Source organism: Streptomyces sp. NPDC026246, assembly GCF_055567995.1.
Map to the genome: position 1 here is coordinate 1 of NZ_JBVHPJ010000019.1, position 57,671 is coordinate 57,671.

Below are 57,671 nucleotides of genomic sequence, written 5' to 3' on the forward strand. Positions count from 1 at the left end.
GCCGTGCGGACGCTCGGCCGTCCCCTCCGACCGCGGGAAGAACTCGTACCACGACCCGTACAGCGCCCGCTCCCGCTCCACCAGCAACGGCATCGAATCGCTGCTCGTGACGGGGTCGCGCAGCGGGTACCGGGCCAGGACCTCGTCCACCTCCGGCGTCAGCGCCGCCGCCAGCCGCGACGCCGCGGGACGCGTCTCGTCCCGCAGGGCCTCGGCAGCGGCCGTGATCACGTCGCGCAGTCCCTCCTCCTCGGGCACCCCGGCGGCCGCCCGCTCGTACAGGCGCGCGCCCTCCTCCAGGACGACGTCCGTGTCGATGCCCGCCGGGATCTTGATCCGGGCGTGGTGGCGCCAGGTGCTGACGGGGTCTCCCCACGCCTCCACCGTGAACGTCCACCGTCCGGGTTCCCCGGCCGTGACGGTCGCACCCCACCGGTCCGTCCCGGGCGCCAGCTCCCGCATCGGCGTCCATGGGCCGGGACGGCCCTCGGGGTCCTTCAGAACGACATTGGCGGCCACCGCGTCGTGCCCCTCCCGGAACACGGTCGCCGAGACCTCGAAGCTCTCGCCGGTGACGGCCTTCGCCGGGCGGCGCCCGCCCAGGACGGCGGGACGGACGTCGAGGACGGGTATGCGCCCGACCGCCGTCTCCCCGCTCCCGGACGGCGGTGGCGGGGCCGGGGGACCGGCGTCCGCCGGGCGCGCGGGGCGTGTGTCGCCGCCGGGTGCGCGCGCCCCGGTGGTGCGGCGGTTCGGGGGTGCTGGCGAGTGGTGCTTGGCGGGCATGACCGCTCCTGTCCGCGTCAACGTGGGTGGGCGGATGACTGTGGGGAGGTGGGTCCTGCGTGGTGTTCCCGAGAGGAGTACCCGCTGGAGCCTTCCCACCCTGTTCGGGTGGGCAATCCGGCACTTTGTTAACTACTCACGCGTATGTCGACACACAAGACCGGCCTCCTCCGGGGCACACGGGACCGGCCTTCCGAGTGGCCGCTCCTTCGCCCTACCCCCGTCCTTCGCGCAGTAACTTGTCCGATCAACGTCCGTCGGCGAGCGCCTTCCCCGCGGTCGACGTCGAGGCGGCCACACCCCCGCCGACCTGCGCCGCAGTCGCCGACGACGGGGTCGTCGGCCGGAGTGCGACCGTCCTCACGGCATGAACCGGCGCCGAGGCGGTACCCGGCAGAGTTGCCCCCCGCGGCGGACGGGAACGTGCCGGCGACGCCTCCCCGGCCAGGAGGGCCGGCGCTCGACGCCACCCGCAGAAGGCCGGTTTCGCACCCCCCGCAGCCGATCGCCCCTTGGTTCGCGCCCCCCGGCCGCTCCGGCGCACGACCGACGCGGCACGGCGCGCGCGGCCGACGGAAGCCCCTGCGCCGGAAGCCGCCTCCCGTGACGCGTGCACCACCGGGGCAACGGCGGGGGAACGGTTCCGGCCATGTCCGCGGGCGGTGCCGTTCAGGCCGATCGGGGGTCCGGCCGCAGAGCCTCAGCGGACGCGGCGCCGACGCCGGTAGTGTCGTAGACGACGTCGATGAAGCCCTGTGTCGAAGCCCAGCGTGACGAGGTGGAAAGTGAAGGCGATCCGTCGGTTCACCGTCCGACCCGTGCTCCCCGAACCCCTCAGGCCGCTCAGCGATCTCGCCCGCAACCTGCGCTGGTCGTGGCATGCCGAGACCCGTGACCTGTTCCAGTCCGTCGACCCCGGGCGCTGGTCCGCCTCGGGGGGCGACCCGGTCCGCCTGCTGGGGAGCGTGCCGCCCGCGCGCCTCGCCGAGCTGGCCGGGGACCGCCGCTTCCTGCGCCGCCTCGCCGCGGCCGCGGGCGACCTGCACGACTACACCACCGGCGACCGCTGGTACCAGGCGCAGACCGAGCCCCTGCCCGCCGCCATCGCCTACTTCTCACCCGAGTTCGGCATCACGGCCGCCCTGCCGCAGTACTCGGGCGGCCTGGGCATCCTGGCAGGGGACCACCTCAAGGCGGCCAGTGACCTCGGCGTCCCGCTGATCGGCGTCGGCCTGCTCTACCGGCACGGCTACTTCCGCCAGACCCTGTCCCGGGACGGCTGGCAGCAGGAGCACTACCCGGTCCTGGACCCCAACGAGCTGCCCGTCGCCCAGCTCGAGGAGCCCGACGGCACCCCCGCCCAGGTCGCCCTCGCCCTGCCCGGCGGCCGGCAGCTGCACGCCCGGATCTGGCTCGCGCAGGTCGGCCGGGTCCCGCTGCTGCTGCTGGACTCCGACGTCGAGGAGAACGACCTCGGCGAGCGCGGCGTGACCGACCGGCTCTACGGCGGCGGCAGCGAGCACCGGCTGCTGCAGGAGATGCTCCTCGGCATAGGAGGGGTCCGGGCGGTACGGACGTACTGCCGGCTGACCGGCCACCCCGCGCCGGAGGTGTTCCACACCAACGAGGGGCACGCCGGGTTCCTCGGCCTGGAGCGCATCGCCGAACTGTGCGACGGCGGTTCCGACTTCGACTCGGCGCTGGAGGCGGTCCGGGCCGGGACCGTCTTCACCACCCACACGCCCGTGCCGGCCGGCATCGACCGCTTCGACCGGGAGCTGGTCGCCCGGCACTTCGGCCCCGACGCCGAACTGCCCCGCATCGACGTCGACCGCGTCCTGCGGCTGGGCATGGAGTCCTACCCGGGCGGGGAGCCCAACCTGTTCAACATGGCCGTGATGGGCCTGCGCCTGGCCCAGCGCGCCAACGGCGTGTCGCTGCTGCACGGCAACGTCAGCCGCGAGATGTTCTCCGGCCTGTGGCCCGGGTTCGACGCCGACGAGGTGCCGATCACCTCCGTCACCAACGGGGTGCACGCCCCCACCTGGGTCGCGCCCGAGGTGTTCCGGCTCGGCGCCCGGCAGATCGGTGTCCAGCGCGCCGAGGACGCCCTGACGGTCGGCGGCTCGGAGCGCTGGGACTCGGTGGCCGACATCCCCGACCAGGACATCTGGGATTTGCGGCGGGTGCTGCGCGAGCAGCTCGTCGAGGAGGTCCGCGAGCGGCTGCGGGCCTCGTGGCGCCAGCGCGGCGCCGGTACGGCCGAGTTGGGCTGGATCGACGGTGTGCTCGACCCGGACGTGCTGACCATCGGCTTCGCCCGGCGCGTGCCGTCGTACAAGCGCCTGACGCTGATGCTGCGCGACCGGGACCGGCTGATGGACCTGCTGCTGCACCCCGAGCGGCCGATCCAGATCGTCGTCGCCGGCAAGGCGCACCCGGCCGACGACGGCGGCAAGCGGCTGGTGCAGGAGCTGGTGCGGTTCACGGACGACCCGCGGGTGCGCCACCGGATCGTGTTCCTGCCCGATTACGGCATGGCGATGGCGCAGAAGCTCTACCCGGGCTGCGACATCTGGCTGAACAACCCGCTCAGGCCACTGGAGGCCTGCGGCACCTCGGGCATGAAGGCCGCGCTCAACGGGTGCCTCAACCTGTCCGTCCTGGACGGCTGGTGGGACGAGTGGTTCCAGCCGGACTTCGGCTGGGCCATCCCCACGGCCGACGGCGCCGGGACCGACCCGGACCACCGCGACGACATAGAGGCCGCGGCGCTGTACGACCTGCTGGAGCAGCGGGTGACGCCCCGCTTCTACGAGCGCGGGCGCAGCGGCCTGCCCGACCGCTGGATCGAGATGGTCCGGCACACGCTGGGTTCGCTCGGGCCGAAGGTCCTGGCCGGGCGGATGGTCCGGGAGTACGTCGAGCGGCTCTACGCGCCGGCGGCCGTCGCCCACCGCGCCCTGGGGCCGGACACCGCACGGGAGCTCGCCGAGTGGAAGGCACGGGTACGCGCGGCCTGGCCGGGCGTCACCGTCGACCACGTGGAGACGTCGGCCTCCGAGGCCCTGGCCGAGCTGGGCACGACGCTGGGGCTGCGGGTGCGGGTCGGGCTCGGGGAGCTCGGACCCGACGACGTGGAGGTCCAGGTGGTCTCGGGGCGGGTGGACGAGCAGGACCGGATCGGCGACGCGACGGTGGTGCCGCTGAAGCCGGTGGGGTCTGCCGACCGGGACGGGCGCTGGGTCTATGAAGGGCCCTTGTCGTTGGATCGCACCGGGCCCTTCGGGTACACGGTGCGGATCCTGCCCGCGCATCGGCTGATGGCCTCCAGCGCGGAGTTGGGGCTTGTGGCCGGTCCGTCCGAGGAGCTGGTGGCGGCTGCGGGGTTGTTGATGCGTTGAGTGTCGGTGCGGGCGCGTGGGGGTTGCTCGCGCAGTTCCCCGCGCCCCTTAGGGCGACTCACCACCCTGCGTCGCGAGGTCGCGCAGAACGGTGCCGCACCTGCGGGCGTACGCGTGCTGGAAGCCGCGCGTCGCGGGGCCGCCGGCCTTCGCGTACCACTTGGCGGCGCGGCTGAAGGCGTGCACCGTCAGCCACACCGTGCCGTCCCCGGTGCGGTGCACCACGAAGGACTCCTCGCCGCACTCCGGGTGGCCGGGCAGCGTGCCGTACGCCCAGCCGGCGCGGCGGGGCTCCTCCACGGTCCACACCACGCGGCAGGGGGCCTTGATCATGCCGGCCAGGGTGACGGTGACGTCCACGCCGGGGGCCGCCCGGTCCGCGCTCGCGTCGAGCCCCACGCCCATGGCCCGGTGCATCTCCCAGGTCAGGACGGCCTCCGAGGCCCGGCGGAAGACGTCCTCGCCCTCGCCCAGCCGGGTTCGCACGTGCAGGGGACGGAAGCCCGGCGGGCAGAAGCCCTCGTCGCGGGTGGCGCCGACATCGGCGTAGCTGAAGTCCTCGGAAGACATGGTCACCAAGACTAGGGCGGTACCCGGACCGGCGTTCGGTCCGGGTACCGCCCCAGGGTCGTGCCTCGGTCAGCCGACGTTCACGGCGGACCAGGCGGCCGCGACCGCCTTGTACTCGGTGCTGGACGCGCCGTACAGGGCCGACGCGGCGTTCAGCGTCGCCGTGCGGGCCTGCGCGTACTTCGTCGTCGACGTCATGTACGTCGTCAGCGCCTTGTACCAGATCTGCAGCGCCTTGGTGCGGCCGATGCCGGTGACCGTGGAGCCGTTGGACGTGGGGGAGTTGTAGGACACGCCGTTGATGGTCTTCGCGCCGCTGCCCTCGGACAGCAGGTAGAAGAAGTGGTTGGCGGGGCCGGACGAGTAGTGCACGTCCACGCCGCCCAGACCGGAGGACCAGGCGTCCTTGGAGGCCCCGTCCTTGCTGGGCTTGTCCATGTAGCGCAGCGGCGTGCCGTCGCCGTTGATGTCGATCTCCTCGCCGATGAGGTAGTCACCGATGTCGGAGGAGTTGTTGGCGAAGAACTCCGCGCCCGCGCCGAAGATGTCGCTGGTCGCCTCGTTCAGGCCGCCGGACTCGCCGCTGTAGACCAGGCCCGCGGTGGCCGAGGTCAGACCGTGGCTCATCTCGTGGGCCGCCACGTCGAGCGAGGTCAGCGGGTTGGCGTTGCCCGACCCGTCGCCGTAGGTCATGCAGAAGCAGCTGTCGGACCAGAAGGCGTTGACGTAGTTGTTGCCGTAGTGGACGCGGGAGTAGGCGGCCTTGCCGTCGCCCCGGATGCCGCTGCGGCCGAAGGCGCTCTTGTAGAAGTCCCAGGTGACCTGGGCCCCGTAGTGGGCGTCGGCGCCGGCGGTCTCCGCGTTCGAGGGGCTGCCGTTGCCCCAGATGTCGTCGGCGCCGGAGAAGAGGGTGCCGGTGCCGGAGGTGCCGCGGTTGAGGTTGTACGTCTTGTGCCCGCCGCGGGTGCCGTCGGTGAGGTTGTACGAGGTGCCCGACTTGGTGGTGCTCAGCGTGACCTGGCCGCTGTAGGTGGTGTTGCCGGTGCCGGTCTCGACGGCCTGGTACTCGTACAGCTTCTTGCCGGTGGCCGCGTCGGTGACGACGTGCAGCTCGTTCGGGGTGCCGTCCTCCTGGAGGCCGCCGACCACGGTCTCGTAGGCGAGGACCGGCTTGCCGGTCGCGGCCCAGATCACCTTGCGCGGCGCGGACTCGGCCTCGGTCTTCTCCGAGCCGGCCGCCTCGGCCAGGGTCAGGGCCTGCTTCTCGGCCTTGGCGGCGGCGACCGCGGGCTTGAGCGAGGCGACCTTGATCGCGGCCTTCGTCGCTCTGGTGACGCCCTTGGCGGCCCCGGACTTCGCGGTGTGCACCACGAGGTCGCCGCCGAGGACCGGCAGGCCCGCGTAGGTGCGCTCGTAGCGGGTGTGGACGGTGCCGTCGGCGTCCTTCACGACGTCCTTGACGACGAGGTCCTCCCGGGCGCCGAGGCCTATCGCGTCGGCGGTCCGGGCGGCGCCGGCCTGCTGGTCCTGGATGAGCGCGGTGCGGGCGGGCGCGGAGAGCAGCACGGGCGCGGCGGCCGGCGTGCTCGCCGAGTCGGCGGCGACGCTGCTGCCCGAGGCGAGGCCGGTGGTGAGGAGGGCGCCGGAGGCGACGGCGGTGGCGATGGCCAGCGTGGCGCGCTTACGACGCGAGTAACGAGGGGTGGACACACAGGCTCCTAGGTGTGGGGGAAGCTGCGGTGCTGTGCGGCGGGTGGGGGAAGACTGGCACCGAAGACGCGTACATGTCAGGAGTGACGAGTGATGTTGGCCGGAAATCGACGGCGCATGGTTGCCCCCTACACGGGAAACGGGCGCCGCCCCGGGGGATTCGAACCCACCGGGGCGACGCCCTGACTCGGGCCTGCGACCTGCCGATTTACGGGAAGGTCAGCTTCCAGCTGTTGATGTAGCCGGTGTCGGCGGCCGCGTTGTCCTGGACCCGCAGCTTCCAGACGCCGTTGGCCACCTCGGAGGAGGCGTTCACCGTGTAGGTGGTGTTGATGTTGTCCGCGCTCCCGCCGGTGCCGTAGGCCTTGAGGGTGTAGGCCGAGCCGTCGGGGGCGACCAGCTCCACCTTGAGGTCGCCGATGTAGGTGTGGACGATGTCCACGGCGACCTGGAGGTTGGACGGCGCGTTGCCCGTCCGTCCGGAGACGGTGATCGAGGACGTGACCGCCGAGCCGCGGTCCGGGATCGCCACGTCGGCGGTGTTCTCGAACGAGGTGCCCCCGCCGCCTCCGCCGCCGGAGCGGGTGCCTACGTTGACGCCCGCCCAGGCGTCCTGGACCGCCTTGTACTCGGCGCTGTCCGCGCCGTACAGCTCACCGGTGGCCGCGAGGGTGCCGGTGCGGGCGGCCGCGTAGTTGGTGTTCGAGGTGAACTTCGTGGTGAGCGCGCGGAACCAGATCTTCTCCGCCTTGTCGCGGCCGATGCCGGTGACCGGAAGGCCGTCCGAGGTGGGCGAGTTGTACGTGACACCGTTGATCGTCTTGGTGCCGCTGCCCTCGCTCAGCAGGTAGAAGAAGTGGTTGGCGGGACCCGACGAGTAGTGCACGTCGATCGAGCCGATGCCCGAGTACCAGGCGTCCTTGGAGGCCCCGTCCTTGCTGGGCTTGTCCATGTAGCGCAGCGGGCTGCCGTCGCCGTTGATGTCGATCTCCTCGCCGATGAGGTAGTCACCGACGTCGGAGGAGTTGTTGGCGTAGAACTCGACGGTCGAGCCGAAGATGTCGCTGGTCGCCTCGTTCAGGCCGCCGGACTCGCCGCTGTAGACCAGGCCCGCGGTGTTGGAGGTGACGCCGTGCGTCATCTCGTGGCCGGCCACGTCGATCGACGTCAGCGGGTGCGTGTTGCCCGAGCCGTCGCCGTAGGTCATGCAGAAGCAGCTGTCGGACCAGAAGGCGTTGACGTAGTTGTTGCCGTAGTGGACGCGGGAGTAGGCGCCCACGCCGTCGCCACGGATGCCGCTGCGCCCGTGCACGTTCTTGTAGTAGTCCCACGTCAGCGCGGCCCCGTAGTGGGCGTCGGCGCCCGCGGTCTCCGCGTTGGAGGGGCTGCCGTTGCCCCAGACGTCGTCCGGTCCGGAGAAGAGCGTGCCGGTGCCGGAGGTGCCGCGGTTGAGGTTGTACGTCTTGTGCCCGCCGCGCGCGCCGTCGGTCAGGTTGTACGTCGACCCCGACTGCGTGGTGCCCAGCGTCACGGTGCCGCTGTACATGGTGTTGCCGGTGCCGGTCTCGATGCCCTGGTACTCGTAGAGCTTCTCGCCGGTGGCCGCGTCGGTGACGACGTGCAGCTCGTTCGGGGTGCCGTCCTTCTGGAGTCCGCCGACGACGGTCTCGTAGGCGAGGACCGGCTTGCCGCTCGCGGCCCAGACCACCTTGCGCGGCGCCTTGTCGACGTCCGCGCTCCTGGCGTCGTCCGCCTTGGCGGCCGCCAGCGCCTGCTTCTCGGCCTTGGCGGCCGGCAGCGCGGCGGTGGTGGTGGCCGGCTTCACGGCGGCCCGGGTCGCCTTGACGACGTCCCTGGTCGCACCGGACTTCGCCGTCTCGACCACCAGGTCCCCGCCGAGGACGGGCAGTCCGTCGTAGGTGCGCTCGTAGCGGGTGTGGACCGTGCCGTCGCGGTCCTTGACCACGTCCCGGACGACCAGCTTCTCCTTGGCCCCGAGGCCCAGCTTCTTCGCCGTCTGCGCCGTGGCGGCGTCGGCGTCCCGTATCAGCGCGGCGCGCTGGGCGGGGGTCAGCTTGACCGACTCGGACCCGGGGTTCGCCTTGCTCGCGGCCGACGGTGCCTTCGCCGGGGCCGCGACGGCGGATCCGCTCTGGACGGCGGCGGCGATCAGCGCGGCGACGCCGGCCAGGGCCACGGCCGCGGTGCGGCCGGTGCGGGCGGCGGGTCTGTGGGAGGTGGCTCTGCGCGAGGAACTGCTTCTCAACACGGACTCCTTCTGCGGGACCGGGGGTCGCCCGGCCTGGGGAGGTGGAGGTGTTGCTGTGGGGTAGCTGTGGAGCAGTCGCCACGGAAGCGTGGCAGGGGACCGCGCTTTCTGTCAGGAGCGCGTCAACACTATGGCCGGAAACGGTTCGTTGACCGGAAGTTCATGTTCGCTATACGAACGCTTCGCCCGGCCGGGCCGGACGTGACGGGCCGGACGTGACGCCGGACGGGCCGGGGTGGACGGGCCGGGGCGGGCCGGGGCGGGCCGGATCGAACCGGCCGTCCCGGCCTACACCAGGCTGTCCCGCCAGGCCCGGTGCAGGTCCGCGAACCTGCCCGTACCGGCGACGAGTTCGGCCGGGGTGCCGTCCTCGACGATCGATCCCCGCTCCATCACCAGGACGCGGTCCGCGATCTCGACCGTGGACAGCCGGTGCGCGATCACCACCGCCGTACGGCCCTTCAGCACCGTCGCCATCGCCCGCTGCACCGCGCGCTCGCCCGGGACGTCCAGCGAGCTGGTCGCCTCGTCGAGGATCAGCACCGCCGGGTCGGCGAGCAACGCCCGTGCGAACGCCACCAGTTGACGCTGTCCGGCCGAAATGCGCCCACCCCGCTTGCGGACGTCGGTGTCGTAGCCGTCGGGCAGCGCGGCGATGAAGTCGTGCGCGCCGATGGCCTTCGCCGCCTGCTCCATCTCCGCGCGGGTCGCGTCGGGGCGGCCGATCGCGATGTTGTCGGCGACCGTGCCCGAGAACAGGAACGCCTCCTGCGTCACCATGACCACCCCGCGCCGCAGCTCGGGCACGGCCAGGTCGCGCAGGTCGACGCCGTCGAGCAGCACCCGGCCCTCGGAAGGGTCGTAGAACCGGGCCAGGAGCTTGGCCAGGGTCGACTTGCCCGCGCCCGTGGAGCCCACGACCGCGACCGTCTGGCCGGCCGGGATCGTCAGGTCGAAGCGGGGCAGGATCTCGCCACCCGTGCGGTAGGCGAAGCGCACGCCGTCGAAGACGACCTCGCGGCCCGGGTGCTCGCCCGGCAGCGGCGGCAGCTGCCGCGGGTGCGCGGGCTCGGGCACGGAGGGGGTCTGGGCCAGCAGGCCCGCGATCTTCTCCAGGGAGGCCGCCGCCGACTGGTACGAGTTGAGGAACATCCCCAGCCGGTCGATCGGGTCGTACAGCCGCCGCAGGTACAGCACGGCGGCCGCCAGCACACCGAGGGCGAGCGTGCCGTCCGCGACCCGGTGCGCGCCCCACAGCACGATCCCCGCCACCGCCGTGTTCGCGATCAGGCGCGAGCCGGTGACGTAGCGGGCCATCTCCAGCAGCGCGTCGCCGTTGGTCCGCTCGTGCCGCCGGTTCAGCACGCCGAACTCGGCGTCGTTGGCCGCCTCGCGGCGGAAGGCGCGCACCGGCCGGATGCCGTTCATCGTCTCGACGAACCGGACGATGACGGCGGCGATGGCGGTCGAGCGCGCCCGGTACACCCGCCCCGCCCGCCGCTGGTACAGCCGCACGAGCGCGTACAGCGGCACCAGCGAGGCCACCGCCACGCCCCCGAGGCCGAGATCCAGCCACAGCAGCATCGCGGAGATGTAGACGAACGACAGGACGACCGTCACCAGCTCCTGCAAACCCTCGTCCAGCAGCTCGCGCAACGACTCCACGTCGGTCGTGGAGCGCGAGATGAGCCGGCCCGAGGTGTAGCGCTCGTGGAAGTCCACGCTCAGCGACTGCGCGTGCCGGAAGATCCGGCCCCGCAGGTCCAGCAGCACGTCCTGGCTGACCCGGGCCGCCGCGGCGACGAACGCGAACTGCAGCCCGCCCGCCGCCAGCGCACAGGCCAGGTACCCGGCGCCCACCGCCATCAACGGCCCGTGGTCCTGCGCCCGGAAGGCCGGCACGGCCCGGTCGATGGCGTACGCCACCAGCAGCGGACCGGCCTGCACGACCGCCTGCTGCACCAGCAGGAGCAGCGTCGTCACCACGACCCGGGCCTTCATCGGCGCGAGCAGGGAACGCAGCAGCGCGGCGGTCGCGCCCGGCGGCGTGGGCAGGAGGTCCTGGTCGAAGGGGTCCCCGGCGGCCGCCGGGTCCCCGGGCCGCCGGTCGGCCGGTGCGGTGGTGGCCGCCGTCATCGTCCGTCCCCCTCTTCCCCCGCCGGCTCCCCGGCCATCAGATGCGCGTACTCGGCGCTGGTGCGCAGCAGTTCGTGGTGGGTGCCGACCGCGGTGATCCGGCCGCCGGACAGCAGGGCGACGCGGTCCGCGAGCAGCACGGTCGACGGGCGGTGCGCCACGATCAGGGCCGTGGTGTCCGCGAGCACCTGCCGCAGGGCCGCCTCCACGGCGGCCTCCGTGTGCACGTCCAGGGCCGACAGCGGGTCGTCCAGGACGAGGAACTCCGGCTGCCCGACGACCGCCCGGGCCAGGGCCAGGCGCTGGCGCTGGCCGCCGGACAGGCTCAGCCCCTGCTCGCCGACCCGGGTGTCCGCGCCCTGCGGCAGCGCGTGCACGAAGTCCGCCTGCGCCACGGCCAGGGCGCGCTCCAGGTCGGCCGCCGAGGCGGTGTCGCCGGCGCCCATCAGGACGTTCTCGCCCACCGCGGCCGAGAACAGCGTGGGCTCCTCGAACGCCACCGCGACCTTCGCCCGCAGGGCGTCCCTGGACAGCTCGGTGATGTCGGTGCCGTCGAGGGTGATACGCCCCGAGGTGACCTCGTAGAACCGCGGGACGAGAGCCGTGAGGGTGGTCTTGCCGCTGCCGGTGGTGCCGACCAGGGCCATGGACTCGCCGGGGCGGATGTGCAGGTCGATGTCGCGCAGGACCGGCGGGGAGCCGGGTGGCGCGTCGGGATACCGGAACGTGACGCCGTGGAAGCGCAGGCCCCCCTCGCGGGGGACCGGCCCGGCGGGGGCGGTACGCGCCGGGGACGCGGCGGACGCGGTCCCCTCGGCCTGCTCGTCCATCACCTCGAAGTACCGCTCCGTGGCGGTCGCGGCCTCCTGGCTCATGGCCAGCAGGAACCCGATCGACTCCACCGGCCAGCGCAGCGCCAGCGCCGTCGACAGGAACGCCACCAGCGTCCCCGCGGACAGCGCCCCGTCGGCGACCTGGACGACACCCACCACCAGCGCGGCACCGATCGCCACCTCGGGCAGCGTGACGATCACGCCCCAGATCGCCGCCAGCAGCCGCGCCTTGCGCAGTTCCGTGCCGCGCAGGGTGCGCGACAGGTCCCGGAACGCCGTCGCCTGGCTGCGGTGGCGGCCGAAACCCTTGATGATGCGGATGCCGAGCACACTCTCCTCGACGACGGTCGTCAGGTCGCCGACCTGGTCCTGGGCGCGCCGGGCCACCGCCGCGTAGCGCTTCTCGAAGATCACGCACATGACGACGACGGGCACCGCGGGCCCGAGGACGACCAGCCCGAGTGTGGCGTCCTGGACCAGCATGATGACCACGCCGACCACGATGGTCACCCCGTTGACCAGCAGGAACGTCAACGGGAAGGCGAGGAACATGCGCAGCAGCATCAGGTCCGTCGTCCCCCGGGACAGCAGCTGCCCCGAGGCCCACCGGTCGTGGAAGGCCACCGGCAGCCGCTGCAGATGGCGGTAGAGATCCGCCCGCATCGACGCCTCGACCCGGGACAGCGGGCGCGCCACCAGCCAGCGCCGCAGCCCGAACAGCAGGGCCTCCGCGAACCCGAGCAGCAGCAGGTACAGCGCGCCGAGCCACACGCCGGCCGGGTCCCGGCCGGCGATCGGCCCGTCCACCATCCACTTCAGCACCAGCGGGATGACCAGCCCCACGCAGGAGGCCAGTATCGCGACGAACGCGGCGGTGAACAGCCGCACCCGGACGGGGCGCACGTACGGCCACAGGCGCAGCAGCGAACGCACGGCGGAGCGGTCCGGGGCGGGGGCGGGTGAAGTGGACATCAGCAGCGAGCCTACGTTTCACCACTGACGCTGCCCACCGGATTTCCGCCCGGTCCGCCTCGGTCCGCGGTCCTACGACCTGCCCGTTCGAGCGGCCGGACCGGTGCGGCCGGAGGACGGCGGCCGAAGGGCGTCATCCCGCCACGCGCAGCAGCAGCACCGCCCGGGCCGGCATCGTGATCTCCACCCCGGCCGGGTGCTCGACGCCGGGCGCCCGCCCCTGCTCCTCCAGGCTCGTGTCCACGACCACCTCGTACCGCTCCGCCCACGGCGGCCCCGGCAGCACGAAGCTCACCGGGCCCTCGCCCGCGTGCAGCACGGCCAGGAAGCTGTCGTCGAGGACCTGGTCCCCGTGCTCGTCCCGGCCCGGGATGTCCCGGCCGGACAGGTACATCCCGAGCGTGGCCGCGGGCGCGTACCAGTCCTGCTCGGTCATCTCCGTGCCCCGGGAGGTGAACCAGGCCAGGTCGCGCAGCCCGTCGGCGGAGTGCGCCCGGCCGGAGAAGAACGCCCGGCGGCGCAGCACGGGGTGCCGGTGGCGCAGCGCGATCAGCCGGGAGGTCAGCTGGAAGAGGGCCTGCCAGCCAGGCTCGTCGAGCAGCCCCCAGTCCAGCCAGCTGATCTCGTTGTCCTGGCAGTAGGCGTTGTTGTTCCCGCGCTGGGTGCGGCCCAGTTCGTCGCCGGCGACCAGCATGGGCACGCCCGTGGACAGCAGCAGCGTGGTGAGCAGGTTGCGCAGCTGCCGGCGGCGCAGGGCGAGGACGTCCTCGTCGCCGGTCTCGCCCTCCGCGCCGCAGTTCCAGGCCCGGTTGTCGTCCGTGCCGTCGCGGTTGCCCTCGCCGTTGGCCTCGTTGTGCTTGCGCTCGTAGGAGACCAGGTCGCGCAGCGTGAACCCGTCGTGCGCGGTGATGAAGTTGACCGACGCGTAGGGCCGGCGCCCGCCCCAGGCGTACAGGTCGCTGGAGCCCGACAGGCGGTAGCCCATCTCGCGGACGTCCGGCAGCGCGTGCCGCCAGAAGTCCCGCACGGCGTTGCGGTACCGGTCGTTCCACTCCGTCCACAGCGGCGGGAACGCCCCCACCTGGTAGCCGCCCGACCCCACGTCCCACGGCTCGGCGATCAGCTTCACCCGGCGCAGCACCGGGTCCTGGGCGATCACCGCCAGGAACGGGGAGAGCATGTCGACGTCGTGCATCGAGCGGGCCAGCGCCGCCGCCAGGTCGAAGCGGAAGCCGTCGACACCCATCTCGGTGACCCAGTAGCGCAGCGAGTCCGTGATCAGGCGCAGGACATGGGGCTGCACCACATGCAGGGTGTTGCCGCAGCCGGTGTAGTCCGCGTAGCGGCGGGCGTCGTCCTGGAGGCGGTAGTAGCCGCGGTTGTCGATGCCCTTCAGCGACAGTGTCGGGCCCAGCTCGCCGGCCTCCGCGGTGTGGTTGTAGACCACGTCCAGGATGACCTCGATGCCCGCCGCGTGCAGGGCGCGCACCATCCGCTTGAACTCGCCGACCTGCTGGCCCCGGGTGCCGGAGGCGGCGTAGGCGGCGTGCGGGGCGAAGTAGCCGACGGAGTTGTAGCCCCAGTAGTTGCGCAGGCTCCGGCGCAGCAGGTGGTCCTCGTGCGCGAACTGGTGCACCGGCAGCAGCTCCACCGCCGTCACGCCGAGCTTCACCAGGTGCTCGATCGCGGCCGGGTGGGCGAGGCCTGCGTAGGTGCCGCGCAGTTCCCCGGGGATGTCCGGGTGCAGCTGCGTGAAGCCCTTGACGTGCAGCTCGTAGATCACCGAGTCCGCCCAGGGCGTCTTGGGGCGCCGGTCGTCCGCCCAGTCGTCGTCGTCGTGCACGACGACGCCCTTCGGTACGTGCGGCGCCGAGTCCCGATCGTCGCGCACGGTGTCGGCGACGTGCTGCTGCGGCCAGTCACGGACGTGCCCGTACACCTCGGGCGGCAGCCCGAAGTCGCCGTCGACCGCCCGGGCGTAGGGGTCGAGGAGCAGCTTCGCGGGATTCCAGCGGGCACCCGTCCACGGGTCCCAGCGCCCCTGCACCCGGTAGCCGTAGCGCTGGCCGGGCAGGACGCCCGGCACGAAGCCGTGCCATATCCCGTGGGTCAGTTCGGCCAGCCGCACCCGGGACTCCTTGCCCGCCTCGTCGAACAGGCACAGCTCCACCCCCTCGGCCCCGCCCGCCCACAACGCGAAGTTGGTCCCGGCCACTCCGGCCGGGCCGGCCCGGAACCGGGCGCCCAGCGGTGTCGGCGCGCCCGGCCGGGCGGGCACGACGGGCGGCGGCGCGGCCCTCCGCGCCCCGTTCACGGAGGCCTGGCGCCCCTCCTCGGTGGCCCGACGACCGGCCACCGCCTCCTGCTCGGCTGCGCTGGACACCTGTCAGCCTCCCGCGGCTCGTGGAACGACGGGGAACAGGGGGGTGCGGCCCTCGTACTGCGGCCCGGGCCGCGGCTCCCCTGCGCGCCGTCCTCCCCACTGTTCTGCCCAGAGCATGGGTCGCACTCACGTTTCCCCGGAGGCGGGCATGGTCGTTTCCCGGGGGCGCGGCCGGTCGTTGGGCACCCCGTGAGGCACGTACAAGGGCGCGCGCGGCGCGCGAGGGCCGCGCTGGCCGCCGTAGTGACATGGGCAGGGCTCCTCGCCGGGGCCACCGGCTGTACCTCGGACGACGGCGGCGGCATCGCCGGTGCCTTCGGCGCGCCCCGGGCGCCCGGGGACGTCATCGAGGTCTCGCCCGGCGACGGGAGCAGGGGTGTGCGCCCCGGCAGGCAGCTGCGGGTGCGCGTGTCCGGAGGGCGGCTGGAGTCGGTGAAGGTCGTGCGCTCCCAGGACGCCCAGGACACCCCGGTGCCCGGGCGGATCTCCGCCGACGGCCTGAGCTGGGAGCCGGAGGAGGACCGGCTGGCGCTGGCCGCGAAGTACACGGTCGACGCGGTGGCCGTGGACGCCGGCGGTCGCCGCTCGGCCCGGCACACCACCTTCACCACGTACGTCCCGGGTGAGCGCTTCATCGGCTACGTCGCCCCGGAGCACCGCGCCACGGTCGGCACCGGGATGATCGTCTCGCTGGCGTTCAACCGGGCGATCTCCGACCGCGCCGCCGTGGAGCGCGCGGTGACCGTGACCGCCCGCCCGCCCGTCGAGGTCCGCCCGCACTGGTTCGGCCGCACCCGCCTCGACTTCCGCCCCGAGCACTACTGGAAGCCGGGCACCAAGGTCACCGTCTCGCTGCGGCTGCGGGACGTCGAGGGCGCACCCGGCGTCTACGGCCTGCAGCACAAGGCGTTCGCGTTCACCGTCGGCCGCAGCCAGGTCTCGGTCGTCGACGCCGCCGCCCACTCCATGGAGGTGCGGCGCGACGGGGAGCCGCTGGCCACCGTGCCCGTGACGGCGGGAGCCCCGAAGACGACCACCTACAACGGCAAGATGGTGGTGACCGAGATGCTCGACGTCACCCGGATGAACGGCGCCACGGTCGGTTTCAAGAAGCGCGACGGCAAGGGCGAGTACGACATCCCGGACGTGCCGCACGCCATGCGCCTGACCGACTCGGGCACGTTCCTGCACGGCAACTACTGGGCCCACCGCTCGGTCTTCGGCCGCACGAACGTCAGCCACGGCTGCATCGGACTGCGCGATGTGAAGGGCGGCGGCTCGGACACCCCGGCCGGCTGGTTCTTCGACCGCAGCCTCGTCGGGGACGTCATCGAGGTCGTCAACAGCAATGACAAAAAGGTCGCTCCCGACAACGGGCTCGGGGGATGGAATATGGGCTGGAATGCATGGAAGGCGGGCAGTGCGGTGAAGTAGCCCGACACGGGGGCGGGTTGACCCGGCGGCCCGTTGGGACCGAACAGTGACAATCGCGGGCCGCCGGGGCCGGGCGACCAGTGGTTACTATTCGCCGGTGCGCGGGGGTCACGCGCCGGGGAGCGGGCCTGGTCAGGCCCTGGGAGGGGAGAACCACGTGAACGGGCGACCGATATCGGGGGCGTCGGTTGGGCGCAGGAAGGGACGTCTCGCACTGGCCGTGGGCGCGCTGCTGTTCGCCGTGACGGCGTGCGGGGGCGGGGACACCGGCTCGGGATCCGGCTCGGGCGGCGAGGGCAAGGACTCGGGCAGCGCGCAGAGCAAGCAGTCCGAGGCCGTCGTCAGCATCGTCCCGAAGGACGGCGCGAAGTCCGTCGACACCAGCGGCGCGCTGAAGGTCACCGCCGCCAAGGGCAAGCTGACCGAGGTCCTGGTCAAGGACGCCGACGGCGAGAAGATAGACGGCGACATATCCGCCGACGGCGCCACCTGGACGCCGTCCATGCACCTGGCCGGCGCGACCAGGTACACCGTCCACGCGGTCGCCAAGGACTCCGGGGGCCGCACCGCCGCGGAGGACGCCGACTTCACCACGCTGACCCCGAAGAACACCTTCATCGGCACCTTCACCCCGGAGGACGGCTCGAAGGTCGGGGTCGGGATGCCGTTCTCGGTCCGCTTCTCGCGGGGCATCACCAACCCCGACGACGTCGAGCGGGCCATCCGCATCAGGACCGAACCCGCCGTCGAGGTGGAGGGCCACTGGTTCGGCAACGACCGCCTCGACTTCCGCCCCGAGAAGTACTGGAAGCCCGGCACCAAGGTGACCGTCGACTTCGGCCTCGACGGCGTCGAGGGCCGGCCCGGCGTCTACGGCGAGCAGGACAAGAAGGTCGAGTTCACCATCGGCCGCAATCAGGTCTCCGTCGTCGACGCCAAGAAGCTGACGATGAAGGTCACCCGCGACGGCAGGACCGTCAAGACGATCCCGGTCACCACCGGCAAGCCCGGCATGGAGACCTGGAACGGCCAGATGGTCGTCAGCGAGATGCTGAAGGTGACCCGGATGAACGGCGAGACCGTCGGCTACGGCGGCGAGTACGACATCAAGGACGTCCCGCACGCCGTGCGCCTGACCACCTCCGGCACCTTCCTGCACGGCAACTACTGGGCGAGCGGCGCCTTCGGCGAGTACAACGCGAGCCACGGCTGCATCGGACTGCGCGACGTGCGCGGCGGCTGGGACAAGAAGGTGCCCGCCGCGTGGTTCTTCGACCACTCGATGGTCGGCGACGTCGTGGTCGTCAAGAACTCCGAGGACCGCACCGTCGACCCGGACAACGGACTCAACGGCTGGAACATGTCGTGGGAGAAGTGGAAGAAGTAGCACCCCGCAGCTGACGGCAGGGCCCCGGTGTGACGGACCGCACCGGGGCCCCGTCCGTTAATCCCCGTTAACCTGCTGCCCATGACCGTCTCTCTCGAAGTCGCCGAAGGCGTCGGCACGCTCCGGCTGGACCGACCGCCCATGAACGCGCTGGACATCGCCACGCAGGACCGGCTCAAGGAACTCGCCGAGGAGGCCACGCGCCGCGAGGACGTGCGCGCCGTGGTGATCTACGGCGGCGAGAAGGTGTTCGCGGCCGGTGCGGACATCAAGGAGATGCAGGTGATGGACCACACCGCGATGGTCCTGCGCGCCCGCGCCCTGCAGGACGCGTTCACCGCGGTGGCCCGGATCCCCAAGCCGGTCGTCGCGGCCGTCACCGGCTACGCGCTGGGCGGCGGCTGCGAACTCGCCCTGTGTGCCGACTTCCGCATCGCCGGGGAGAACGCCAAGCTCGGCCAGCCGGAGATCCTGCTCGGCCTGATCCCCGGCGCGGGCGGCACCCAGCGCCTGGCCCGCCTGGTCGGCCCGTCCAAGGCCAAGGACCTCATCTTCACGGGCCGGATGGTCAAGGCCGACGAGGCCGAGCGGATCGGCCTGGTCGACCGGGTCGTGCCCGCCGCCGAGGTGTACACGCAGGCCCACACCTGGGCGGCCCGGCTGGCGCAGGGGCCCGCCCTGGCGCTGCGCGCGGCCAAGGAGTCGATCGACACCGGGCTGGAGACGGACATCGACACCGGCCTGGCGGTGGAGCGGAACTGGTTCGCCGGCCTGTTCGCCACCGAGGACCGCGAGCGCGGCATGCGCAGCTTCGTCGAGGAGGGGCCGGGCAAGGCGAAGTTCCTCTGAACATCCTTCCAGGGGCTTGCAATTGACACGATGTCTGATCCGGGGTCCCTCGAAGGGGCGGTTTATGGCAGCCTTAACGCAGCCTTAAGCCCGTCTGGCCGAGGGAGTCCGTCGATTGCCCCGAAAAGGGATGTTCCAGCAGGTCGGAGGGGGTGCTGACGACCCTGAAGTGCCTCTGGCACATGCCGGCGGACCACGTGGCGGGGGGCCGCCCCCCGGTGCGTGTTGCCCGGGAACGGCCTCCTCGGTCATGCCCGGCGGCCATGATGGGGGCATGGCGGGGCTGGAGGGTACGGAACAGCCGCGGGGGCACGCCCATGCGGCCGCTGCACGCTGGTCGCCGGCGGTCGAGGACGAACACGCCTCGCGCGCACTGGAGTTGTACGGCAACCCGACGGAGGCGGAGGTCCCGCTGCCGTCCCGCCCCGAGTCCGCGGCCACCGCCCGGCGCCTCGCCCAGGTCGTGATCCTGCGCCAGTGGGGGCTCACCCCCAGGACCACGGAGGACGCCGTGCTGCTCGTCTCCGAACTGGTCGGCAACGCCGTCCGCCACACCGGCGCCCGCGTCTTCGGGCTCCGCATGCACCGGCGCCGGGGCTGGATCCGGGTGGAGGTGCGCGACCCGTCCCGGGGACTGCCCTGCCTGATGCCGGTGCAGGACCTGGACCTCAGCGGCCGGGGCCTGTTCCTCGTCGACAAGCTGGCCGACCGCTGGGGCGTCGACCTGCTGCCGCGGGGCAAGACCACCTGGTTCGAGATGCGGGTCGCCGAGCGCTGACGGCCGCGGACGCCGGGGGCGCCCCTCACCCGGCCGCCGTACGGAGGAATCACCCGATTCCGGGGCATCAACCCCTTGAATGGTGCGATGCACCGCCATCTCGCCAAGAGCGCCCTCGTCGCGGGCGCCGTCGTCGCCGTCCTCGCCGCCTGCGGCGCCCCCAGCGGGGAACGGGCCGCCGAGACCCGCGGCACCCGGGCCGCCGTGCCCGCCCCGCCCGAGAAGAAGCCCGTCGACGGCCTGCCCGGCATGCCGCCCGTGCTCGACCCCCGGGACGTGTACGCGGCCGACCGCCCCGGCAGGCTGTCGCCCGTGGTCAAGGACTTCCCCTCCCGGGTGTACGTCCCCAACACCGAGTCCGACACGGTGTCCGTCATCGACCCCAAGACGTACGAGGTCGTCGAGACGATCAAGGTGGGCCGACAGCCCCAGCACGTCGTGCCCTCCTGGGACCTCAAGACGCTGTGGGTCAACAACAACCGGGGCCACACCCTCACCCCGATCGACCCGAGGACCGGCAGGGCGGGCAAGGAGGTCGACGTCCACGACCCCTACAACCTCTACTTCACCCCCGACGGCAAGTACGCCGTCGTGATGGCCTCCCTCGACCGCGAACTGGTCTTCCGCGACCCGCACACCATGAGGATCGAGAAGACCGTCCCGGTCTCCTGCTACGGCGTCAACCACGCCGACTTCTCCCTCGACGGCCGCTACTTCATCGTCTCCTGCGAGTTCAGCGGCGAACTCCTCAAGGTGGACACCGCGAGGATGCGGGTCGTCGCACAGCAGCGGCTGCCGTTCGAGGGCGCCATGCCGCAGGACGTGAAGCTCTCGCCCGACGGCAAGCGGTTCTACATCGCGGACATGAAGGCCGACGGCATGTGGGTCCTCGACGGCGACAGGTTCACCGAACCCACCCTCCTGCCCACCGGCAAGGGCACCCACGGCCTGTACGTCAGCCGGGACTCGCGCGAGATGTACGTGTCCAACCGCGGCGAGGGCACGATCTCCGTCTTCGACTTCACACGGAACGCGCTGACCAAGAAGTGGAAACTGCCCGGCGGCGGCAGCCCCGACATGGGCGGCGTCTCCGCCGACGGCAAGGTGCTGTGGCTGTCCGGCCGCTACGACGCCGAGGTGTACGCCCTCGACACCCGCACCGGCACCCGGCTCGCCCGCATCGAGGTCGGCAGCGGCCCGCACGGCCTCGCCGTCTACCCCCAGCCCGGCCGCTACTCCCTCGGCCACACCGGCGTCTTCCGGTGAGGCGCGTCGTCCCGGTGGTCGCCGCGCCGGCGTGTTCGGCGGGCGGATAACCTGACCTCCGTCAAACCCGCGTCACGAGGACGCGCAGCACGAGAAGAGGGGCGGATCGGTGGCGGACATCGAGGAAGCACGCAAGCAGTTCGAGCGGATCGATACGGACGGTGACGGCTACATCACCGCTGCCGAGTTCAAGACCGCCCTGGCGCAGTCGGGCGACTGGAACGTCACCGAGTCGGTCGCCGAGGTCGTCATCAAGAGCCGCGACCTGGACGGCGACAAGAAGCTCAGCTTCGACGAGTTCTGGGCCTACCTGAACAAGTAGGCCGCCGCGGCGCACGCCGTGGCAGGGGCCCGGTCCACGCCCGGACCGGGCCCCTCGGCGTGCCCGGAAAGCGTTCGGCCGTCCGGGCGAGGAGCGGAATAGCCGGCCCGCCGCCGAGGTTGTCGCCGGTCGCACACCTTTGGCCGGCGTTACCGACCCCCGGAAGGGCGAGGCGAGGACATGAAGATCGGCATCATCGGAGCAGGCAACATCGGCGGCAACCTGACCCGGCGGCTCACCGCTCTCGGTCACGACGTGTCCGTCGCCAACTCCCGCGGCCCGCACACGCTGACGGCCCTGGCCGAGGAGACCGGCGCGACGCCCGTGCCCGTCGAGGAGGCGGCCCGGGGGGCGGAGGTGGTCGTGGTGACCATCCCGCTGAAGGCCGTCCCCGACCTGCCCTCCGGCGTGCTCGACGGCGCCGCCGAGGGTGCGGCCGTCGTCGACACCGGGAACTACTACCCCAAGCAGCGCGACGGCCGCATCGCCGGGATCGAGGACGAGGGCCTCACCGAGAGCCGCTGGACCGAACGGCAGCTCGGCCACCCCGTGATCAAGGCGTTCAACGGCACGTACGCCCAGGACATCCTGGACCGCCACCGCCCGGCCGGCGACCCCGGGCGCATGGCCCTGCCGGTGGCCGGCGACGACGAGCAGGCCAAGCGCACGGTACGCGCCCTGATCGACGAGCTGGGCTTCGACACCGTCGACGCGGGCGGCCTCGACGACTCCTGGCGCCAGCAGCCCGGCACCCCGGTCTACGGGCTGCGCGCCGGCACGGACGAGGTCGTCAAGGCACTCGCGGAGGCGTCCCCGGAGCGCACGGCGGACTTCCGCGGCTAGGTCGTGTCCGCAAAGTCCCGCCTGCCCCGCGACGCCTGGCACGCACTCTCGCCGCACCGGACGAAGCCCCAAGTACGATCCAGTACGAGGGACTCCGCCCGGCACGCCGAGAGCACGCACCAGACGCCGCGGGGCCCGCCCTCCGGGCGAACGACGGGACTTTGCGGACACGACCTAGGGCCCGCTCACGCGCCGTCGGCCCACGCGCGCAGGGCCGCCTTGCTCTCGAAGGCGGCGACGTTCTTGTCCAAGGGGTCGTCGGTGTACTGGTGGAAGCGCCACGTCGCCTTGATCCGGGGCTTGCCCGCGCTCACGTAGTCGGCGATCCACAGACCGTCGCCCGCGTAGGAGGTCGTGTCGACGTTGAGCCAGAAGTCGCGGTTGCAGTAGAGCACCACCCGGTTGTCCGGCCGCAGTTCCTTCAGCTTGCGCAGGAAGCGGTCCTTCTCGGCGTTGCTCGCGCGCGTCCCGTCGCCGGTCCTCTCCCAGTCGACGGCGAGGACGTCGCCCGCCCGGTCCGGCGCCCTGCCGAGGAAGTACTCGGCCTGGTCGGTGAGGTTGCCGGGCCACAGGAAGTGGTAGAAGCCGACGACCAGTCCGGCGTCCCGCGCCCGCTTCGTCTGCGCGGCCAGCCTGGGATTGACGTAGGACCGGCCCTCCGTCGCCTTGACGAAGACGAAGGACAGGCCCTCCGTGGAGTAGGACGAGGACTGGTAGGCGCTCACGTCGATTCCGCGCAGCATGGGGGGCTCCCTCGGGTTCCGGTGGGGCGGAAGTGCACTCGGGTGGAGGGTTGTTGTATGCCCGCCGGAGACGGCCGTACGCCGGGCGCGCGGAGGCTCGCGGCCCGGCGGTGGTGAGCGCCGGGCCGCGTCAGGAGGCGGGGGAGGCGGCCGGGGCGGGGCGGTCCTCCGCTCCGGCCGGACCGGTCTCCCCGTCGTCCAGGGAGACGTGCCTGGTCTCCTTGCCGAGCAGGAGCGCGACCAGCGTGAGCAGTGCCATCGCCGACAGGTAGACGCCCACCAGCCACGGCGAGCCGTCCCCGGTCTCCCAGAGCGCCACGGCGATGAACGGGGCGACCGCCGCCCCCAGGATCGAACTGACGTTGTACGAGATGCCCGACCCGGTGTAGCGGACGCTGGTCGGGAACAGCTCGGGCAGCAGCGCGCCCATCGGACCGAAGGTCAGGCCCATCAGGGTGAAGCCCAGCACGAGCCACAGCACCACGCCCGGCGTGCCCAGCCCGATCAGCGGCACCCAGACCAGCCCGAAGACGACGATCGCGGCGGTGATCCAGACGAGGGTGGTGCGCCGCCCGTAGCGGTCCGCGAGGGGGCCGGAGACCAGGGTGAACGCGGCGAAGAACAGCACACCGAAGATCATCATGAGGACGAACGTGGTGTAGTCGTAGCCCAGGCCGGGCACGGCGGCGTCCTCGGGAGTGCGTCCGTAGCTCAGCGAGAACGTGGTCATCAGGTAGAAGAGCACGTAGGTCGCCAGCATGATGAACGTGCCGAGGACCAGCTGCCTGCCGTGACTGCGCACCACCGTGGCCAGCGGCAGCCGCCGCACGCCGCCCGTGGCACGGGTCCTGGTGAACACCGCCGACTCGACGAGCCGCGAGCGCACCCACAGCCCGATGGCGACCATCACGGCGGAGAAGAGGAACGGCACCCGCCAGCCCCAGCTGACGAAGGCGTCCGAGGGCTGCGAGGGGTCGGCGCCCGCCGCGGACGGCAGCAGCGCGCCCATGACCAGGAACAGCCCGTTGCCGATGATGAACCCGAACGGGGCGCCCAGTTGCGGGAAGGTGCCGTACAGGGCCCGCTTGCCGCGCGGGGCGTTCTCGGTGGCGACCAGGGCCGCGCCGCTCCACTCGCCGCCGAGCGCGAAGCCCTGCGCGAGCCGCATCAGCACCAGCAGCGCGGTCGCCACCCAGCCGGCCTGGGCGTAGGTGGGCAGCACGCCGATGAGGAACGTGGCGACGCCCATGGTCAGCAGGGAGGCGACGAGGGTCTTCTTGCGGCCGAGCCGGTCACCGAGGTGCCCGAAGACGACGGCCCCGACCGGCCGGGCGACCATCGCTGCGCCGAAGACCGCGAAGGACGACAGCAGCGCGGTGGTCGGGTCGCTGCTCGGGAAGAACAGCTGCGGGAAGACGAGCACCGCGGCGGTCGCGTAGATGTAGAAGTCGTAGAACTCGATCGTCGTCCCGATGAGGCTGGCGACGAGAACGCGCGAACGCGGGTTGACGGGGGCCGGGGCGGAACCGGAGGCGGGAGCGGACATCGATCGGTCTTTCACGCGCGAAACATGGCACGTACAACGATGTCAGCCATCTTGTTTCGCGGTACGGCCCTCTCGCGATGTGAGACGCGAGCGGGCCGTGCCGTCCGGCCGGCTCAGCACTCGATGATGTTCACCGCCAGCCCGCCCCGGGCCGTCTCCTTGTACTTGACCGACATGTCGGCGCCGGTTTCCTTCATCGTCTTGATGACCTTGTCCAGGGACACCTTGTGGGAGCCGTCGCCGCGCATCGCCATGCGCGCGGCGGTGACGGCCTTGACCGCCGCCATGCCGTTGCGCTCGATGCACGGGATCTGGACCAGCCCGCCGACCGGGTCGCAGGTGAGCCCGAGATTGTGCTCCATGCCGATCTCGGCCGCGTTCTCGACCTGCTCGGGCGAGCCGCCGAGGACCTCCGCGAGGGCTCCCGCGGCCATCGAGCAGGCGGAGCCGACCTCGCCCTGGCAGCCGACCTCGGCGCCGGAGATCGAGGCGTTCTCCTTGAACAGCATGCCGATCGCGCCCGCGGCGAGCAGGAAGCGGACCACGCCCTCCTCGTCGGCGCCCGGCACGAAGTTCACGTAGTAGTGCAGCACCGCCGGGATGATGCCGGCCGCGCCGTTCGTGGGGGCCGTGACGACCCGGCCACCGGCCGCGTTCTCCTCGTTCACGGCCATCGCGTAGAGGGTGATCCACTCCATGGCCAGGGCCTGCGGGTCGCCCTCGGAGCGCAGCTTGCGGGCGGTGTTGGCGGCCCGGCGGCGCACCTTCAGACCGCCGGGCAGGATGCCCTCGCGGGACATGCCGCGCGCCACGCACGCCTGCATCACGCGCCAGATCTCCAGCAGCCCCTCGCGGATCTCCTCCTCGGTGCGCCAGGCCCGCTCGTTCTCCAGCATCAGCGCGGAGATGGACAGGCCGGTCTCCTCGGTGAGGCGCAGCAGCTCGTCACCGGTGCGGAAGGGGTACTTCAGCACGGTGTCGTCGAGCTTGATGCGGTCCGCGCCGACGGCGTCCTCGTCGACGACGAACCCGCCGCCCACCGAGTAGTACGTCTTCGTCAGCAGCTCCGCGCCCGAGGCGTCGTACGCCCACAGGGTCATGCCGTTGGCGTGGTACGGCAGTGCCTTGCGGCGGTGCAGGACCATGTCGTCGTCGAAGGAGAAGGCGATCTCGTGCTCGCCGAGCAGGTTCAGCCGGCCGCCGGTCCTGATCGCCTCGACCCGCTCGTCGGCGGTCTCCACGTCCACCGTGCGCGGGGAGTCGCCCTCCAGACCGAGCAGGACCGCCTTGGGCGTGCCGTGGCCGTGGCCGGTGGCGCCGAGCGAGCCGTACAGCTCCGCGCGGACCGAGGTCACGGACTCGAGGAGCTCCTCGTTGCGCAGCCGCCGGACGAACAGGCCGGCCGCGCGCATCGGGCCGACGGTGTGCGAGCTGGACGGGCCGATGCCGATCGAGAACAGGTCGAAGACCGAGATGGCCACGGGGGAACTCCTGACTACGGGGGTGGTGCCAAGGGGGTGGGCGCCGCGCCCGCTGGTGGCCGGCGCGGCGCCCGAAAGGTTTCTTCGTTACTTGTTCAGACCCGGGTACAGCGGGTGCCGGTCGGCCAGGGCCTTCACCCGGGCCTTGAGGGCCTCCGCGTCGTACGACGGCTTCAGCGCCTCGGCGATGACGTCGGCGACCTCGGTGAACGCCTCGGCGTCGAAGCCGCGGGTGGCCAGGGCCGGGGTACCGATCCGCAGACCGGACGTCACCATCGGCGGACGCGGGTCGTTCGGGATCGCGTTGCGGTTGACGGTGATGCCGATCTCGTGGAGCCGGTCCTCGGCCTGCTGCCCGTCCAGCTCGGAGTCGCGCAGGTCGACCAGGACCAGGTGCACGTCCGTGCCGCCGGACAGGACGTCCACGCCCACGGCCCGGACGTCGTCCTTCACCAGACGCTCGGCCAGGATGCGGGCACCCTCCAGCGTACGGCGCTGGCGCTCCTTGAAGTCGTCCGAGGCGGCGACCTTGAAGGCGACGGCCTTGGCGGCGACCACGTGCTCCAGCGGGCCACCCTGCTGACCGGGGAAGACGGCGGAGTTGATCTTCTTGGCCAGCTCGGCCGTGGAGAGGATCACACCGCCGCGCGGGCCGCCGAGGGTCTTGTGCGTCGTGGTGGTGACCACGTGCGCGTGCGGCACCGGGTTGGGGTGCAGCCCGGCCGCGACAAGACCGGCGAAGTGGGCCATGTCGACCATCAGGTACGCGCCGACCTCGTCCGCGATCCGGCGGAACTCGGCGAAGTCCAGCTGCCGCGGGTACGCCGACCAGCCGGCCACGATCAGCTTCGGCCGGGACTCCTTGGCCAGCCGCTCGACCTCGGCCATGTCGACCCGGCCGTCGTCGCCCACGTGGTAGGCGACGACGTCGTAGAGCTTGCCGGAGAAGTTGATCTTCATGCCGTGGGTCAGGTGACCGCCGTGGGCGAGGTTCAGGCCCATGATGGTGTCGCCCGGCTTGAGCAGCGCGAACATCGCGGCCGCGTTGGCCTGGGCGCCGGAGTGCGGCTGCACGTTGGCGTGCTCGGCGCCGAACAGCTCCTTCACGCGGTCGATCGCGATCTGCTCGACCACGTCGACGTGCTCGCAGCCGCCGTAGTAGCGGCGGCCCGGGTAGCCCTCGGCGTACTTGTTGGTGAGGACCGAGCCCTGCGCCTCCATGACCGCGACCGGGGCGAAGTTCTCCGAGGCGATCATCTCGAGCGTGGACTGCTGACGGTGCAGCTCGGCGTCGACCGCGGCGGCCACGGCCGGGTCGAGCTCGTGCAGGGGGGTGTTCAGGACGGACATACGGCTACGACTCCTCAGCCGGCGGAGAACGCGGTGTACTCGTCGGCGGAGAGCAGGTCGCCCGGCTCGTCCGTGACGCGCACCTTGAACAGCCAGCCGCCCTCGAAGGGGGCCGAGTTCACCAGCGACGGGTCGTTCACGACGTCCTCGTTGACCTCGGTGACCTCACCGGAGACCGGCGAGTACAGGTCGGACACCGACTTGGTCGACTCCAGCTCGCCGCAGGTCTCGCCCGCGGACACCGTGTCACCGACCTCGGGGAGCTGGACGAAGACCACGTCGCCGAGCGCGTTGGCCGCGTGCTCCGTGATGCCGACCGTCGACACGCCGTCCTCGGCGGCCGACAGCCACTCGTGCTCCTTGCTGTAGCGCAGCTGCTGGGGGTTGCTCATGGCCTGAATTCTCCTGTACGCGCGGGAGTGCTGTGAAAAGGGGGACGGGAGACTGCTGGTGAACCGGGTGAGGTGGCCGGGCCGCACGGGCGGCCCACGGCCAGTGTCTACTTCTGCCGCTTGTAGAACGGCAGCGCCACGACCTCGTACGGCTCGTGACTGCCCCGGATGTCCACACCCACGCCGGACGTGCCGGGCGCGGCGTGCGCGGCGTCGACGTAGGCCATGGCGATCGGCTTGCCCAGGGTGGGGGAGGGGGCGCCGGAGGTGACCTCGCCGATCACCTCGCCGCCCGCGACGACGGCGTACCCGGCGCGGGGGACGCGGCGGCCCTCGGCGACCAGGCCGACGAGCACCCGCGGCGGGTTCTGCTCGGCCCGGGCGGCGGCCTCGCGCAGGGCCTCGCGGCCCACGAAGTCGCCCTCCTTCTCGAACTTCACCACGCGGCCGAGCCCGGCGTCGAAGGGCGTCAGGGAGGTGGTCAGCTCGTGCCCGTACAGCGGCATGCCCGCCTCCAGGCGCAGCGTGTCGCGGCAGGACAGGCCGCAGGGGACCAGACCGGCGCCCTCGCCGGCCTTGGTCAGCGCCTGCCACAGCTCGACGGCGTGCTCCGGCTTCACGAACAGTTCGAAGCCGTCCTCGCCCGTGTAGCCGGTGCGGGCGATCAGGGCGGGGACACCGGCGACGGTGCCCGGCAGGCCGGCGTAGTACTTCAGCCCGTCGAGGTCCGCGTCGGTCAGGGACTTCAGGATCCCGGGCGACTCCGGGCCCTGGACGGCGATCAGCGCGTAGGCGTCCCGGTCGTCGCGCACCTCGGCGTCGAAGCCGTCGGCGCGCTCGGTGAGCGCGTCCAGGACGAACTGGGCGTTGGAGGCGTTGGCGACGACCATGAACTCGGTCTCGCCCAGCCGGTAGACGATCAGGTCGTCGAGGATGCCGCCGTCGGCCCGGCAGATCATGGTGTAGCGGGCGCGGCCCGGCTTCACCCCGCCGATGTTGCCCACCAGGGCGAAGTCGAGAAGGGCGGCGGCCTGCGGGCCGGTGACGGTGATCTCGCCCATGTGGGAGAGGTCGAACAGCCCGGCCCTGGTGCGCACGGCGAGGTGCTCGTCGCGCTCGGAGCCGTAGCGCAGGGGCATGTCCCAGCCGGCGAAGTCGGTCATGGTCGCACCGAGGACACGATGCAGGGCATCGAGCGCGGTGTGACGGAGTTCTCCTGTACTGCTCACGGTCGGTCGTCTCCCAAGGCAATGACGGCGAGGTCGTTCCTCCCCATCTGTCATCGGAACCTGAGAGGTTCGCCATGACCGCGCTGGTCCATGGCTTGCACCTTGGGTGGAGCCGGCCTGCCGGGGCAGGGAGGGCCCGCTTTTCAGATGTGCCTCGCCCGCGCGGTAACGGTGCCTGAGAGATTCAAGGGAGGGACTTGCTCCTTCGGCGCCCCAGCGTCAGCGGTGCTGGGAACTCTCCCGCGCGGATTCAAACGGCCGGTATGCAGTTGGCGCGCACATCATTGCACGCATCCTTCCGGCGCGGCAGGGGGACCTTTCTCAGCAAGTGCGCTGTCCCGCGCGCCGGGCCCGGAGACCTGTGGCAGCCCTGTTGCAGGAACCGGACCGAAATGAGAGGCCTGCGGCATTACCTTCTCTTTACACTCGGCGGGGACGGTACCGGCGTACCTGGCCCCAGGGGAGGACGATCACGGTGAACAGGACCAGGGCGTACGCCGCGACCACGGGCATCGCGTTGCCCGGGCAGCCGGCCGCGCCGGCGAGGGCGGCCCGGCCCGCCCGCGGCCCGGTGCCGGCGCCCACCGTCCGCGACCTGCGCGAGCGCGCCGGACGCGGTCCGCGCACGCTGGTGTTCGGCTCCCGCGACGTCGTCGTGGTCACCGGGCTGCCCGGCAGCGGCAAGTCCACGCTGATGCGGCGCGCCGTCCCGGACCGGCGCGTCGACTCCCAGGACGTCCGCGACCGCTGGGAGCGCCGCGCGCCCCGCTTCCTGCCGTACGGGATCTACCGCCCGCTCGTCCGCCTCTCCCATTACGCCGGGCTGCGCCGCGCCCTGCGCACCGGCGGAGGACTCGTGGTGCACGACTGCGGCACCCAGGCATGGGTGCGCCGCTGGCTCGCCCGTGAGGCACGCCGCCGGGGCGGCGCCCTGCACCTGCTCCTCCTCGACGTCACGCCCGAGCAGGCCCTGGCCGGCCAGCGGGACCGGGGCCGCGGCGTCTCCCGTTACGCCTTCCGCCGCCACCGCGTGGCCATGGACCGCCTCCTGCGCGCGGTGCAGGACGGCCGCCTCCCGCGAGGCTGCGCCTCGGCCACCCTGACCGACCGCGCGGCAGCGGCGACCCTCCACCGGATCACCTTCACGACCTGACCCACAGACCCACTCCCTCCAGCAACGCGCCCTGCAGGGGCGCGGGGAACTGCGCGAACGACCACCGACAACCCGCACCCGCCCTCCAGGTACGCGCCCTGCAGGGGCGCGGGGAACTGCGCGAACAGCCACCGACAGCCCGCAGCCGACGGACGGCCGATGGGACGCGCCGGCCCCCCGGCACGCAGCCCCGGCACGGACCCCCGGCACGGAGCCCACCCCGGCCCCCACCCCACCCCAGCCGTTAGCCTTCTGACGGCACTGGCAGTGGCTTCAGGCAGGCGGTAGGCACATGGACGTTCCGGCGGAGTTCCCGTCCGGCTTCCCCGCGCACACGCAGACCCACCCGCACGGAGGATGGCCCGGCAACGAGCTGGAGGAGGTGCTCTCGGCCTCCCTGGGCGCCGGCCCCGCGGCCGGCGGCCGGATCGTCGAGGTGCTCGGACGGAGCTTCGTCTGGGTCCCGCTGCCCAACGGCGGCGGCCCGCACAGCGGCCCCCTCGACCTGCCGGCCGTCGAGATCGACGGCCAGGCGTACGTGCCGGTGTTCAGCTCGGAGGAGCAGTTCCGCCTGGCCGCCGGGGCCCACATGTCGTACACGATCGCCCCCGCCGTGGAGTTCGCCCGCGGACTGCCCCCGCACGCCGGCATCGTGATCAACCCCGGCGGCGTGGTCGGGATACCGCTGCCGCCCCCCGCCGTCGCCGAGCTGTGCCGGGCCGGGCGCACCCCGCTCGACGGGCCCGCGGGCGGCGGCCGCGTCCGCCTGTTCGAACCCGACTGGCAGGACGACCCGGTCGACTTCCTCGCCGCCGCCTCGGCCGAGTTCGAGGCCACCGGTGTCGTCGTCACCGCCCGCCGCTGCCTCGCCGCGATCGAGACCGCCGACCCCGTGATGTTCGTGGGCGTCGAACTCTCCCAGTGGGAAGGCGACGTGCGCGCCCTGCCCCTGGAGGCGCTCACCCGGGCCGTCACCGCCGTACCCACCCCCTGGCCGGTCAACCTGGTGCTCCTGGACGTCACGGAGGACCCCGTGGGCGCGTGGATGCGCGAGCGGGTCCGGCCCTTCTTCCAGCGGTAGGGCACCACCCCCAGGGGCGCGGGGAACTGCGCGAGCCCCCCCACGCCCCCGCGGCCGCGACACGACCCCGGCTCCGTACTCCCGCGCGGGCTTAAGCTAGGGCACCGTCGAGGCGTTGTACGAAGGGGCGGTAAAGGTGAGCGCGAGCGGCACGGCCGCGGCCGGACAGGTCGAGCACATGCTGCGCCAGGTCACGCCCGGGCGCTACGACGCCTACGAGGCACTCCTGCGCGCGCTCGCGACCCCGCACACCGGCCAGATCTGGATGCTCCTGTGGCACGGACAGGCCGGATCCCCGGACGCCCAGTACGGAAAGATGGAGGTCGACGGCCACGGCTACGCGCCCTGCGTCACCTCCGCGCAGGAGCTGTCGGCCAGCGGCTGGAACCGTTCCTACGAGGTGATCGACGGGCTCGACGTGGCCCGCGCCCTCTACCCCGACCACTACGGCCTCTGGCTCAACCCGCACGCCCCCGGCGGCGGCCTCGGCATCCCCTGGCTCGACCTGCGCCGCATCGCCACGGGCCTGGACCGCCAGCCGGCCGGGCCGCTGCGGCTGTCCGAACCGGCCATCGAGATCCCCCAGTTCTACGCCCTGCTCGCGCAGAACGCCCACCGCACCCCGGCCGTCCGCGCACTGCGCCGCGCCTGGGTGCAGCCCGCCCTCGGCGCGCCGTATCTCGCCATCGGGCTGGACGTGTACGACACCTCGCCGCCGGCCGTGGACGCCGTACGCGCGATGATGCAGCAGTCCCTCGGCGCCGTGCCCGACGGGCTGCCCGTCTCGACGGTCGCCATGTCGGACGAGCACGACCCGGTCGCCATGTGGCTGCGGGCCAAGGCGCGCCCCTTCTACGACCGCGAGGCGCACGCCACGGCCCCCGTCCAGGCCCCCGCGTCCGGCTACGGCTACCCTCCCGCGCAGGGCAGGTTCTGAGGCTCTCCCGGGCCTGCCGCCGACCCCCTTCAGAACATGAAGGAAGCTCACCTCTCCGCGCGTAGATGAGGAAAGTACGGACGGGTTCGTCCTAAAATCCCCCTGCTACGACGCGTCCGACCCCCGTTACCCGCTGTCCGGATAACGGAACCCCCCAGACAGCATCACGTTTACGCATCCATTCACCGCCAAGTCTGGCAACAGATCGCCAAAGCGTTGAAGACTCCCGGCAAGACACGGACCGGTCGGTCGCGTGTACGAGACAAACAAAACCGCTACAGCGGCAGCCAGGGGGTCGGCGATCGCCGGCCCGAGAGGGGTCAATCGCACCGTGACCGCACCGATCGAGACCACCGGGGCGGAAGCCGGAGCACAGCCCGAGGCCGTGCTCTCCGGGGTCAAGAAGAGCCAGATCGAGGGGCGTTCGCTCACCCAGATCGCCTGGATGCGCTTCAAGCGGGACAAGGTGGCGATGGCGGGAGGCGTCGTCGTCATCCTGCTCGTGCTGATGGCGATCCTCTCGAAGCCGATCCAGTGGGTCTTCGGCCTCGATCCCAACAAGTTCAACCAGGACCTCATCGACCCGGCGCTGCTGGCGCCCAAGGGCGGCTGGGGCGGCATGAGTTGGGACCATCCGCTGGGCGTGGACCCCCAGTACGGCCGCGACATGCTCGCGCGCATCATCGACGGCTCCTGGGTCTCCCTGCTCGTCGCCGGTGGCGCCACGCTGCTGTCCGTCTGCATCGGCACCGTGCTCGGTGTCGTCGCCGGGTACTACGGCGGCTGGATCGACAGCGTCATCAGCAGGCTGATGGACACCTTCCTGGCCTTCCCGCTGCTGCTGTTCGCGATCTCGATCTCCGCCTCGGTGCAGGACGGGTTCTTCGGTCTCGACGGCCTGTCCCTGCGCATCAGCGTGCTGATCTTCGTCATCGGCTTCTTCAGCTGGCCGTACATCGGCCGCATCGTGCGGGCCCAGACCATGACCCTGCGCAAGCGGGAGTTCATCGAGGCCTCCACGAGCCTCGGGGCGCGCGGCCCGTACATCCTGTTCCGCGAGCTGCTCCCGAACCTCGTCGCGCCGATCCTCGTCTACGCGACGCTGATCATCCCGACGAACATCCTGTTCGAGGCCGCGCTGAGCTTCCTCGGCGTCGGTATCGCTCCGCCGCAGGCCTCCTGGGGCGGCATGCTCAGCAACGCTGTGGATCTCTACACGGCTGATCCGCAGTACATGTTCGTGCCCGGACTGGCGATCTTCATCACCGTCCTGGCCTTCAACCTGCTGGGTGACGGGCTGCGTGACGCCCTCGACCCTCGCAGCAAGTGATCCATCGAATGAGGGGGCTTCCTCAGGTGAAGACGAGAAGGGTGACCGCCGGCGTTGCGTCGGTCCTGGCACTGTCGCTCGGTGCTGCCGCGTGCGGCGGCGGAGGCGACGACAACGACGGGGGAGGCAGCGGCAAGAAGGACGCCGCGCTGAACTCGATCGTCAACGCGTCCGACAAGAAGGGAGGGACGGTCGCGTACGAGCACTCGGACGTGCCGGACTCCCTCGACCCGGGCAACACGTACTACGGCTGGGTGCAGAACTTCTCGCGGCTCTACGGCAGGACGCTCACCACGTTCAAGCCGGCCGCGGGCAAGGAAGGCCTGGAGGTCGTGCCGGACCTCGCCGAGTCCCTCGGCAAGGCCAGCCCGGACGCCAAGACCTGGACGTACAAGCTGCGTGCGGGTGTGAAGTTCCAGGACGGCACCCCGGTGACGTCCAAGGACGTCAAGTACGCCATCGAGCGCTCCAACTTCGCGCCCGAGGCACTGTCGAACGGCCCGACGTACTTCAAGGCCTACCTCGAGGGCGGCGACAAGTACAAGGGTCCCTACAAGGACAAGTCCGCCGAGGGCATCAAGTCCATCGAGACGCCGGACGACCGGACGATCGTCTTCAAGCTGAAGCAGCCGTTCGCGGACTTCGATTACCTGGCGACCTTCTCCCAGACGGCCCCCGTGCCGCAGGCGAAGGACACCGGCGCGAAGTACGTCCAGGCCATCCAGTCCTCCGGCCCGTACCAGTTCCAGTCCTACGAGGAGGGCCGCGGCGCCACCCTCGTGCGGAACAAGCAGTGGGACGCGAAGACGGACCCGATCCGCAAGGCCCTGCCGGACAAGATCACGATCAAGTTCAAGGTCAACCCGGTCACGGTCGACAACAACCTGCTGTCCGACAAGATCACGGCTGACGCGGCCGGCACCGGTGTGCAGCCGCAGACCCAGCCGAAGGTGCTGCGCGGCAAGTACGCCAACCAGACCGACAGCTCCTACGCGGGTGCCACGCAGTACATCGCGCTCAACGTCAACGTGAAGCCGTTCGACAACGAGCACTGCCGCAAGGCCGTCCAGTGGGGCCTGAACAAGCAGTCCGTCCTGGACGCGATGGGCGGCTCCCCGAAGGGCGACGTGGCGACCACGCTGCTGCCGCCGTCGGTCAACGGCTACACCAAGTTCGACACCTACGCGACCGAGGGTCACAAGGGTGACGTGGCCAAGGCCAAGGCCGAGCTGAAGGAGTGCGGCAAGCCGAACGGCTTCAACACGATCCTGACCGCTCGTTCGGACCGCCCGGCGGAGGTCGCGGCCGCGACCGCCATCCAGGCGTCGCTGAAGAACATCGGCGTCAACATCGAGATCAAGCAGTTCCCCTCCGGCAAGTACTTCTCGAACTTCGCCGGTGTCCCGAGCTACGTGCACGACAACAAGCTCGGCATGCTCTCGATGGCCTGGGGTGCCGACTGGCCGACCGGCTACGGCTTCCTCGACCAGATCATCAACGGTGCCGCCATCAAGCCCTCCGGTGGCAACAACCTGATGGAGCTGGACGACCCGAAGATCAACAAGGCCCTGACGGACGCGATCGCCAACACCGACGACGCGGCCCGCACCAAGGCCTGGGGTGACATCGACAAGATGGTGCTCGACAACGCCTCGGTCGTCCCGCTGGTCTACCGCAAGAACCTGCTGCTCCGGCCGGTGTCCGCCAGCAACGTCACGGTCACGCAGGCCTACCTGGGCATGTACGACTACCTGCTGATGAGCTCCTCGAAGTAACTCAGCAGGCCGGATCCTTTCGAAAGGCAGGTGAAGGCAACGGGTGGCCGCGGCGGACGATCCCGCCGCGGCCACCCGGGGCCGTACAGCTGTGGCTGCGTACATCCTCCGACGCGTCATGGGCGCGGTGCTGTTGCTGCTGGTGGTCAGCGCAGTCACCTTCGCCATCTTCTTCCTCGTTCCCCGCCTCGGGGGGCAGACGGCCGACCAGTTGGCCACCCAGTACGTCGGCAAGGACGCGAACCCCGCCTCCGTCGCCGCGATCAAGCAGAACCTGGGACTGGACCAGCCGGTCTACGTCCAGTACTGGGACTTCATCAAGGGCCTCGTGGTGGGCGCCGACTACAAGTTCGGCCCTGACGCGACGCACTGCGGCGCACCCTGCTTCGGCTACTCCTTCAAGAGCCACATCGAAGTGTGGCCCCAGTTGGAGCAGCGGATCCCGGTGTCCTTCTCGCTGGCCATCGGTGCCGCGGTGATCTGGCTGGTCTCGGGCGTGACGACCGGTGTCATCTCCGCCCTGCGCAAGGGCAAGCCGATCGACCGCATCTCGATGTTCATCGCCCTGGCCGGCGTCTCCCTGCCGATCTTCTTCACCGGCCAGATCCTGCTGGCCCTCTTCGTCTACGAGATCCCCATCTGGGACAGCATCGACTACGTGCCGTTCACCGAGAACCCGGCCGAGTGGGCCTGGCACCTGGTGCTCCCCTGGGTCAGTCTCGCGTTCCTGTTCTCCGCGCTGTACGCCCGGCTCACCCGGGCGGGCATGCTGGAGACGATGAGCGAGGACTACATCCGCACCGCGCGGGCCAAGGGCCTGACGGAGTCCACGGTCGTCGCCAAGCACGGCCTGCGCTCCGCGCTCACCCCGATCGTCACCATCTTCGGCATGGACTTCGGCACCCTGGTCGGCACCGCGGTCCTCACCGAGACGGTGTTCTCCCTCCAGGGCATCGGCGCATACTCGGTCCAGGCCATCAAGGACAACGACCTGCCCATCGTGATGGGCGTGACCCTGGTCGCCGCGTTCTTCATCGTCTTCTGCAACTTGATCGTCGACCTGGTGTACGCCGCCATCGACCCCCGGGTGAGGTACTCGTGAGCAAGCTCGACAAAGCCGCGCTCGGCGAACCGGACGACACCACCGCCCCGTCCGCCCCGGACGACGCGTTCCTGTCCGTCCGCGACCTGCGCATCCACTTCGACACCGACGACGGCCTGGTCAAGTCCGTCGACGGCGTCAGCTTCGACGTGCGCAAGGGTCAGACCCTCGGCATCGTGGGCGAGTCCGGCTCCGGCAAGTCCGTCACCTCGCTCGGCGTCATGGGCCTGCACCGCTCGGCGCGCGCCAAGGTCACCGGCGAGGTCTGGCTGGACGGCCAGGAGCTGATCGCGGCCGACCCCGACGCCGTACGGCGGCTGCGCGGGCGGAAGATGGCCATGATCTTCCAGGACCCGCTGTCCGCGATGCACCCGTACTACACCGTCGGGCAACAGATCGTGGAGGCCTACCGCGTCCACCACGACGTCAGCAAGAAGGCCGCCAAGCAGCGGGCGGTGGACATGCTCGACCGGGTCGGCATCCCCGAGCCCGGCAAGCGCGTCGACAGCTACCCGCACGAGTTCTCCGGCGGCATGCGCCAGCGCGCCATGATCGCCATGGCCCTGGTGAACAACCCCGAGCTGCTCATCGCCGACGAGCCGACCACCGCCCTGGACGTCACCGTCCAGGCGCAGATCCTCGACCTGATCCGGGACCTGCAGAAGGAGTTCGGCTCCGCGGTCATCATGATCACCCACGACCTGGGCGTCGTGGCCGAGATGGCCGACGACCTGCTGGTCATGTACGGCGGCCGGTGCGTGGAGCGCGGCCCCGCCGAGGACGTGTTCTCCGCGCCCCGGCACCCCTACACCTGGGGTCTGCTCGGCTCGATGCCGCGACTGGACCGTGACGAGACCGACCGGCTCATCCCGATCAAGGGCTCGCCGCCCTCCCTCATCAACCTGCCGTCCGGCTGCGCCTTCCACCCGCGCTGCCCGTACGCGGACATCCCGAAGGACAACGTCACCCGCACGGTCCGTCCCGAGCTGACCGAGGTCGGCGGCTCGCACTGGGCCGCCTGCCACATGACCCAGGAGCAGCGGGAGCGTATCTGGACCGAAGAGATTGCGCCGAAGCTGTGAGCGACGACAAAACGGTGAGCGCACCGGACACCAGCGCCCCCACCCTCACCAAGGACACCGCCGACGGCGAGATCCTGCTGAAGGTGACCGGCCTGCAGAAGCACTTCCCGATCCGCAAGGGCCTGCTGCAGCGGCAGACCGGCGCCGTCCGCGCCGTGGACGGCATCGACTTCGAGGTCCGCAAGGGCGAGACGCTCGGTGTCGTGGGCGAGTCGGGCTGCGGCAAGTCCACCATGGGCCGGCTGATCACCCGGCTGCTCGAACCGACCGGCGGCACGGTCGAGTTCGAGGGCAAGGACATCACGCACCTGAAGACCGGCGAGCTGCGCCCCATGCGCCGCGACGTGCAGATGATCTTCCAGGACCCGTACTCCTCGCTGAACCCGCGGCACACGATCGGCACGATCGTCGGCGCCCCCTTCCGGCTGCAGGGCGTCGAACCCGAGGGCGGGGTCAAGAAGGAGGTCCAGCGGCTGCTGTCGGTGGTCGGCCTGAACCCCGAGCACTACAACCGCTACCCGCACGAGTTCTCCGGCGGCCAGCGCCAGCGCATCGGCATCGCCCGGGCCCTCGCGCTCAACCCCAAGCTGGTGGTGGCCGACGAGCCGGTCTCCGCGCTGGACGTGTCGATCCAGGCGCAGGTGGTGAACCTGCTGGACGACCTCCAGGAGGAACTCGGCCTGACGTACGTGATCATCGCGCACGACCTGTCGGTCGTCCGTCACGTCTCGGACCGGATCGCGGTGATGTACCTCGGCAAGATCGTCGAGCTGGCCGACCGCGACAAGCTCTACAAGTCGCCGATGCACCCGTACTCCAAGGCGCTGCTGTCGGCCGTGCCGATACCGGATCCCAAGCGCCGGGGCGTCAAGAGCGAGCGCATCCTGCTCAAGGGCGACGTGCCCTCGCCGATCGCGCCGCCGAGCGGCTGCCGTTTCCACACCCGGTGCTGGAAGGCGACGCAGATCTGCAAGACGACCGAGCCGCCGCTGGTGGAGCTGCGGGCCGGCCAGCGCGTGGCCTGCCACCACCCGGAGAACTTCGAGGACCAGCAGCCGCAGGACACCGAGCTGCTGTCCTCGGCCAGGGAAGTGACCCCGGAGAGCGAAGCGACCCCGGAGAGCACCGCCACTGCCGTGGAGAAGTGACTCCGCCCGAGCCCCCGCCCCCGCACCTCGGGGCGGGGGCTCACCCGTGGGGGAAAATGCACGGGTGCTCCAGCAACTCTTCAGTCCGTCCGTCCAGCACACGCTCGACCTGATCGGCATCTTCGTCTTCGCGATCTCCGGCGCGCTGCTGGCCGTGCGCAAGAACTTCGACGTCTTCGGCATGGCCGTCCTCGCCGAGGTCACCGCGCTGGGCGGCGGGCTCTTCCGCGACCTGGTCATCGGGGCCGTCCCGCCCGCCGCGTTCACGGACCTGGGGTACTTCCTCACCCCGCTGCTCGCCACGCTCCTGGTGTTCTTCCTGCACCCCCAGGTGGAGCGCATCCAGGTCGCCGTGAACGTCTTCGACGCGGCGGGGCTCGGCCTGTTCTGCGTCGCCGGCACCACGAAGGCGTACGAGTACGGGCTCGGCCTGACCGCCTCCGCCGGCCTGGGGCTGACCACCGCGGTGGGCGGGGGCGTGCTGCGGGACGTCCTCGCCAACGAGGTGCCCTCCCTGCTGCGCTGGGACCGCGACCTCTACGCGGTCCCGGCGATCGTCGGCGCCGCCCTGGTCGCCCTGTGCATCCGCTACGACGCCCTGAACCCGTTCACCAGCTCCCTCGCGGTGATCACCGCCTTCGTGCTGCGCCTGCTGGCGATGCGCTACCACTGGCGGGCTCCGCGGGCCTGGCACCGCAGGTCGACGGTGAGCGAGGAGGAGCAGCCCGTGCTGCCGTGACGGCCGGCTCGGAGGGGAACGCAAAAGCTACCGCTTAGTAGCTGATTCTTGTACTGTTCAGCCATGCCAGAAGCAGCCTCCGCCCCGGCCGTCCGGGCCTCGATCGGCGACAGCGAGTTCGACCGCGACACCGCGCTCGTCCGCCGCGCGCCCGGCGTGTACGACATCGACCTCTCCGCCGGCTGGACGATCATCAGCGCCGTCAACGGCGGCTATCTGCTCGCCGTCCTCGGCCGCGCCCTCGCGGACGCCCTCCCGCACGGGGACCCCTTCACGGTCTCCGCGCACTACCTGACCGCGTCCCAGCCCGGCCCGGCCGTCGTCCGCACGGACGTCGTCCGCACCGGCCGCACGCTGTCGACCGGCCAGGCCTCGCTCTTCCAGTACGACGACGAGGGCCGCGAGGTCGAACGCATCCGGGTCCTCGCCTCCTACGGCGACCTGGACGCCCTGCCCGACGACGTCCGCACCACGGCCCGGCCGCCCGCGATCCCGCCGCTGGAGCACTGCTTCGGCCCCGAGGACGGGCCGGCCCCCGTGGACGGCAGTTCGGCGATCACCGAGCGCCTGATGCTCAAGCTCGACCCCTCCACCCTGGGCTGGGCCCTCGGGCAGCCGTCCGGCAAGGGCGAGATGCGGGCCTGGTTCGGCCTGAAGGACGGGCGCGACCCCGACCCGCTCTCCCTGCTCCTCGCGGTCGACGCGCTGCCGCCGACCGCCTTCGAGCTCGGGCTGAAGGGCTGGGTGCCGACCGTCGAGCTGACCGTGCACGTCCGGTGCCGCCCGGCGCCGGGCCCGCTGCGGGTGTCGATCACCACGCGCAACCTCGCCGGCGGCTTCCTGGAGGAGGACGCCGAGGTCTGGGACAGCGCGGACCGGCTGGTGGCCCAGTCCCGGCAGCTGGCGCGGGTGCGGCTGGGCTGAGCCCCGGCGGCACGGGGGGCCTCTCAGGCCGCAGGGGCGGCGCGCTCGGGAACGGGCGTGCCGCCCCCGTGTCTTCGGTGGCGCATCGATCCGGGTCGTCGACGGCGCATCAATCCAGCCAATGCCGGCGGCCCAAGCCGATCAGCCGCATCTGCCGGGCCGCCACCCGGGCGACCTGCCGCTCGCGCTCCTCGCGCTCCTCGCGCTCCTCGCGCTCCTCGCCGGGACTCTCCAGCGCCTCCAGGAACAGCGACGCCGTGCTGAGCATCTGGTCCACGTACAGGTGGGCCAGCATCAGCAGGTCGTCCCCGCTCCAGCCCTGCGACACCGGGTCCTTGGCCAGCTCGTCCCCCACCTCCCGGGCGAACCGGTCCAGTTGCTCGCGTATGGCCTCGCGCACCGGCTGGACCCCGCCGTGCCGCTCCCGGGCGATGAACCGGACGTGCGCGGGGTACCCGTCGACATGACGGGCGATCAGTTCGATGGTGCGCGTGACGCGTTCCTCGTGGTCACCCGTCGTGGACACCGTCGTCCGGATCATCGGGTGCAGGCTGCCCAGCGCCTCCTCGACCAGGGCCACGCCCAGATCCGCCGTGGAGCGGAAGTGGCGGTAGAAGGCGGTCGGGGCGACGCCCACGGCGCGGGTGACCTCGCGCAGCCCGAGGCTGCTCAGGCTCTGCTCCTCCAGCAGCCCCAGGGCCGCGTCCAGGAGCGCCTGCCGGGTCTTCTGCTTCTGGGCCTGCCGGATCCCGAGGGTGTGACTCATACCATGCAGTTAACAACTGTTCTCTGGAATTGGAAAGTCATGAGAGGCGCTAGACTGGGAAGTCAGTGAACAACTGTAACCACAACCGTTCACCGAATCTCAGGGAGCTGTTTCCCGTGCTGTTCATCGTCGCCGCGCTGCTGCTGCTGGGTGTCCTGCTGGGCACCGTGGCCCACGCGCCGCTCACCTTCTCCGTCGGCGCGGGCGTCGTCATCGCCGTCTGGCTCGCCGTCTTCGCGCTGCGCGAGCGCGGCCGCCGCCGCCACACGCAGGCCCACTGACCGCCGCACGACCGCACCCACCCCGGGAGTCGATCACCATGCAGCTCACCGCTCCGGCCTCGCGCCGCACCGGTCTCCGCGACACCGACGGCATGGCCGTCGCGTCCTTCGTCCTCGGCCTGCTGGGCCTGCTCGTGCTGAACCTCCTGCTCGGCCCCATCGCCATCGTGCTGGCGAGCGTCGCCCTGTGGCGCGGCACCGAGCGCCGCGGCCGCGCGCTGCTCGGCCTGGGTCTCGGCATCGCCGACCTGGTGGTCCTCGTGACCTTCATGCAGTTCGACAGCTCCATCTCCTGGAGCCTGTAGCCCCACCTGCGGGCCCACCGCGCCTCGGGGCGGGCGGGGGGAGCCGTAGAATCGGGCTCACCATGGCTTACCTCGACCACGCCGCGACCACCCCGATGCTCCCGGAGGCGGTTGAGGCGTTCAGCGCCCAGCTGGGTGCCACCGGCAACGCGTCGTCCCTCCACGCATCCGGCAGGCAGGCCCGCCGCACCGTCGAGGAGGCCCGCGAGTCCCTCGCCGAGGCCCTCGGCGCCCGCCCCAGCGAGGTCGTCTTCACCTCGGGCGGCACGGAGGCCGACAACCTCGCAGTCAAGGGCCTGTACTGGTCACGCCGGGACGCCGACCCGGCCCGCACCCGCGTCCTCGCCAGCCCCGTCGAGCACCACGCGGTCCTCGACGCCGTGCACTGGCTCGCCGAACACGAGGGCGCCACCGTCGAGTACCTGCCCGTCGACGCGCACGGCCGCGTCCACCCCGGCGCCCTGCGCGAGGCCATCGCCCGCAACCCCGCCGACGTGGCCCTCGCCACCGTCATGTGGGCCAACAACGAGATCGGGACGATCCTGCCGGTCCGTGAACTGGCCGACGTGGCCGCCGAGTTCGGCGTGCCGCTGCACTCGGACGCCGTCCAGGCCTTCGGCCAGATCCCGGTGGACTTCGCCGCCTCCGGCCTCGCCGCGATGACCGTGTCCGGCCACAAGATCGGCGGCCCGTACGGCATCGGCGCGCTCCTGCTCGGCCGGGAGCACACCCCCGTGCCCGTCCTGCACGGCGGCGGCCAGGAGCGGCACGTACGCTCCGGCACCCTCGACGTGCCCGCCATCGCCTCCTTCGCGGTCGCCGGACGGCTCGCCGCCGAGCAGCGCGAGTGGTTCGCCCGCGAGATCGGCGCCCTGCGCGACGCCCTCGTGACCGCGGTCCGCCGAGCCGTCCCGGACGCCGTCCTCGGCGGCGACCCGGACCCGGCCGGACGCCTGCCCGCCAACGCGCACTTCACCTTCCCCGGCTGCGAGGGCGACTCCCTGCTGCTGCTTCTCGACGCCCAGGGCATCGAGTGCTCCACCGGCTCCGCCTGCACCGCCGGCGTCGCCCAGCCCAGTCACGTCCTGCTGGCCACCGGCACCGACCCGGATCTGGCCCGCGGCACCCTGCGCTTCTCCCTCGGCCACACCTCCACCGAAGCCGACGTCGAGGCCCTGGCCAAGGCCATCGGCCCGGCCGTGGAACGGGCCCGGGCGGCGGGTCTCACGTAGGTCCGGCGCCGGTCACACCGACGGGGGCGAACCGGTCACGCCGGTGCCGTGCGCGCCCGCCGCACCAGCCGCATGTACCGGTCCCAGTCCCAGTGCCGCCCCGGGTCGGTGTGGTCCGTGCCCGGGACCTCCACATGGCCGATGATGTGCTCGCGGTCGACGGGGATGTCGTAGCGGGCGCATATCCGGGCGGTGAGACGGGCCGAAGCCGCGTACATCGCGTCCGTGAGGTCCTGCGGACGGTCCACGAAACCCTCGTGCTCGATGCCGACACTGCGTTCGTTGTAGGAGCGGTTGCCCGCGTGGTAGGCCACGTCCAGCTCGCGGATCATCTGCGTGACGTGCCCGTCCTGGCGGACGATGTAGTGCGTGGCGGCCTTGTGGCCCGGGTCCTGGAAGGCCTTCACCGCGCTGTCGAAACTGCCCTGCGTCACATGGACGATCACCATGTCTATGCCGTAGTCGTCGGGCCGGTCCGCGCGGCGCCAGTTCGCCTCCGACGCCGCCACCCAGCGCGCGCCCGCGTCGTCGACCTCGCCCTCCTTACGGGGCTTCTCCACACCGGGGGTGCGCCACCACAGCCGCGCCAGCTCGTCCCGGGCCAGCACGGCCGAACCCGCCGCGGCCACGGTGCCGCCGATCAGCAGCGCGCGACGGCCCACCTTCCGGTCGCCGTCCTTCGAAGCCTTCCGCTGTCCCATGTGATCGTCAACGGATACCCGGCGGCCCCGGTTCCCGCGCCCCGTACCCTGGAGGGGTTATGACTGAGACCCCGCAGCGCTCCCGCCCCCTCCGCGTCCTGGCCGCCATGTCCGGCGGCGTCGACTCCGCCGTCGCCGCCGCCCGCGCGGCCGAAGCGGGCCACGACGTGACCGGTGTGCACCTCGCGCTCTCCGCCAACCCCCAGTCCTTCCGGACCGGCGCCCGGGGCTGCTGCACCATCGAGGACTCCCGCGACGCCCGCCGCGCCGCCGACGTCATCGGCATCCCCTTCTACGTGTGGGACCTCGCCGACCGGTTCCGCGAGGACGTCGTCGAGGACTTCGTCGCCGAGTACGAGGCCGGCCGCACGCCCAACCCCTGCCTGCGCTGCAACGAGAAGATCAAGTTCGCCGCCCTCCTCGACAAGGCGCTCGCCCTCGGCTTCGACGCGGTCTGCACCGGCCACTACGCCAAGGTGATCGTCCGCGAGGACGGCACCCGGGAGCTGCACCGCGCCTCCGACATGGCCAAGGACCAGTCCTACGTCCTCGGCGTGCTCGACGACCGGCAGCTCGCCCACGCCCTGTTCCCCCTCGGCGACACCGTCACCACCAAGGACGAGATCCGCGCCGAGGCCGAACGCCGCGGCCTGGCGGTGGCCAAGAAGCCCGACTCGCACGACATCTGCTTCATCGCCGACGGCGACACCCAGGGCTTCCTGGCACGGCGCCTGGGCAGGGCCGAGGGCGACATCGTCGACGAGGCCGGCACCAAGCTGGGCACCCACGAGGGCGCCTACGGCTTCACGATCGGCCAGCGCAAGGGCCTGCGCATCGGCACGCCCGCCGCCGACGGCAAGCCCCGCTACGTCCTCGACATCTCCCCGGTGGACAACACGGTGACGGTCGGCCCGGCCGACGCCCTCGACGTCACCGGGCTGCGGGCGATCAAGCCACGCTGGTGCGGCGCCGCCCCCACCGGCCCCGACACCTACACGGCCCAGCTGCGCGCCCACGGCGGCGAGAGCGAGGTCACCGCCGAACTGGTCGACGGCACCCTGGAGGTCGCCTTCACCGAGCCGGTCCGCGGGGTGGCCCCCGGCCAGGCGATCGTGCTGTACGACGGCACGCGCGTGGTGGGCTCGGCGACGATCGCGTCGACCACGAGGGCCACGGCCGGGGTGGCCTGACCCGCCGGCGGCGACCGGCCGGGCCCACGCCCGCGTGACGCCCGGTCAGTCCCGGCCGAAGAACTCCGTCAGCGCCGGAGCCAGCACGTTCGGCTCCACCATGTGCGTCTGGCCCTGCAGGGCCCGGTAGGCGCCCTGCGGCACGCTGTCCGCGATCGCCCGGGCCGCCTCGCGCAGCCACCCGGGACTCGCCTCGCCGGCGACCGCCAGGACCGGCACCCCGACCGAGCCCAGGCGCTCACGCGGGACCCGGCCGTCGCGCATCACGGCGTCGTCGTAGGCGAGGCTCGGGGCGATCGCCTCCATGCCGGCCCACATCGGCGACTGGCGGGCGCCCTGGATCACGCTCTCCGCCAGGCCCGTCAGCCGCAGGAACAGCTCCACCGCGTCCCCGCGCCGCCCCTCCCCGAGCGCCTCCGTCAGCCTCCGGGTGTATTCCGCGCGTTCCCCGGCGCCCTCCTCGGACATCGCGAACGGTGTCTCGTACACCGCGACGCGGCGCACCGGCAGCCCGGCGGCCGCCGCCTCCAGTGCCAGCGCCCCGCCCGAGGAGATGCCGTACAGGAACGCCTCGCCGCCCACCGCCTCGATCACCGCCGCCAGGTCCTCGACCTCACGTTCCACGGCGTAGGGCGCGGTGTCACCGCTGGCGCCGCGGCCCCGGCGGTCGTACACGACGGCCTGGAAACGCTCCGAGAGCGACACGGCCAGCGGCGCGAGGGTGCCGCCCGTCGACATCGCGCCACTCACCAGCACGACCGCGGGGCCCTGTCCGGTGCTCTCGTAGGCGATGCGGGTGCCGTCGCGCGAAAGGGTCTTCTTGTCCATGCCCATGCAGACTGCCGCACCGCACGGACTTCATCGGTGAGGCCAGCCGCGCGTCAGCCGATCACACCACTTCCACCTCGTAGAAGCACAGGTGATCCCTGATCCCCGCGACATCCGGCTTCGGGTCGGGATACGCCCAGACGAGGTCGTCCGCGCCCGGCCGCGACCAGTAGGCGGCGGTGCCCTTGAACGGGCAGTACGTCCGGGTGTCCGACGGCGTCAGCAGGTCCAGGCGCACGTCCTCCGGCGGGATGTAGTACCGCTGCGGACAGCCCGTCTCGCGCAGCACCAGCGCCCGGTCGCTGTCCGCGAGGACCTCCCCGCCCTGCACCACGCGCACGTGCCTCTCGCTCGGCTCGACGGTGATGCGGTGTCCTGTCGTCACGATCGCTCCTCCTCGGGTAGCCGACTCCCCGTGTACAGCGCACGCTGAAGCGGAGTTCTTCCCCCGCCGCTGGAGGCTCCATGCCCGTCACCGACACATCCGGCAACCGCTCCAGCCTGCTGCACCAGGTCCGCTACGCCCTGCGCCACCCGGAGCGCGTCCCCGCGCACGCCCGGCGCGCGGCGCGGGACGCCATGCTGCGGCTGCGCCACCGCGACCACGTCGCCTACTACCGGGCCGTGATGGCCTCCGACGCGGCCCGCAGCGTCGAGGCCGCAGTGGGGCACAACCCCTCGCGCGAGCAGTGGGAGCGCATCGGGCGCCTGCAGTTCGACTACCTCGTCGGCCACGGCCTGAAGCCCCACCACCGGATGCTCGACATCGGCTGCGGCAACCTGCGCGCCGGGCGGCTGTTCATCGACCACCTCGACACCGGGAACTACTACGGCATCGACATCTCGCCGCACATCCTGCTCGCCGCCCAGGACACCCTGGTGGCGGACGGACTCCAGGCCAAGCTGCCGCACCTGACCCTCGCCGCCGACCTCACCTTCGCGTTCCTGCCGGAGGGCCACTTCGACGTGGTGCACGCGCACAGCGTCTTCTCCCACTCCCCGCCACACGTCATCGAGGAGTGCCTCACCCACGTCGGCCGCGTCCTCGCCCCCGGGGGCTTCTTCGACTTCACCTTCGACCGCACGGAGGGCGAGGAGCACCAGGTCCTGCACGAGGACTTCTACTACCGCACCCGCACCCTGACCGAACTCGCCGCCCGGCACGGCCTGGACGCCCGGTTCATGGACGACTGGGAGCGGCTGCCGCACCGGCAGTCCAAGATGCGCCTGACCGTCGCGTCCGGACGGGCCCGTACCGTGGGCGCATGAACATCTGCGTCTTCCTCTCCGCCGCCGACCTCGACGAGCGCTACACCCGGCCCGCCCGCGAGTTCGCCGAACTGCTCGGCAAGGGCGGTCACACGCTCGTGTGGGGCGGCTCGGACGTCGGCCTGATGAAGGTGGTCGCCGACGGGGTGCAGGAGGCCGGCGGCCGGCTCACCGGCGTCTCCGTGCGCTTCCTCGCGGCCAAGGCCCGCCCGGGCGTCGACGAGATGGTGATCGCCGAGGACCTGGCCGAGCGCAAGAAGCTGCTGCTGGAGAAGGCCGACGCCGTGGTCGTCATGGTCGGCGGCACGGGAACGCTCGACGAGGCCACCGAGATCCTGGAGCTGAAGAAGCACGGGCACACCGACAAGCCGGTGGTCCTGCTCAACACGGCCGGCTTCTACGACGGCCTGAAGGAGCAGTTCCGCCGCATGGAGGCGGAGGGCTTCCTGCCCCGCCCGCTTACCGAGCTGGTGTTCTTCGCCGAGGAACCGGTCGGCGCCCTGGCCTACCTGGAGGAGAGCCAGGGCATCGGCTGACCCGGGCCCGCGGGGGAGCGGGCGCGGCCCGCTGCCCGGTGCGGCCCCCGGGTGATGCGAGCATGGCGCCCATGGCTACTCATGTGATCACCGGAGCCGGCTCCGGCATCGGCGCGGCCGTGGCCCGCCGGCTGCACGCGCGCGGGGACGAGCTCGTGCTGCACGCGCGCGACGCGGGCCGCGCCAAGGAACTGGCCGCCGCGTTCCCCGGGGCGAAGACCCTGGTCGGCGACCTCGCGGACCCCGACAAGCTGTCCTGGGCCTTCTCCCACCAGTCGCTGCCGGACCGGGTGGACTCCCTGCTGCACATCGCCGGGGTCGTCGACCTCGGCCCGGTCGGCGAACTCACCCCGAAGACCTGGCGCCACCAGCTCAACGTCAACCTCGTCGCCCCCGCCGAGCTGACCCGCCACTTCCTGCCGCAGCTGCGTGCCGCCCGCGGCCACGTGCTGTTCGTCAACTCCGGCGCCGGACTCAACGCCCACGCCGGCTGGTCCGCCTACGCCGCCTCCAAGCACGGCCTGAAGGCCCTCGCCGACTCCCTGCGCCAGGAGGAGCACGGCAACGGCGTGCGGGTCACCTCCGTCTACCCGGGCCGCACGGCCAGCCCCATGCAGGCCAAGGTCCACCAGCAGGAGGGCAAGCAGTACGACGCCGCGCGCTGGATCGACCCGGAGTCGGTCGCCACCACCCTCGTGATGGCTCTGGACCTGCCGCGGGACGCCGAGGTCAACGACCTGACGGTGCGACCGGGCGCCTGACCGCGGCGGCCCGTTCACTAGGCTGTCGCGGTGAGCGAAAACAGCCAGTTCAGGTTCGGTGCCGCCACCGGCGTGGGGTCCATGCCCGGCGGCGACGCCCGGGAGGCCGCCAAGACCGTCACCGGGACCTTCGAGGACTTCCCCTTCCTGCCCGAGCTGCCCGCCCGGGGCCCCGGCGCGGACATGATCGGGCGGACCGCCGGCATGCTCGTCGAGCTCTACGCGCGCGTGGAGCCCAGCGGCTGGCGGCTGGGGGACCGGCCGGGCCGGGACACCAAGCGAGCCCGCTCCTGGCTCGGCGAGGACCTCGACGCGCTGGAGGAGTACACCCAGGACTACCAAGGGCCGCTGAAGGTCCAGGCCGTCGGGCCGTGGACCCTCGCGGCCAACCTGGAGCTGCGCGGCGGCGAGGCCGCCCTCTCCGACGCCGGTGCCTGCCGCGACCTGGCGGCCTCCCTCGCCGAGGGACTGCGTGAGCACCTGGCCGAGGTGCGGCGGCGCGTCCCGGGCGCGCAGCTCGTGCTCCAGCTCGACGAGCCGTCCCTCACCGCCGTGCTGCGCGGGCAGGTGAGGACCGCCAGCGGCTACCGCACGCACCGGGCCGTGGACCGGCAGGTCGCCGAGCAGACGCTGCGCGAGCTGGTCGCGGTGCACCGGGACGGCCCGGTCGCCGTCCACTCCTGCGCCCCGGACGTCCCCTTCGCCCTGCTCCGCCGGGCGGGCGTGGCGGCCGTCTCCTTCGACTTCTCCTTGCTCACCGAGCGTGACGACGACGCGATCGGGGAGGCGGTGGAGGGCGGCACCCGGCTCTTCGCCGGTGTCGTCCCGTCCGCGGAGGGACCATTGTCAGACCCTGCCGGTAGCGTCATGGGTGTCAGGACGCTGTGGCGCAGGCTGGGGCTGTCTCCGGGGCTTCTCGCGGAGGCGATCACGGTCACCCCGGCGTGCGGACTCGCGGGGGCCTCCCCGGGATACGCGCGCACGGCTCTCGCCCACTGCGCCAGGGCGGCGAGATCCCTCGCGGACAACCCAGAGTAACGGGAGGACGACACGGTGGCCGGCGACAAGCAAGCGGAGACGACGACGGTGCCCGCCGAGGCACGGGAGAAGCACGCGCGCCTCGCGGAGCAGATCGAGGAGCACCGCTTCCGCTACTACGTGAAGGACGCTCCCGTCGTCAGCGACGCGGAGTTCGACCAGCTCCTGCGGGCCCTGGAGGGTCTGGAGGAGGAGTATCCCGAGCTGCGCACCGCGGACTCGCCGACCCAGAAGGTCTCCGGGTCCTACGAGACGGAGTTCACGGCGGTCGCGCACCGCGAGCGGATGCTCTCCCTGGACAACACGTTCAACGACGACGACCTCGCCGCCTGGTTCGAGCGCATCGCCCGCGAACTGGGCGAGCAGACCTACCACTTCCTGTGCGAGCTGAAGGTCGACGGCCTCGCCGTGAACCTCACCTACGAGCACGGCCGCCTCACCCGCGCGGCGACCCGCGGCGACGGCCGCACGGGCGAGGACATCACGCCCAACGTCCGCACGATCGCCGAGATCCCGGACCGCCTCGACGGCGACGACCTCCCCGACCTGGTGGAGATCCGCGGCGAGGTCTACTTCCCGATGGAGAAGTTCCAGGAGCTGAACGCCCGTCTCGTCGAGGCCGGTGACAAGCCCTTCGCCAACCCGCGCAACGCGGCGGCCGGTTCGCTGCGCCAGAAGGACCCGCGCGTCACCGCCACCCGCCCCCTGCACATGGTCGTCCACGGCATCGGCGCCCTGGAGGGCTTCACCGGCCTGACCCGCCTCTCCCAGGCCTACGACCTGCTCAAGACCTGGGGCCTGCCCACCTCCCGGCACAACAGGGTGGTCGACGGGCTCGACGGCGTACGGGAGTTCATCGCCCACTACGGCGAGAACCGCCACTCCGTGGAGCACGAGATCGACGGCGTGGTCGTCAAGCTCGACGAGATCCCCCTCCAGGGCCGTCTCGGCTCCACCTCGCGCGCCCCGCGCTGGGCCATCGCGTACAAGTACGCCCCGGAGGAGGTCAACACCAAGCTGGTCAACATCCGCGTGGGCGTGGGCCGTACGGGCCGGGTCACCCCCTACGCCCAGGTCGAGCCGGTCACGGTCGCCGGCTCCGAGGTCGAGTTCGCCACGCTGCACAACCAGGACGTGGTCAAGGCCAAGGGCGTCCTCATCGGCGACACGGTGGTGCTGCGCAAGGCCGGTGACGTCATCCCGGAGATCCTCGGGCCCGTCGCCGACCTGCGGGACGGCAGCGAGCGCGAGTTCGTCATGCCGAGCGAGTGCCCCGAGTGCGGCACGCCGCTGCGGCCCATGAAGGAGGGCGACGTCGACCTGCGCTGCCCCAACGCCCGCAGCTGCCCGGCCCAGTTGCGGGAGCGCCTGTTCTACCTCGCGGGACGCAAGGCGCTGGACATCGAGCACTTCGGCTACGTCGCCGCCGCCGCCCTGACCGCCCCGCTGGAGCCGAAGACGCCGCCGCTGGCGGACGAGGGCGATCTGTTCGACCTCACCATCGAGCAGCTGCTGCCCATCAAGGCCTACGTCCTCGACCCGGACAGCGGTCTGCCCAAGCGCGACCCGAAGACCGGCGAGGAGAAGGTCGCCACGATCTTCGCCAACCAGCACGGCGAACCCCGCAAGAACGCGGTCGCGATGCTGGAGAACATCGCCGCGGCCAAGGAACGCCCCCTGGCCCGCGTCCTTACCAGCCTGTCGATCCGTCACGTCGGGCCGGTCGCGGCCGAGGCGCTGGCCCGCGAGTTCCGCTCGATCGAGCGGATCGACCAGGCCGGCGAGGAGGAATTGGCCGTCACCGAGGGGGTCGGTCCGACCATCGCGGCCTCCTTGAAGCAGTGGTTCGCCGAGGACTGGCACCGGGAGATCATCCGCAAGTGGAAGGCCGCCGGCGTCCGCATGGAGGAGGAGGGCACCGGCGAGGACGAAGGCCCGCGCCCCCTCGAAGGACTCACCGTGGTCGTCACCGGCACCCTGGAGAAGTTCACGCGGGACGGCGCCAAGGAGGCGCTGCAGAGCCGCGGCGCGAAGGTCACCGGCTCTGTCTCGAAGAAGACGTCGTTCGTGGTCGTGGGTGACAGCCCGGGGTCCAAGTACGACAAGGCGATGCAGCTGAAGGTTCCGGTTCTGAACGAGGAAGGCTTCGGCGTCCTGCTGGAGCAGGGACCCGAAGCTGCGGCCGAAGTCGCTCTTTCGTCCGAGGAGTAGCGGTTGAAGGCCACCCGTTCGGCGCATACCAGATGCATACGGGTGGCCGGGGCGCATTCGGGCAACCGTCGGCGACCGCCGCCCGAGGAAGCCTTCCGCGGCCTACTGTTGGGATGTGCGCCTGCCGTGCCCAGCTGCGGTCGGGGCATCCTCGTGCTCGGGCAGGGGCACGGGGAAGGGTTTTCCAGCGCGGGCCGTTGAGGTTGTCGGGCACCGGCCCGCGTGGCGTGGGCACCGCCGGCTGTGAGAGGGACGGGAATGGAACCGACCGAGAGCGCCGTGCCGGGCTCACGGCTGCGTATGCGCCGCATGGCGGTCGCGTGGCGCGCAGTCCGTGGAGCCCGCCGGCCGGCGGGACGTCCGGGCGCGGGAGTGCGCGCCGCCGGACGGTACTCCACGGACGGGCACACCACGGGGGAGCGAGCCGCCGGGCCGGACGGCCAGGGGACCCCGGGACCGGGCGCCGAACCCGCCCTCGGCGCGCTGGACACCGACCGGCACCCCTCCTGGCCCGCCCTGCACACCACGGTCGTCGCGGCGGCCGGCCTCGTCCTCGGCGCCGGCTTCCAGCGCGCCTTCACCGGCGGTCACGCCCTCTTCCCGTCGGGCACGGCCGGCTGGTCGCTGGCCGTGCTGACCGGCATCATCGTCGGCCATCTCGTCATGCTGGGCCGCTCCCGCTGGTGGGGCGGCACCGGCTCGGGCGCCGCCCTCACCCTCGCCGTGCTGCTGCTGTACGGCTGGGTCCCGGCCGGCATGGTCAGTCTCACCGTCGTCGTCCTGGTCGGGGTCGCCCGGCGCAACCGCTGGCGCCAGGGGGTGCTGCACGGCGCCGTCGACCTGCTCGGCATCGGCGCCGGGGCCCTGGTGCTGGCCGCCTTCGGCACGGTGCCCTCCGTCGAGTCCCCGTCGGATCCCGCCTCCTGGACGCCGGCCACCGGGCCGCAGGTCGCCCTGGTCGCCGTCGCCTACCTGGCCGTCACCCGTGTCCTGCTGTGGTATCTGCACGCCCCGCGCCCCGGCCTGCCCACCGTCGCCCGCACCGCCCTGGTCAGGCAGGGCCTGGTCGCCGTCGCGCTGCTGGGCATCGCGCCGCTGGTGTGCGTGGTCGCCGTGGCCAAGCCGATCCTGCTGCCGCTGTTCGCCATTCCCCTCGTCGCCCTGGACTCCACCCTGTGGATAGCCCGGGCCCGGGCGGAGGAGCAGTTGCGCGACCCGCTGACCGGGCTCCCCAACCGCCAGTGGCTGCTCGAGCGGATCTGGACCGCGCTGGACGACGCGGAGCGGATCGACGCCCGCGCCGCCCTCATGCTGATCGACCTCGACCGGTTCCGGTCGGTCAACGACACCCTCGGTCATCTGGCGGGTGACCGGCTGCTGCTGCAGATCGCCGACCGGCTGCGGGTGGCCCTGCCGCGCGGCGCCGAGGCCGCCCGGCTCGGCGGGGACGAGTTCGCCGTGTTACTGCCGGTGGCCGACTCCACCACCTCCGCGACCCGCGTGGCCCGCACCCTCGTCGCCGCGCTCAGCTCCCCGCTCGACCTCGACGGCCTCACCCTCGTGCTGGAGGCCAGCGCCGGGGTCGCCGTCTTCCCCGACCACGCCCTGGACGCCGAAGGACTGCTGCGCCGCGCGGACGTGGCGATGTACCAGGCCAAGCGGGACCGCACGGGAGTGGAGGTCTACGAGTCCAAGCGCGACTCCAACACCCCCGACCGCCTCGGCCTGCTGGGCGATCTGCGCCGCGCGCTCGACGCGCACGAGGTGCACCTGCACTACCAGCCCAAGGTCCGTTTCGACGGGCAGGTCGCGGGCCTGGAGGCTCTGGTCCGCTGGGTGCACCCGGAGCGGGGCAAGGTGCCGCCGGACGAGTTCATAGCCATCGCCGAGTCCTCCGGGCTCATGCCGCACCTCACCGAGTACGTCCTGGAGACCGCGCTCGGCCAGGTCGCCCGCTGGCGCGAGCAGGGCCTGTTCGTACCGGTCGCGGTGAACGTCTCCCCGCGCGACGTGCACACCCCCGGCTTCGCCGGCTCCGTCGCCGCCCGGCTGGCCCGGCACGGCGTCCCGGCGGGAGCGCTCCAACTGGAGATCACCGAGCACGTCCTGCTGGAGGACCCGCAGCGCGCCGCCGACACCCTCAACGCACTGACCGGGCACGGCGTGAAGATGTCCCTGGACGACTTCGGCACGGGCTACTCCTCGCTGGTGCACCTGCGCCGGCTGCCGGTCAGCGAACTGAAGATCGACCGCTCGTTCGTGGCCCGGCTCGCGATCGACACCGAGGACGCCGAGATCGTGCGCTGCACGGTCGACCTGGCCCACTCCCTCGGGCTGCTCGTCGTCGCCGAGGGCGTCGAGGACGACGAGACCTGGGAGCGCCTGCGCGACCTCGGCTGCGACGCCGTGCAGGGATGGCTGGTCGCGGCCGCGATGCCGCCCGAGGAGACCACGGCGTGGCTGCGGGCGCGGGGACCGCGGGGGTGGCAGCGGCCGCGCGCCGCGCTGCCGGCGGCGACGGCCGACGAGTAGGGAGGGGCAGCCGGGCCCCCGCGTGGTGCCGGGCGCGGCAAACCGTTTCACGGTCACCGGCCCCGGACCCATAGGATTGGGCCAAACCCGTTCACTCACCCCAGAGGATCGCTGCATGCCTGGCATCACGCGCGAGGAGGTCGCCCACCTCGCCCGGCTGGCGCGTCTGGAGCTGAAGCCCGAAGAGCTCGACCACTTCGCAGGCCAGCTCGACGACATCATCGGCGCGGTCGCCCGCGTCAGCGAGGTCGCCGACCAAGACGTACCGCCGACCTCGCACCCGCTCCCGCTGACGAACGTCATGCGGGCGGACGAGGTCCGTCCGTCGCTCACCCCCGAGCAGGCGCTCTCCGGCGCCCCGGCCCAGGAGCAGCAGCGTTTCAAGGTGCCGCAGATCCTGGGGGAGGACTAGGAAGTCATGACGGACATCATCAAGCTCACCGCCGCCGAGACCGCCGCGAGGATCGCCTCCGGCGAGCTCACGGCCGTCGAGGTCACCGAGGCCCACCTCGCGCGCATCGAGGCCGTCGACGAGAAGGTGCACGCCTTCCTGCACGTCGACCGCGAAGGCGCCCTCGCCCAGGCCCGCGCCGTCGACGAGAAGCGGCAGCGCGGCGAGAAGCTCGGCCCGCTGGCCGGCGTCCCCCTCGCGCTGAAGGACATCTTCACCACCGAGGGCATCCCGACCACCGTCGGCTCGAAGATCCTCGAAGGCTGGATCCCGCCGTACGACGCGACGCTCACCAGGCGGCTGAAGGCCGCCGACGTCGTCATCCTCGGCAAGACCAACATGGACGAGTTCGCCATGGGGTCCTCCACCGAGAACAGCGCCTACGGCCCGACCGGCAACCCCTGGGACCTGACGAAGATCCCCGGCGGCTCCGGCGGCGGCTCCTCCGCCGCGCTCGCCGCGCACATGGCGCCCCTGGCCATCGGCACCGACACCGGCGGCTCCATCCGCCAGCCCGCCGCCGTCACCGGCACGGTCGGCGTCAAGCCGACCTACGGCGCGGTGTCCCGGTACGGCATGGTCGCCTTCTCGTCCTCCCTGGACCAGGGCGGCCCCTGCGCCCGCACCGTCCTCGACGCGGCCCTGCTGCACGAGGTCATCGCCGGGCACGACCCGATGGACTCCACGTCCATCGACGAGCCGGTCCCGCCGGTCGTCGAGGCCGCGCGCAACGGCAGTGTGCGGGGCATGCGGGTCGGCGTCGTCAAGCAGTTCCGCGGCGAGGGCTACCAGGCCGGCGTCATCCAGCGCTTCGACGAGTCCGTCGAGCTGCTGAAGGAACTGGGCGCCGAGATCGTCGAGCTGGACTGCCCGTCCTTCGACTTGGCGCTGTCGGCGTACTACCTGATCGCGCCCTCCGAGTGCTCCTCCAACCTCGCCCGCTTCGACGGCCTGCGCTACGGCCGGCGCGTCGGCGACGACGGCACGCACTCCGCCGAGGAGGTCACCTCGCTGACCCGCGAGGCCGGCTTCGGCGCCGAGGTCAAGCGCCGCATCATGCTCGGCACCTACGCCCTGTCGAGCGGCTACTACGACGCCTACTACGGCAGCGCCCAGAAGGTCCGCACGCTGATCAAGCAGGACTTCGACGCGGCGTTCGAGCAGGTCGACGTGATCGTCTCCCCGACGACCCCGACCACCGCCTTCGGGATCGGCGAGCGCGCCGACGACCCGATGGCGATGTACCTCGCCGACCTGTGCACCATCCCGACCAACCTGGCGGGCAACGCGGCCATGTCGCTGCCGTGCGGCCTCGCCCCGGAGGACAACCTCCCGGTCGGTCTGCAGATCATCGCCCCCGTCATGAAGGACGACCGCCTGTACAAGGTGGGCGCCGCCGTCGAGGCCGCCTTCGTGGAAAAGTGGGGCCACCCGCTGATCGAGGAGGCTCCGTCGCTGTGAGCGCACTGTCCAAGGCCAAGGGCTTCAAGAAGTCCAGGTCCGGTCTGTACATCTCGATGGCCACGTCGGCGTTCGGCGCCGTCGGTGTCTACAAGCAGATCAAGAAGGCCCGCGGAGACAACGACACGCTGCGGCTGCTCGACGCCGTCGTGACCGGAGCCGCGGTCGTCACCAACCTGGCCATTCTCTACCGCGAGCTGAAGCAGCTGGGCGACGACGACGTTCTGCTGGGCTGAGAGGGAACCTTCACCGTGACCACCACGACCGACCTGGTGTCGTACGAGGACGCACTCGCGTCGTACGACCCCGTCATGGGCCTCGAGGTCCATGTCGAACTCGGCACCAAGACCAAGATGTTCTGCGGTTGCTCGACCGCCCTCGGCCAGGACGCCAACACGCAGACCTGCCCGGTCTGCCTCGGCATGCCCGGCGCGCTCCCGGTCGTCAACGCGACCGGCGTCGAGTCCGCCATCAAGATCGGCCTCGCGCTGAACTGCGAGATCGCCGAGTGGTGCCGCTTCGCCCGGAAGAACTACTTCTATCCGGACATGCCGAAGAACTTCCAGACCTCCCAGTACGACGAGCCGATCGCCTTCAACGGCTACCTCGACGTACAGCTGGAGGACGGCGAGACCTTCCGCGTGGAGATCGAGCGCGCCCACATGGAGGAGGACACCGGCAAGTCGACGCACGTCGGCGGCGCCACCGGCCGTATCCACGGCGCGTCCCACTCCCTGCTGGACTACAACCGCGCCGGCATCCCCCTCATCGAGATCGTCACCAAGCCGATCGAGGGCGCCGGCGAGCGGGCCCCCGAGGTCGCCCGGGCGTACGTCCGTGAGCTGCGCGAGGTCATCAAGGCGCTCGGCGTCTCCGAGGCCCGCATGGAGATGGGCCAGATGCGCTGCGACGTGAACCTGTCGCTGCGCCCGCACGGCACCGAGAAGTTCGGCACCCGTTCGGAGACCAAGAACGTCAACTCGCTGCGGTCCGTGGAGCGCGCGGCCCGTTTCGAGATCCAGCGGCACGCGGCCGTGCTGTCCTCGGGCGGCACGATCATCCAGGAGACCCGCCACTTCCACGAGGACACGGGGTCGACGACCTCGGGCCGCGTGAAGGAGGAGGCCGAGGACTACCGGTACTTCCCGGAGCCCGACCTCGTCCCGGTGGCCCCGTCCCGTGCGTGGGTCGAGGAGATCCGGGCCGCGCTGCCCGAGCTGCCGCTGGTCCGCCGCAACCGGCTCCGCGAGGAGTGGGGCATCTCCGGCACCGACATGCAGGCCATCCTCAACGCCGGTGCGCTGGAGCCGATCGTCGCCACCATCGAGGCCGGGGCCGACGCCGCCTCCGCCCGCAAGTGGTGGATGGGCGAGCTGGCCCGCAGCGCCAACGAGTCGGGCACGGCGCTCGACGAGCTGGCGATCACGCCGGAGCAGGTGGCCCGGGTCACCGAGCTCGTCGCGAAGGGCGACCTGAACGACAAGCTGGCCCGGCAGGTCATCGAGGGCGTCCTCGCGGGCGAGGGCACCCCGGACGAGGTCGTCGACAAGCGCGGTCTGAAGGTCGTCTCCGACGAGGGCGCCCTCACCACCGCCGTCGAGGAGGCCATCGCCGGCAACCCGGGCGTCGCGGACAAGATCCGCGGCGGCAAGGTGGCCGCGGCCGGTGCGCTGGTCGGCGCGGTCATGAAGGCCACCCGCGGCCAGGCCGACGCGGCCCGCGTCAAGGAGCTGATCCTTCAGAAGCTGGGCGTCAGCGAGGGCTGACCCCCCCCGTGGACCCGGGCGAGGGGGGACGCACCGGACCCGGTGCGTCCCCCCTGTCCTTCACTCGGGGGCGGCACGCCCTCAGAGGCGGCGGCCGACGACCCGGACGAAGCCGAGCGTCTCGCCCCGGTCCCGGCGCAGCATCTCGGCGCTGCGCCGGGCCATGCGGACGTGCCACTCGTCCGTGTGCTCGTCGGCCACGATCTCCGACCACCGCAGCCAGTCGCGCCAGCCGTCCTCCAGCCAGTCCGCGGTCTCCACCTCCACGGCCCCGCTGCGGGTCCAGTGGCGGCGCCACCACGCGGCCGGGTGGAAGCACCAGAACGCCGGCTCCCAGTAGGGCTTCAGGTGCTCCGGAGGCTCGGTGCCGTCGATCTCCTCGCGCAGCG

49 protein-coding genes, 1 pseudogene and 2 riboswitches (1 of these 52 running past the window's edge) are annotated in these 57,671 nt (G+C 71.8%); of the genes and pseudogenes, 32 read left to right on the forward strand and 18 right to left on the reverse strand.

Translation table 11 applies throughout. The features are described from left to right. The coding region (locus ACZ4M5_RS32265) for a maltotransferase domain-containing protein (RefSeq protein WP_467742194.1) at positions 1–786 on the reverse strand (786 nt) is incomplete at its 3' end. A gap of 785 nt (positions 787–1,571) precedes the next feature. On the opposite strand from ACZ4M5_RS32265, the gene ACZ4M5_RS32270 reads away from it, so the two are divergent. Then, a complete protein-coding gene (locus ACZ4M5_RS32270; RefSeq protein ID WP_467742196.1) occupies positions 1,572–4,190 on the forward strand; it encodes a glycosyltransferase family 1 protein in 2,619 nt (872 codons plus the stop codon). Between the two features lie 48 nt (positions 4,191–4,238). On the opposite strand, the gene ACZ4M5_RS32275 is transcribed toward ACZ4M5_RS32270, so the two are convergent. From ACZ4M5_RS32275 to glgX, 6 genes are all read right to left on the reverse strand, one after another. Continuing rightward, positions 4,239–4,760, reverse strand: coding sequence for a DUF1990 domain-containing protein (locus tag ACZ4M5_RS32275; RefSeq protein ID WP_467742198.1), 522 nt, complete (start codon positions 4,758–4,760; stop codon positions 4,239–4,241). Positions 4,761–4,829: 69 nt separating this feature from the next. After that, the gene (locus tag ACZ4M5_RS32280; protein WP_467742200.1) at positions 4,830–6,470 is read right to left on the reverse strand and encodes a M4 family metallopeptidase; all 1,641 of its coding nucleotides are present in this window, start codon (positions 6,468–6,470) and stop codon (positions 4,830–4,832) included. A gap of 208 nt (positions 6,471–6,678) precedes the next feature. Continuing rightward, on the reverse strand, positions 6,679–8,736 hold the full coding sequence (locus ACZ4M5_RS32285; RefSeq protein ID WP_467742202.1) for a M4 family metallopeptidase: 2,058 nt from the start codon (positions 8,734–8,736) through the stop codon (positions 6,679–6,681). Positions 8,737–9,027: 291 nt separating this feature from the next. After that, positions 9,028–10,875, reverse strand: a complete 1,848-nt coding sequence (locus ACZ4M5_RS32290; RefSeq protein ID WP_467742204.1) for an ABC transporter ATP-binding protein — start codon at positions 10,873–10,875, stop codon at positions 9,028–9,030. Then, positions 10,872–12,680, reverse strand: a complete 1,809-nt coding sequence (locus ACZ4M5_RS32295; protein ID WP_467742206.1) for an ABC transporter ATP-binding protein — start codon at positions 12,678–12,680, stop codon at positions 10,872–10,874. The genes ACZ4M5_RS32290 and ACZ4M5_RS32295 overlap by 4 nt, the downstream gene beginning before the upstream one ends. A gap of 133 nt (positions 12,681–12,813) precedes the next feature. Then, positions 12,814–15,063: a glycogen debranching protein GlgX gene (gene glgX / locus ACZ4M5_RS32300; RefSeq protein ID WP_467742208.1), complete on the reverse strand. Its 2,250-nt coding sequence runs from the start codon at positions 15,061–15,063 to the stop codon at positions 12,814–12,816. 189 nt (positions 15,064–15,252) lie between these two features. Between glgX and ACZ4M5_RS32305 the strand changes: the two genes are divergently transcribed. From ACZ4M5_RS32305 to ACZ4M5_RS32335, 7 genes and pseudogenes are all read left to right on the forward strand, one after another. Further along, positions 15,253–16,497, forward strand: coding sequence for a L,D-transpeptidase (locus ACZ4M5_RS32305; RefSeq protein ID WP_467742210.1), 1,245 nt, complete (start codon positions 15,253–15,255; stop codon positions 16,495–16,497). 157 nt (positions 16,498–16,654) lie between these two features. Further along, positions 16,655–17,884, forward strand: a complete 1,230-nt coding sequence (locus tag ACZ4M5_RS32310; RefSeq protein WP_467742212.1) for a L,D-transpeptidase — start codon at positions 16,655–16,657, stop codon at positions 17,882–17,884. Between the two features lie 81 nt (positions 17,885–17,965). Beyond that, a complete protein-coding gene (locus ACZ4M5_RS32315; protein ID WP_467742214.1) occupies positions 17,966–18,733 on the forward strand; it encodes an enoyl-CoA hydratase/isomerase family protein in 768 nt (255 codons plus the stop codon). A gap of 274 nt (positions 18,734–19,007) precedes the next feature. Beyond that, the gene (locus ACZ4M5_RS32320; RefSeq protein ID WP_467742216.1) at positions 19,008–19,511 is read left to right on the forward strand and encodes an ATP-binding protein; all 504 of its coding nucleotides are present in this window, start codon (positions 19,008–19,010) and stop codon (positions 19,509–19,511) included. A gap of 87 nt (positions 19,512–19,598) precedes the next feature. Continuing rightward, positions 19,599–20,777, forward strand: a complete 1,179-nt coding sequence (locus ACZ4M5_RS32325) for a YncE family protein (protein ID WP_467742218.1) — start codon at positions 19,599–19,601, stop codon at positions 20,775–20,777. Between the two features lie 109 nt (positions 20,778–20,886). Continuing rightward, the gene (locus ACZ4M5_RS32330) at positions 20,887–21,099 is read left to right on the forward strand and encodes an EF-hand domain-containing protein (RefSeq protein WP_467742220.1); all 213 of its coding nucleotides are present in this window, start codon (positions 20,887–20,889) and stop codon (positions 21,097–21,099) included. Positions 21,100–21,270: 171 nt separating this feature from the next. Then, a pseudogene (locus ACZ4M5_RS32335) lies at positions 21,271–21,942 on the forward strand (NADPH-dependent F420 reductase); the annotation flags it as partial. A gap of 185 nt (positions 21,943–22,127) precedes the next feature. On the opposite strand, the gene ACZ4M5_RS32340 reads toward ACZ4M5_RS32335, so the two are convergent. The 6 genes from ACZ4M5_RS32340 to gcvT all read right to left on the reverse strand — a co-directional run bounded on the left by ACZ4M5_RS32340 (position 22,128) and on the right by gcvT (position 28,683). Then, positions 22,128–22,685: a glycoside hydrolase family 25 protein gene (locus tag ACZ4M5_RS32340; RefSeq protein WP_467742222.1), complete on the reverse strand. Its 558-nt coding sequence runs from the start codon at positions 22,683–22,685 to the stop codon at positions 22,128–22,130. A 130-nt stretch (positions 22,686–22,815) separates the two neighbouring features. Then, on the reverse strand, positions 22,816–24,231 hold the full coding sequence (locus tag ACZ4M5_RS32345) for an MFS transporter (RefSeq protein WP_467742224.1): 1,416 nt from the start codon (positions 24,229–24,231) through the stop codon (positions 22,816–22,818). A gap of 113 nt (positions 24,232–24,344) precedes the next feature. Next, complete coding sequence (locus ACZ4M5_RS32350) at positions 24,345–25,712, reverse strand: L-serine ammonia-lyase (RefSeq protein WP_467742226.1); 1,368 nt, start codon at positions 25,710–25,712, stop codon at positions 24,345–24,347. An 87-nt stretch (positions 25,713–25,799) separates the two neighbouring features. Further along, a complete protein-coding gene (gene glyA, locus ACZ4M5_RS32355; protein WP_467742228.1) occupies positions 25,800–27,062 on the reverse strand; it encodes a serine hydroxymethyltransferase in 1,263 nt (420 codons plus the stop codon). A 14-nt stretch (positions 27,063–27,076) separates the two neighbouring features. Further along, positions 27,077–27,454: a glycine cleavage system protein GcvH gene (gcvH, locus tag ACZ4M5_RS32360; protein WP_086562694.1), complete on the reverse strand. Its 378-nt coding sequence runs from the start codon at positions 27,452–27,454 to the stop codon at positions 27,077–27,079. A gap of 107 nt (positions 27,455–27,561) precedes the next feature. After that, complete coding sequence (gcvT, locus tag ACZ4M5_RS32365) at positions 27,562–28,683, reverse strand: glycine cleavage system aminomethyltransferase GcvT (protein WP_467742231.1); 1,122 nt, start codon at positions 28,681–28,683, stop codon at positions 27,562–27,564. Positions 28,684–28,720: 37 nt separating this feature from the next. Next, a riboswitch (glycine riboswitch) is annotated at positions 28,721–28,836 on the reverse strand. Then, a riboswitch (glycine riboswitch) is annotated at positions 28,837–28,936 on the reverse strand. It lies immediately after the preceding riboswitch. A gap of 222 nt (positions 28,937–29,158) precedes the next feature. Between gcvT and ACZ4M5_RS32370 the strand changes: the two genes are divergently transcribed. The 10 genes from ACZ4M5_RS32370 to ACZ4M5_RS32415 all read left to right on the forward strand — a co-directional run bounded on the left by ACZ4M5_RS32370 (position 29,159) and on the right by ACZ4M5_RS32415 (position 39,954). After that, positions 29,159–29,836 (forward strand): AAA family ATPase, encoded by a 678-nt coding sequence (locus tag ACZ4M5_RS32370; protein WP_467742233.1) that lies wholly within the window; start codon positions 29,159–29,161, stop codon positions 29,834–29,836. 292 nt (positions 29,837–30,128) lie between these two features. After that, positions 30,129–30,917, forward strand: coding sequence for an enhanced serine sensitivity protein SseB (locus ACZ4M5_RS32375; RefSeq protein ID WP_467742235.1), 789 nt, complete (start codon positions 30,129–30,131; stop codon positions 30,915–30,917). 136 nt (positions 30,918–31,053) lie between these two features. Next, the gene (locus ACZ4M5_RS32380) at positions 31,054–31,854 is read left to right on the forward strand and encodes an enhanced serine sensitivity protein SseB C-terminal domain-containing protein (protein ID WP_467742237.1); all 801 of its coding nucleotides are present in this window, start codon (positions 31,054–31,056) and stop codon (positions 31,852–31,854) included. Between the two features lie 331 nt (positions 31,855–32,185). Continuing rightward, positions 32,186–33,184 (forward strand): ABC transporter permease, encoded by a 999-nt coding sequence (locus ACZ4M5_RS32385; protein WP_398106455.1) that lies wholly within the window; start codon positions 32,186–32,188, stop codon positions 33,182–33,184. 8 nt (positions 33,185–33,192) lie between these two features. After that, positions 33,193–34,959: an ABC transporter substrate-binding protein gene (locus tag ACZ4M5_RS32390; RefSeq protein WP_467742239.1), complete on the forward strand. Its 1,767-nt coding sequence runs from the start codon at positions 33,193–33,195 to the stop codon at positions 34,957–34,959. 91 nt (positions 34,960–35,050) lie between these two features. After that, complete coding sequence (locus ACZ4M5_RS32395; protein WP_467742241.1) at positions 35,051–36,061, forward strand: ABC transporter permease; 1,011 nt, start codon at positions 35,051–35,053, stop codon at positions 36,059–36,061. Further along, a complete protein-coding gene (locus tag ACZ4M5_RS32400; RefSeq protein WP_467742243.1) occupies positions 36,058–37,143 on the forward strand; it encodes an ABC transporter ATP-binding protein in 1,086 nt (361 codons plus the stop codon). The genes ACZ4M5_RS32395 and ACZ4M5_RS32400 overlap by 4 nt, the downstream gene beginning before the upstream one ends. After that, positions 37,140–38,291, forward strand: a complete 1,152-nt coding sequence (locus tag ACZ4M5_RS32405) for an ABC transporter ATP-binding protein (RefSeq protein ID WP_467742245.1) — start codon at positions 37,140–37,142, stop codon at positions 38,289–38,291. The genes ACZ4M5_RS32400 and ACZ4M5_RS32405 overlap by 4 nt, the downstream gene beginning before the upstream one ends. 64 nt (positions 38,292–38,355) lie before the next feature. After that, the gene (locus ACZ4M5_RS32410) at positions 38,356–39,030 is read left to right on the forward strand and encodes a trimeric intracellular cation channel family protein (protein WP_333933847.1); all 675 of its coding nucleotides are present in this window, start codon (positions 38,356–38,358) and stop codon (positions 39,028–39,030) included. Between the two features lie 63 nt (positions 39,031–39,093). Further along, positions 39,094–39,954 (forward strand): thioesterase family protein, encoded by an 861-nt coding sequence (locus ACZ4M5_RS32415; RefSeq protein ID WP_467742247.1) that lies wholly within the window; start codon positions 39,094–39,096, stop codon positions 39,952–39,954. A gap of 109 nt (positions 39,955–40,063) precedes the next feature. Here ACZ4M5_RS32415 and ACZ4M5_RS32420 read toward each other — a convergent pair whose 3' ends face one another. After that, positions 40,064–40,720: a TetR family transcriptional regulator gene (locus ACZ4M5_RS32420; RefSeq protein ID WP_467742249.1), complete on the reverse strand. Its 657-nt coding sequence runs from the start codon at positions 40,718–40,720 to the stop codon at positions 40,064–40,066. Positions 40,721–40,836: 116 nt separating this feature from the next. Between ACZ4M5_RS32420 and ACZ4M5_RS32425 the strand changes: the two genes are divergently transcribed. The 3 genes from ACZ4M5_RS32425 (at position 40,837) to ACZ4M5_RS32435 (ending at position 42,538) form a co-directional block, all read left to right on the forward strand. Next, complete coding sequence (locus ACZ4M5_RS32425; RefSeq protein ID WP_369193606.1) at positions 40,837–41,001, forward strand: hypothetical protein; 165 nt, start codon at positions 40,837–40,839, stop codon at positions 40,999–41,001. 38 nt (positions 41,002–41,039) lie between these two features. Beyond that, the gene (locus ACZ4M5_RS32430) at positions 41,040–41,306 is read left to right on the forward strand and encodes a DUF4190 domain-containing protein (RefSeq protein ID WP_467742252.1); all 267 of its coding nucleotides are present in this window, start codon (positions 41,040–41,042) and stop codon (positions 41,304–41,306) included. A gap of 62 nt (positions 41,307–41,368) precedes the next feature. Then, a complete protein-coding gene (locus ACZ4M5_RS32435; protein ID WP_467742254.1) occupies positions 41,369–42,538 on the forward strand; it encodes a cysteine desulfurase family protein in 1,170 nt (389 codons plus the stop codon). 35 nt (positions 42,539–42,573) lie between these two features. Here ACZ4M5_RS32435 and ACZ4M5_RS32440 read toward each other — a convergent pair whose 3' ends face one another. Continuing rightward, positions 42,574–43,239 carry an N-acetylmuramoyl-L-alanine amidase gene (locus tag ACZ4M5_RS32440; RefSeq protein ID WP_467742256.1) on the reverse strand — a complete coding sequence of 222 codons (666 nt, stop codon included), beginning with the start codon at positions 43,237–43,239 and terminating at the stop codon, positions 42,574–42,576. 59 nt (positions 43,240–43,298) lie between these two features. Here ACZ4M5_RS32440 and mnmA point away from each other — a divergent pair, with 59 nt between their 5' ends. Further along, entirely contained in the window at positions 43,299–44,429 is a 1,131-nt protein-coding gene (gene mnmA / locus ACZ4M5_RS32445; RefSeq protein ID WP_467742260.1) for a tRNA 2-thiouridine(34) synthase MnmA, read from the forward strand. Between the two features lie 45 nt (positions 44,430–44,474). Here the strand turns inward: mnmA and ACZ4M5_RS32450 are convergent, their stop codons facing one another. Both ACZ4M5_RS32450 and ACZ4M5_RS32455 read right to left on the reverse strand, forming a co-directional pair. Further along, positions 44,475–45,257, reverse strand: coding sequence for an alpha/beta fold hydrolase (locus ACZ4M5_RS32450; protein WP_467742263.1), 783 nt, complete (start codon positions 45,255–45,257; stop codon positions 44,475–44,477). A gap of 61 nt (positions 45,258–45,318) precedes the next feature. Next, positions 45,319–45,642 carry a DUF427 domain-containing protein gene (locus tag ACZ4M5_RS32455; RefSeq protein ID WP_467742265.1) on the reverse strand — a complete coding sequence of 108 codons (324 nt, stop codon included), beginning with the start codon at positions 45,640–45,642 and terminating at the stop codon, positions 45,319–45,321. A gap of 80 nt (positions 45,643–45,722) precedes the next feature. Between ACZ4M5_RS32455 and ACZ4M5_RS32460 the strand changes: the two genes are divergently transcribed. From ACZ4M5_RS32460 to gatB, 10 genes are all read left to right on the forward strand, one after another. After that, positions 45,723–46,526, forward strand: coding sequence for a class I SAM-dependent methyltransferase (locus ACZ4M5_RS32460; protein WP_467742267.1), 804 nt, complete (start codon positions 45,723–45,725; stop codon positions 46,524–46,526). Continuing rightward, positions 46,523–47,062 (forward strand): LOG family protein, encoded by a 540-nt coding sequence (locus tag ACZ4M5_RS32465; protein WP_467742269.1) that lies wholly within the window; start codon positions 46,523–46,525, stop codon positions 47,060–47,062. Before ACZ4M5_RS32460 ends, ACZ4M5_RS32465 begins: the two co-directional genes overlap by 4 nt. Before the next feature lie 62 nt (positions 47,063–47,124). After that, complete coding sequence (locus ACZ4M5_RS32470; protein WP_467742271.1) at positions 47,125–47,823, forward strand: SDR family oxidoreductase; 699 nt, start codon at positions 47,125–47,127, stop codon at positions 47,821–47,823. Positions 47,824–47,853: 30 nt separating this feature from the next. Beyond that, positions 47,854–48,861, forward strand: a complete 1,008-nt coding sequence (locus ACZ4M5_RS32475) for a methionine synthase (protein WP_467742273.1) — start codon at positions 47,854–47,856, stop codon at positions 48,859–48,861. Positions 48,862–48,876: 15 nt separating this feature from the next. Then, complete coding sequence (ligA, locus tag ACZ4M5_RS32480; protein ID WP_467742274.1) at positions 48,877–51,072, forward strand: NAD-dependent DNA ligase LigA; 2,196 nt, start codon at positions 48,877–48,879, stop codon at positions 51,070–51,072. 258 nt (positions 51,073–51,330) lie between these two features. Further along, complete coding sequence (locus ACZ4M5_RS32485; protein ID WP_467742276.1) at positions 51,331–53,604, forward strand: putative bifunctional diguanylate cyclase/phosphodiesterase; 2,274 nt, start codon at positions 51,331–51,333, stop codon at positions 53,602–53,604. 115 nt (positions 53,605–53,719) lie between these two features. After that, the gene (gatC, locus tag ACZ4M5_RS32490) at positions 53,720–54,016 is read left to right on the forward strand and encodes an Asp-tRNA(Asn)/Glu-tRNA(Gln) amidotransferase subunit GatC (protein ID WP_018531282.1); all 297 of its coding nucleotides are present in this window, start codon (positions 53,720–53,722) and stop codon (positions 54,014–54,016) included. 6 nt (positions 54,017–54,022) lie between these two features. Further along, complete coding sequence (gene gatA, locus ACZ4M5_RS32495) at positions 54,023–55,516, forward strand: Asp-tRNA(Asn)/Glu-tRNA(Gln) amidotransferase subunit GatA (protein WP_467742278.1); 1,494 nt, start codon at positions 54,023–54,025, stop codon at positions 55,514–55,516. After that, positions 55,513–55,752 carry a hypothetical protein gene (locus ACZ4M5_RS32500; RefSeq protein WP_403588057.1) on the forward strand — a complete coding sequence of 80 codons (240 nt, stop codon included), beginning with the start codon at positions 55,513–55,515 and terminating at the stop codon, positions 55,750–55,752. Before gatA ends, ACZ4M5_RS32500 begins: the two co-directional genes overlap by 4 nt. A gap of 15 nt (positions 55,753–55,767) precedes the next feature. After that, entirely contained in the window at positions 55,768–57,282 is a 1,515-nt protein-coding gene (gene gatB, locus ACZ4M5_RS32505; protein ID WP_467742281.1) for an Asp-tRNA(Asn)/Glu-tRNA(Gln) amidotransferase subunit GatB, read from the forward strand. A gap of 81 nt (positions 57,283–57,363) precedes the next feature. Here the strand turns inward: gatB and ACZ4M5_RS32510 are convergent, their stop codons facing one another. Beyond that, positions 57,364–57,671, reverse strand: the final stretch of a protein-coding gene (locus ACZ4M5_RS32510; RefSeq protein ID WP_467742283.1) for an SAM-dependent methyltransferase. It continues 499 nt past the right edge of the window; 308 of the gene's 807 nt are visible here — the last part of the coding sequence; its start codon lies off the right edge, out of view; the stop codon is at positions 57,364–57,366.

What these genes read in the sequence shown, in the direction of transcription:
- ACZ4M5_RS32345 (WP_467742224.1), bottom strand. Translation starts at nt 24,231, where the DNA reads ATGTCCGCTCCCGCCTCCGGTTCCGCCCCGGCCCCCGTCAACCCGCGT.
- ACZ4M5_RS32440 (WP_467742256.1), bottom strand. Translation starts at nt 43,239, where the DNA reads ATGGGACAGCGGAAGGCTTCGAAGGACGGCGACCGGAAGGTGGGCCGT.
- ACZ4M5_RS32290 (WP_467742204.1), bottom strand. Translation starts at nt 10,875, where the DNA reads ATGACGGCGGCCACCACCGCACCGGCCGACCGGCGGCCCGGGGACCCG.
- mnmA (WP_467742260.1), top strand. Translation starts at nt 43,299, where the DNA reads ATGACTGAGACCCCGCAGCGCTCCCGCCCCCTCCGCGTCCTGGCCGCC.
- ACZ4M5_RS32430 (WP_467742252.1), top strand. Translation starts at nt 41,040, where the DNA reads ATGCAGCTCACCGCTCCGGCCTCGCGCCGCACCGGTCTCCGCGACACC.
- ACZ4M5_RS32450 (WP_467742263.1), bottom strand. Translation starts at nt 45,257, where the DNA reads ATGGACAAGAAGACCCTTTCGCGCGACGGCACCCGCATCGCCTACGAG.
- gcvH (WP_086562694.1), bottom strand. Translation starts at nt 27,454, where the DNA reads ATGAGCAACCCCCAGCAGCTGCGCTACAGCAAGGAGCACGAGTGGCTG.
- gatC (WP_018531282.1), top strand. Translation starts at nt 53,720, where the DNA reads ATGCCTGGCATCACGCGCGAGGAGGTCGCCCACCTCGCCCGGCTGGCG.
- gatA (WP_467742278.1), top strand. Translation starts at nt 54,023, where the DNA reads ATGACGGACATCATCAAGCTCACCGCCGCCGAGACCGCCGCGAGGATC.
- ACZ4M5_RS32320 (WP_467742216.1), top strand. Translation starts at nt 19,008, where the DNA reads ATGGCGGGGCTGGAGGGTACGGAACAGCCGCGGGGGCACGCCCATGCG.
- ACZ4M5_RS32390 (WP_467742239.1), top strand. Translation starts at nt 33,193, where the DNA reads ATGAGGGGGCTTCCTCAGGTGAAGACGAGAAGGGTGACCGCCGGCGTT.
- ACZ4M5_RS32415 (WP_467742247.1), top strand. Translation starts at nt 39,094, where the DNA reads ATGCCAGAAGCAGCCTCCGCCCCGGCCGTCCGGGCCTCGATCGGCGAC.
- ACZ4M5_RS32420 (WP_467742249.1), bottom strand. Translation starts at nt 40,720, where the DNA reads ATGAGTCACACCCTCGGGATCCGGCAGGCCCAGAAGCAGAAGACCCGG.
- ACZ4M5_RS32315 (WP_467742214.1), top strand. Translation starts at nt 17,966, where the DNA reads ATGACCGTCTCTCTCGAAGTCGCCGAAGGCGTCGGCACGCTCCGGCTG.
- ACZ4M5_RS32295 (WP_467742206.1), bottom strand. Translation starts at nt 12,680, where the DNA reads ATGTCCACTTCACCCGCCCCCGCCCCGGACCGCTCCGCCGTGCGTTCG.
- ACZ4M5_RS32460 (WP_467742267.1), top strand. Translation starts at nt 45,723, where the DNA reads ATGCCCGTCACCGACACATCCGGCAACCGCTCCAGCCTGCTGCACCAG.
- ACZ4M5_RS32275 (WP_467742198.1), bottom strand. Translation starts at nt 4,760, where the DNA reads ATGTCTTCCGAGGACTTCAGCTACGCCGATGTCGGCGCCACCCGCGAC.
- ACZ4M5_RS32435 (WP_467742254.1), top strand. Translation starts at nt 41,369, where the DNA reads ATGGCTTACCTCGACCACGCCGCGACCACCCCGATGCTCCCGGAGGCG.
- ACZ4M5_RS32340 (WP_467742222.1), bottom strand. Translation starts at nt 22,685, where the DNA reads ATGCTGCGCGGAATCGACGTGAGCGCCTACCAGTCCTCGTCCTACTCC.
- ACZ4M5_RS32485 (WP_467742276.1), top strand. Translation starts at nt 51,331, where the DNA reads ATGGAACCGACCGAGAGCGCCGTGCCGGGCTCACGGCTGCGTATGCGC.
- ACZ4M5_RS32375 (WP_467742235.1), top strand. Translation starts at nt 30,129, where the DNA reads ATGGACGTTCCGGCGGAGTTCCCGTCCGGCTTCCCCGCGCACACGCAG.
- ACZ4M5_RS32470 (WP_467742271.1), top strand. Translation starts at nt 47,125, where the DNA reads ATGGCGCCCATGGCTACTCATGTGATCACCGGAGCCGGCTCCGGCATC.
- ACZ4M5_RS32465 (WP_467742269.1), top strand. Translation starts at nt 46,523, where the DNA reads ATGAACATCTGCGTCTTCCTCTCCGCCGCCGACCTCGACGAGCGCTAC.
- glyA (WP_467742228.1), bottom strand. Translation starts at nt 27,062, where the DNA reads ATGTCCGTCCTGAACACCCCCCTGCACGAGCTCGACCCGGCCGTGGCC.
- ACZ4M5_RS32325 (WP_467742218.1), top strand. Translation starts at nt 19,599, where the DNA reads ATGCACCGCCATCTCGCCAAGAGCGCCCTCGTCGCGGGCGCCGTCGTC.